General features: G+C 52.9%; 37 protein-coding genes (1 of these 37 running past the window's edge). 33 read left to right on the forward strand and 4 right to left on the reverse strand.

Features of this window, described 5'->3' with window-relative positions; genetic code table 11:
• The 4 genes from QHL1GM_RS18765 to QHL1GM_RS18780 form a co-directional block, all read left to right on the forward strand.
• Positions 1–517, forward strand: the 3' portion of a protein-coding gene (locus tag QHL1GM_RS18765; RefSeq protein ID WP_071695830.1) for an acyclic terpene utilization AtuA family protein. The gene continues 890 nt to the left of window position 1, outside the view; the window shows 517 of its 1,407 coding nt (coding positions 891–1,407); its start codon lies off the left edge, out of view; it ends in the stop codon at positions 515–517.
• Positions 504–860, forward strand: a complete 357-nt coding sequence (locus QHL1GM_RS18770) for a hypothetical protein (RefSeq protein ID WP_071695831.1) — start codon at positions 504–506, stop codon at positions 858–860. The genes QHL1GM_RS18765 and QHL1GM_RS18770 overlap by 14 nt, the downstream gene beginning before the upstream one ends.
• Before the next feature lie 137 nt (positions 861–997).
• Positions 998–2,221, forward strand: coding sequence for a YbfB/YjiJ family MFS transporter (locus QHL1GM_RS18775; protein ID WP_071695832.1), 1,224 nt, complete (start codon positions 998–1,000; stop codon positions 2,219–2,221).
• Between the two features lie 102 nt (positions 2,222–2,323).
• On the forward strand, positions 2,324–3,787 hold the full coding sequence (locus QHL1GM_RS18780; RefSeq protein ID WP_071695833.1) for a sodium-dependent transporter: 1,464 nt from the start codon (positions 2,324–2,326) through the stop codon (positions 3,785–3,787).
• Here QHL1GM_RS18780 and QHL1GM_RS18785 read toward each other — a convergent pair.
• On the reverse strand, positions 3,749–5,107 hold the full coding sequence (locus tag QHL1GM_RS18785) for a Y-family DNA polymerase (RefSeq protein ID WP_071695834.1): 1,359 nt from the start codon (positions 5,105–5,107) through the stop codon (positions 3,749–3,751). The two genes, QHL1GM_RS18780 and QHL1GM_RS18785, sit on opposite strands and share 39 nt — an antisense overlap.
• 13 nt (positions 5,108–5,120) lie before the next feature.
• Entirely contained in the window at positions 5,121–5,564 is a 444-nt protein-coding gene (locus QHL1GM_RS18790) for a LexA family transcriptional regulator (protein ID WP_071695835.1), read from the reverse strand.
• Between the two features lie 571 nt (positions 5,565–6,135).
• On the opposite strand from QHL1GM_RS18790, the gene glyA reads away from it, so the two are divergent.
• The 26 genes from glyA (at position 6,136) to QHL1GM_RS18915 (ending at position 39,272) form a co-directional block, all read left to right on the forward strand.
• Positions 6,136–7,401, forward strand: a complete 1,266-nt coding sequence (glyA, locus tag QHL1GM_RS18795) for a serine hydroxymethyltransferase (RefSeq protein WP_071695836.1) — start codon at positions 6,136–6,138, stop codon at positions 7,399–7,401.
• 556 nt (positions 7,402–7,957) lie between these two features.
• Positions 7,958–9,724 carry an SLC13 family permease gene (locus QHL1GM_RS18800; protein WP_071695837.1) on the forward strand — a complete coding sequence of 589 codons (1,767 nt, stop codon included), beginning with the start codon at positions 7,958–7,960 and terminating at the stop codon, positions 9,722–9,724.
• 27 nt (positions 9,725–9,751) lie between these two features.
• Entirely contained in the window at positions 9,752–10,579 is an 828-nt protein-coding gene (cysQ, locus tag QHL1GM_RS18805) for a 3'(2'),5'-bisphosphate nucleotidase CysQ (RefSeq protein WP_083571063.1), read from the forward strand.
• A gap of 29 nt (positions 10,580–10,608) precedes the next feature.
• Positions 10,609–11,526 carry a sulfate adenylyltransferase subunit CysD gene (gene cysD / locus QHL1GM_RS18810; RefSeq protein WP_071696057.1) on the forward strand — a complete coding sequence of 306 codons (918 nt, stop codon included), beginning with the start codon at positions 10,609–10,611 and terminating at the stop codon, positions 11,524–11,526.
• Positions 11,527–11,540: 14 nt separating this feature from the next.
• Positions 11,541–13,454 (forward strand): sulfate adenylyltransferase subunit CysN, encoded by a 1,914-nt coding sequence (gene cysN / locus QHL1GM_RS18815; RefSeq protein WP_071695838.1) that lies wholly within the window; start codon positions 11,541–11,543, stop codon positions 13,452–13,454.
• A gap of 173 nt (positions 13,455–13,627) precedes the next feature.
• On the forward strand, positions 13,628–13,756 hold the full coding sequence (locus QHL1GM_RS19855) for a hypothetical protein (protein WP_302847889.1): 129 nt from the start codon (positions 13,628–13,630) through the stop codon (positions 13,754–13,756).
• 56 nt (positions 13,757–13,812) lie between these two features.
• On the forward strand, positions 13,813–14,499 hold the full coding sequence (locus QHL1GM_RS18820; RefSeq protein WP_254795334.1) for a UDP-N-acetylglucosamine 2-epimerase: 687 nt from the start codon (positions 13,813–13,815) through the stop codon (positions 14,497–14,499).
• A gap of 570 nt (positions 14,500–15,069) precedes the next feature.
• Positions 15,070–16,392 (forward strand): UDP-glucose/GDP-mannose dehydrogenase family protein, encoded by a 1,323-nt coding sequence (locus tag QHL1GM_RS18825; RefSeq protein ID WP_071695839.1) that lies wholly within the window; start codon positions 15,070–15,072, stop codon positions 16,390–16,392.
• 221 nt (positions 16,393–16,613) lie between these two features.
• Positions 16,614–17,612 carry a UDP-N-acetylglucosamine 4,6-dehydratase (inverting) gene (gene pseB, locus QHL1GM_RS18830; protein WP_071695840.1) on the forward strand — a complete coding sequence of 333 codons (999 nt, stop codon included), beginning with the start codon at positions 16,614–16,616 and terminating at the stop codon, positions 17,610–17,612.
• Complete coding sequence (pseC, locus tag QHL1GM_RS18835; protein ID WP_071695841.1) at positions 17,612–18,775, forward strand: UDP-4-amino-4,6-dideoxy-N-acetyl-beta-L-altrosamine transaminase; 1,164 nt, start codon at positions 17,612–17,614, stop codon at positions 18,773–18,775. The genes pseB and pseC overlap by 1 nt, the downstream gene beginning before the upstream one ends.
• On the forward strand, positions 18,772–19,503 hold the full coding sequence (pseF, locus tag QHL1GM_RS18840) for a pseudaminic acid cytidylyltransferase (RefSeq protein ID WP_071695842.1): 732 nt from the start codon (positions 18,772–18,774) through the stop codon (positions 19,501–19,503). The genes pseC and pseF overlap by 4 nt, the downstream gene beginning before the upstream one ends.
• Positions 19,500–20,669, forward strand: a complete 1,170-nt coding sequence (gene pseG / locus QHL1GM_RS18845) for a UDP-2,4-diacetamido-2,4,6-trideoxy-beta-L-altropyranose hydrolase (protein WP_071695843.1) — start codon at positions 19,500–19,502, stop codon at positions 20,667–20,669. The genes pseF and pseG overlap by 4 nt, the downstream gene beginning before the upstream one ends.
• Positions 20,662–21,183 carry a UDP-4-amino-4,6-dideoxy-N-acetyl-beta-L-altrosamine N-acetyltransferase gene (pseH, locus tag QHL1GM_RS18850; RefSeq protein WP_071695844.1) on the forward strand — a complete coding sequence of 174 codons (522 nt, stop codon included), beginning with the start codon at positions 20,662–20,664 and terminating at the stop codon, positions 21,181–21,183. Before pseG ends, pseH begins: the two co-directional genes overlap by 8 nt.
• The gene (gene pseI / locus QHL1GM_RS18855) at positions 21,180–22,232 is read left to right on the forward strand and encodes a pseudaminic acid synthase (protein WP_071695845.1); all 1,053 of its coding nucleotides are present in this window, start codon (positions 21,180–21,182) and stop codon (positions 22,230–22,232) included. The genes pseH and pseI overlap by 4 nt, the downstream gene beginning before the upstream one ends.
• Positions 22,233–22,433: 201 nt before the next feature.
• Positions 22,434–25,148 carry a hypothetical protein gene (locus QHL1GM_RS18860; protein WP_071695846.1) on the forward strand — a complete coding sequence of 905 codons (2,715 nt, stop codon included), beginning with the start codon at positions 22,434–22,436 and terminating at the stop codon, positions 25,146–25,148.
• A gap of 320 nt (positions 25,149–25,468) precedes the next feature.
• Complete coding sequence (locus tag QHL1GM_RS18865) at positions 25,469–26,848, forward strand: hypothetical protein (RefSeq protein WP_175540405.1); 1,380 nt, start codon at positions 25,469–25,471, stop codon at positions 26,846–26,848.
• Entirely contained in the window at positions 26,841–28,130 is a 1,290-nt protein-coding gene (locus QHL1GM_RS18870; protein ID WP_071695848.1) for a hypothetical protein, read from the forward strand. The genes QHL1GM_RS18865 and QHL1GM_RS18870 overlap by 8 nt, the downstream gene beginning before the upstream one ends.
• A 19-nt stretch (positions 28,131–28,149) precedes the next feature.
• Positions 28,150–30,408 (forward strand): alginate lyase family protein, encoded by a 2,259-nt coding sequence (locus tag QHL1GM_RS18875; protein ID WP_217648555.1) that lies wholly within the window; start codon positions 28,150–28,152, stop codon positions 30,406–30,408.
• Positions 30,408–32,204 carry a hypothetical protein gene (locus tag QHL1GM_RS18880; RefSeq protein ID WP_071695849.1) on the forward strand — a complete coding sequence of 599 codons (1,797 nt, stop codon included), beginning with the start codon at positions 30,408–30,410 and terminating at the stop codon, positions 32,202–32,204. Before QHL1GM_RS18875 ends, QHL1GM_RS18880 begins: the two co-directional genes overlap by 1 nt.
• A complete protein-coding gene (locus tag QHL1GM_RS18885; protein ID WP_071695850.1) occupies positions 32,201–33,091 on the forward strand; it encodes a glycosyltransferase family 2 protein in 891 nt (296 codons plus the stop codon). Before QHL1GM_RS18880 ends, QHL1GM_RS18885 begins: the two co-directional genes overlap by 4 nt.
• Positions 33,088–33,516: a UDP-N-acetylglucosamine transferase subunit ALG14 gene (locus tag QHL1GM_RS18890; RefSeq protein ID WP_254795335.1), complete on the forward strand. Its 429-nt coding sequence runs from the start codon at positions 33,088–33,090 to the stop codon at positions 33,514–33,516. The genes QHL1GM_RS18885 and QHL1GM_RS18890 overlap by 4 nt, the downstream gene beginning before the upstream one ends.
• Positions 33,513–34,034 (forward strand): glycosyltransferase, encoded by a 522-nt coding sequence (locus QHL1GM_RS18895; protein ID WP_071695852.1) that lies wholly within the window; start codon positions 33,513–33,515, stop codon positions 34,032–34,034. The genes QHL1GM_RS18890 and QHL1GM_RS18895 overlap by 4 nt, the downstream gene beginning before the upstream one ends.
• 5 nt (positions 34,035–34,039) lie before the next feature.
• On the forward strand, positions 34,040–35,422 hold the full coding sequence (locus QHL1GM_RS18900; protein ID WP_071695853.1) for an undecaprenyl-phosphate glucose phosphotransferase: 1,383 nt from the start codon (positions 34,040–34,042) through the stop codon (positions 35,420–35,422).
• Positions 35,423–35,498: 76 nt separating this feature from the next.
• Positions 35,499–36,782, forward strand: coding sequence for an O-antigen ligase (locus tag QHL1GM_RS18905; protein WP_254795336.1), 1,284 nt, complete (start codon positions 35,499–35,501; stop codon positions 36,780–36,782).
• A gap of 193 nt (positions 36,783–36,975) precedes the next feature.
• On the forward strand, positions 36,976–37,659 hold the full coding sequence (locus tag QHL1GM_RS18910; protein ID WP_254795337.1) for a hypothetical protein: 684 nt from the start codon (positions 36,976–36,978) through the stop codon (positions 37,657–37,659).
• A 179-nt stretch (positions 37,660–37,838) separates the two neighbouring features.
• Positions 37,839–39,272 (forward strand): MBL fold metallo-hydrolase RNA specificity domain-containing protein, encoded by a 1,434-nt coding sequence (locus QHL1GM_RS18915; RefSeq protein ID WP_071695855.1) that lies wholly within the window; start codon positions 37,839–37,841, stop codon positions 39,270–39,272.
• 186 nt (positions 39,273–39,458) lie between these two features.
• Here the strand turns inward: QHL1GM_RS18915 and QHL1GM_RS18920 are convergent, their stop codons facing one another.
• Together QHL1GM_RS18920 and QHL1GM_RS18925 are read right to left on the reverse strand one after the other, a co-directional pair.
• Complete coding sequence (locus QHL1GM_RS18920) at positions 39,459–40,049, reverse strand: FlgO family outer membrane protein (protein WP_071695856.1); 591 nt, start codon at positions 40,047–40,049, stop codon at positions 39,459–39,461.
• A gap of 4 nt (positions 40,050–40,053) precedes the next feature.
• Positions 40,054–40,719, reverse strand: coding sequence for a hypothetical protein (locus tag QHL1GM_RS18925; RefSeq protein ID WP_254795338.1), 666 nt, complete (start codon positions 40,717–40,719; stop codon positions 40,054–40,056).
• A 258-nt stretch (positions 40,720–40,977) separates the two neighbouring features.
• Here QHL1GM_RS18925 and QHL1GM_RS18930 point away from each other — a divergent pair, with 258 nt between their 5' ends.
• From QHL1GM_RS18930 to QHL1GM_RS18940, 3 genes are all read left to right on the forward strand, one after another.
• Positions 40,978–41,982 carry an OmpA family protein gene (locus QHL1GM_RS18930; RefSeq protein ID WP_071695857.1) on the forward strand — a complete coding sequence of 335 codons (1,005 nt, stop codon included), beginning with the start codon at positions 40,978–40,980 and terminating at the stop codon, positions 41,980–41,982.
• 621 nt (positions 41,983–42,603) lie between these two features.
• Positions 42,604–43,521, forward strand: coding sequence for a mannosyl-3-phosphoglycerate phosphatase (locus QHL1GM_RS18935; RefSeq protein WP_071695858.1), 918 nt, complete (start codon positions 42,604–42,606; stop codon positions 43,519–43,521).
• A 74-nt stretch (positions 43,522–43,595) separates the two neighbouring features.
• Positions 43,596–44,816: a glycosyl transferase gene (locus QHL1GM_RS18940; RefSeq protein ID WP_071695859.1), complete on the forward strand. Its 1,221-nt coding sequence runs from the start codon at positions 43,596–43,598 to the stop codon at positions 44,814–44,816.
• The last annotated feature ends 93 nt before the right edge of the window (positions 44,817–44,909 follow it).

Raw genomic sequence — 44,909 nt, forward strand, 5'->3', positions numbered from 1 at the left:
CGTGGCGGTGACGGGGATAAGGGGCAAGCCTGCGCCTGAGCGGCTAAAAACCACCGTGTGCTACGAAGGTGGCTGGCAGGGAGAGGCGGAAATTTCCTATGCAGGGCCCAACGCGCTGGCAAGAGCCCAGCTTGCAGCGCAGGTGCTGCGCGAGCGGTTGGTGTTTCGAGCCCCCGCTGAGCTGCGCACTCGCTTGGATATCATTGGCCTGGCCAGCGTATTTGATAGCGATAGCGGTGAGCTACAGCGTAGCGCTTTAGCGTCTGCCAGCGGTGATTATCGGCTGCGGCTGGCGGCCGAACACAGCGAGCGACGCTGGGTCGCCCGCGCTACCCAGGAGCTATTGGCGCTTTATTGTGCCGGGCCTGCGGGCGGCGGCGGCGTGCGTCGTCAGTTTCAACGGCGAGTATTCACGGCTTCATATTTGGTCAAGCGTAGCGACGTTCATGCCCATGCCAGTCTGTTTGAATCGTCGCCCCTCGGCGAACGTAGGAGTGAACGTTATGTTGCAAGCTGAACCCACGCAAACGCCGGTGCACCCGCATTCCTCGGTCACCCTTCATCAAATCGCCCATGCCCGTGCAGGTGATAAGGGCGAGCGGCTGAATGTGGCGTTATTTGCCTATGACCCAGACCACTACACCACCTTGCTGGAGCAGGTAACCGAGGAGCGGGTGCTGGCGCTGTTTGCCCACCGCGGTGCCAGCCGAGTGCGGCGTTACCCCTTGCCTAATTTGGCGGGCATGAACTTCGTGATCGATGATGTGCTGCAGGGCGGCGTTAATGGCGCGCTCAACCTGGATGGGCATGGCAAAACGCTGTCGTTTTTGCTGTTAAGCATGGAGGTTAATTCTAGCTAGACCTTTTTAAACGCGCCCCTCGACTTAGGTGGTCATGACCCGCTGCCCAAAACGCCTTACTATGACGACAAAATACGCAAGCTAATTAATATAGCGATAGCTACGTCGTCTCTTAAGAGCCGCTAAGGAGCAGCCCTATGACCTCCGCAACGCTAGGTGCCCGGCGCTTCAAAGTGCTGCTGGCGGGCGTTTTCAGCCAGATACTGTGTGTCGGGGTCGCCCGCTTTGCCTATACCCCGTTACTGCCGGTGATGCAGCAGCAAACCTGGATGGGCGACGCCGATGGCGGCTGGCTGGCGGCGCTTAACTACGCGGGCTATATGCTGGGGGCGGTGCTGGCTGCCTCTATTCGCAGTATTTATATCAAAGACACGCTATTTCGCTGTGGGCTAATACTCGCCGTGCTCACCACTGCGGGCATGGCGCTTACCGAGCACTTCTGGGTGTGGGCGGGGCTACGCTTTATAGCCGGTCTTTCCAGCAGCGCTTCCATGCTATTAGCGTCAGGGCTGATTCTTCACTGGTTAATGCAACACCGCCAGCGTGGCGAGCTGGGTATTCATTTTGCTGGTGTGGGCTTAGGCATGATTGTCGCAGCGGTGGCGGTGGAAATGATGCTGCAGCTCTCGTTTAGCTGGCAGACCCAGTGGTGGGGCTTTAGCCTGCTGGGGGCCGCGCTGTTAGTGCCCGCCTGGCGGTGGTTGCCGCGCCCGGTAAAACCGGTTGAAGGCGCGCACGCGGCGAATAGCCAGCCCGCTATGCTGCCTACGCGCACTTTTATGCGCTGGATGCTCGCCGCCTACTTTTGCGCCGGTTACGGCTATGTGATCAGCGCTACCTTCTTAGTCGCCATCGTTGAGCGAGAACCGCTGCTCGCGGGAATGGGCAACTGGACCTTTGCCCTGGCCGGTTTAGCCGCTGCCCCTGCGGTCATGCTATGGGATTTAGTCGCCCGTCGAGTCGGCTACTTAGGGGCGTTGATTATCGCCATGGCGATTCAGGTGGTGGGTATTGTGCTACCGGCGATTACCGCAAATGCAGCGATTGTGCTGCTAAGTGCCGTGCTTTACGGCGGCACCTTCCTCGGCTGCGTCAGCCTGGTGCTCACCATGGCAGGCAGGCTCTATCCTTCCAGCCCCGCTCGGCTAATGGGGCAGATGACCCTGGCGTATGGCGCCGCCCAAATATGCGCCCCGGCGTTAACCGGCATGCTGGCGGAAGCCTCCGGTCATTATGGCGTTGGGCTGTGGTTGGCGGGCGGCTTTGTAACGCTTGGCGCCGTATTGCTGGCCTATTTGCGCAAGGTGGATCAAACCGCACAGCGCTTGGATGCCGCTGCCAAAGCCACGGTATACGCCTAGGGGTTAGCGCCTAGGGCCTAGCCCTTAGGAATAGGGCCGAGTGGGCATTGCCCGTGAAATCCTTTAGGATGAGCGCCTTTTTCTGACAGGGTAAATGGGCAAATGACCTCTTCTAGGCAACCTCGCACCCAATGGCTAGGCCGCTGGGGGTTTATGCTGGCGGCAACCGGTTCTGCAGTTGGGCTGGGCAATATCTGGAAATTCCCTTATATCACCGGGGAGTTCGGCGGCGGTGCCTTCGTACTGGTGTATCTAGCCTGTATTTTTGCCGTGGGTGTGCCGGTAATGATGACCGAGATCGCCTTTGGGCGGCGCGGCCGCGGCAGTCCTATTGATGCCATTCGCCGTGTGGTCAATGAATCAGGCAGTTCATCGGTATGGTCGTTGATCGGCTGGATGGCGATGCTCTGCGGCTTTATGATCCTGTCTTTTTACGTGGTCGTGGCGGGCTGGTCGTTCTCGTATCTGTGGAAAATGCTAACCGGCGGTTTGTCAGGCAGCAGCGTTGACGACATGGCCGCCGTGTTTGGCGCCAATAACGCCAACCCGCTGAATCTTGGCTTCTGGAGCACCTTAGTCACGCTGCTGACCATGTTGATTGTGGGCAAAGGCGTGCAGCAGGGTATCGAAAAGAGCGTTAGTTGGATGATGCCGGGGCTAGTGATCATGCTGGTGGTGCTGATCGGTTTCGGCATGTTCTCCGGTGGCTTTGGCGCGGCGGTTAACTTCCTGTTCTCGTTCAACGCGGGCAGCCTCTCTAGCGAGGGCCTGCTGGCGGCGCTTGGTCACGCGTTTTTTACCCTCTCGCTGGCCTCCGGGGCGATTCTTACCTACGGCAGCTACTTGCCCAAGGGCGCCTCGATTGGCCGCACCACGGTGAGTGTGGCAGTGGCGGATACCGTTGTGGCGCTGATGGCAGGGCTGGCGATCTTCCCGGTCATTTTCGCCAACGGCATGAACCCCGGCGAAGGCCCAGGGCTGATCTTTATGAGCCTGCCGCTGGCCTTCCAGGCGATGCCACTGGGCACGCTGTTTGGCATTCTGTTCTTCCTGATGCTCTCCATGGCCGCATTAACCTCCTCGATCTCTATGGTCGAAGCCACGGTCTCCTGGCTGTGCGATAACAAAGGTATCTCGCGTTCGAAAGCCGCCTGGGGCACGGGCATTGTGCTGTGGTTGATCAGCACCCTGGCGATGCTGTCGTTTAACCTGGGCGCGGATTGGACACTGGCCGGTAAGAATTTGTTTGACTGGCTGGACTACCTGACATCGCGCTGGATGATGCCGCTGGGTGGTCTGGGCATGGTGGTGCTGGCGGGGTTTGTATTAAAGAGCGACTCCTTCCGCGAAGAGCTCGGGCTTGCACCGCTACCTTATGCGCTATGGCTAACCATGGTGCGCTACGTTAGCCCGCTCGGCATTGTGGTGATTTTCGTCGATGCGCTGGGGATCTATCAGGTTTCGTTTGCCGCACACTGGCCTTGGCTACTAGCCCTTCTGGTTGCCATGGCAGCGCTTGGCGAAACCCTAAGCCCGCGGCTGCGTACCGCGCTTAGTGCTGGTTAACGCCTGCTGTTTTTTCTGCTTCTGCTTTGCCTCGAAGGCGGCAACAGCGCCGGGGTGGGTGCCTACTTTCATCAGCTCATCCCAGCGCGTGGTATAGCGGTCTGAGCGGTGGGCGCAGCGCAGTTGCCAAGCAGCAGGCGCATTCGTCATACCAAAGCGAATGGTGCCTTGCCCCATCTGCTGGTTAATCTGATCTACCGTGGCCATCAAAAATGGGTGACGATCCCGGGTGGGTGGATGCAACAGCGAAAGCTGGTGCTGCTCGGCGTCCACCAAATCCAGCAGCATCACCCCAGCTTTCATAAACTGGTAGCGAGGGCGGTGAATCTGCTCAAGCCCTTGGCGAACGGCATCAAGGATCACCCGGGTGTCGTCGCTGGGCGAGGGCAGGGCGATCACTGCGTTGGGGAAGTACTGCTTCTGGTCCCGCCGATGGCGGTTAGTGTTGAGAAATACCATGACCGCTCGGGCCAGGCTCTGCTGTTCGCGTAGTTTTTCAGCACTACGCTGGGCGTTACGGCGTAGGGCGTTATGCACTTCTGCAAAAACACCGGTTGGTTGGCCGAAAGAGCGCGATGTCATAATGCGCTGGCGCGGTTGATCCAGAGCATTCATCTCCATACAGGGCGTACCGCGCAGCTCGAGCGCGGTGCGTGCCAGCACCACCGAGAAACGCTTGCGGAGCTGTTTCTCATCGCTTTCCCGCAGGTCCCAGGCGGTGTTGACGCCGCCAATGGCCAGGCGCTCGGCTAGGCGTCGGCCGACGCCCCACACGCTGCCCACCGGGGTACGTTTGAGCAACGCCTCAGTGGTGTGGCCCTGCCCATTAAGCAGGCAAACACCCTGGTAGTAAGGATCGTGCTTGGCAAAGTGGTTAGCCAGCTTGGCGAGCGTATGGGTAGGTGCCAGCCCAACGCATACCGGTAAGCCCAAGTAGCGACGAATACGCTGGCGCAATTCTCGTCCCAGCCCCTCACACTGCTCTGTTGTGAAACCGTCTAAATAGACGAACATCTCATCAATGGAGTAGGGGGCAATCTCTGGGCAGGCATCGCGCAGCAGTTGGGCCAGTCGTGCCGACATATCGCCGTAGAGCTCATAGTTAGACGACAGTAAGTGGATCTCGCCGCTCCGGCGCAACCCTTCAAGCTTGAAGGCGGGCGTACCCATGGGTATATCGAGCGCTTTTAACTCTGCAGAGCGGGCGATCACGCAGCCGTCGTTGTTCGACATTACCCCCACGGGCCTACCTTCCAACTTGGGCTGAAAAACCCGCTCGCAGCTGACGTAGAAATTGTTGGCATCAACGAGACCGATCATCGCCACTCCTCAGTCAACGTAAGTACTCATGCACGACGGCGCGCACCACACCCCATAGCTGGCAGTCGCTGTTTTCAAGTGGCAGTGGAGGGTAGTGCGGATGCGTTGAGCAAAGGTGCGGCGTTCCCTGATAGAGCGCATAGCGTTTAATCAGCGCCTCGCCCTCCAGCATAGCCACCAGAATATGTCCCAGGCGCGGTTCAATACTGCGATCAACCACCAGCAAATCACCCTCAAAAATCCCCCAACCCTCCATGCTGTCGCCGGTAGCGGTGACATAAAACGTCTGAGTAGGGTTTTTAACCAGCCGTGTATTGAGATCCAGCGTGCAGGGTTCGTAATCCTGCGCAGGCGAAGGAAAGCCGCTAAAACCAGCGCGGCCCATAAAGGTTAAATAAGGCAGCGGCTGGGAAGTTAACGGCAAGGCTGGAGAAAAGTGAACTGACTGGCCCGGCATCGTCGGCATCCTGATCCTTAAAATATTGTATAAATATACAGTATTTTGCGCCAGGAAAGAAAATGCAAATTGACGGGAAGAGGAGCACTCTACTCCCCCATGTCATTGCGAAGAGCGCCAACCCTCCCCATGTCATTGCGAGGAGCGCAGCGACGCGGCAATCTGAACTGGCGGCGCCAGGAAACCCAGAGATTGCTTCACTCCGTTCGCAATGACACTCCCCCATGTCATTGCGAGGAGCGCAGCGACGCGGCAATCTGAACTAGCGGCGGCAGGAACCCCGAGATTGCTTCACTGCGTTCGCAATGACACCACGCCTGTCATTGCGAGGAGCGCAGCGACGCGGCAATCTGAACCTGCGGTGGCAGGAACCCCCGAGATTGCTTCACTGCGTTCGCAATGACAAAACGAGATCGCCACGCTCCGCTCGCGATGACACTCAACCTGTCATTACATGAGTCACGCTCATGCACGACCTGACGCGGATGCGATGAAAGTCGCGTCAGGCTGCGTTATGATAGCGCCCTCGCTTCTCCCATGATGACCCTTTCTCGTTACGAGGTTCCCGCCGATGTTCAGCCGCGATATGACAATTGCCGGATTCGATGATGTGCTGTTTGATGCCATGCAGAAAGAAGTGGAGCGCCAAGAAGCCCACATCGAACTGATCGCTTCCGAAAACTATGCCAGCCCCCGCGTACTTGAAGCCCAGGGCAGCCAGCTGACCAATAAATACGCCGAAGGCTACCCCGGCAAGCGCTACTACGGCGGCTGTGAATTCGTCGATATCGCTGAAAACCTGGCCATTGATTACGCCAAAGAGCTGTTCGGCGCTACCTACGTGAACGTCCAGCCCCACTCGGGTTCGCAAGCCAACAGCGCAGTGTTCCAAGCGCTCGTTAAGCCCGGCGATACCATTTTGGGCATGAGCCTAGACGCGGGTGGCCACCTGACCCACGGCGCCAAGCCGAGCTTTTCGGGCAAGCACTACAACGCCATTCAGTACGGCTTGAACGACCAAGAACTGATTGATTACGACCAAGTGGCCCAGCTTGCTCGCGAGCACAAGCCTAAAATGATCATCGCCGGGTTCTCTGCCTATTCACAAATTGTCGATTGGGCTAAGTTCCGCGAGATCGCCGACGAAGTGGGCGCTTACTTACTGGTCGATATGGCCCACGTCTCAGGCCTGGTCGCTGCGGGCGTTTACCCCAGCCCCTTGCCCCATGCCCATGTAGTCACCTCTACCACGCACAAAACCCTACGCGGCCCACGCAGTGGCGTGATTCTCTCTGCTGAAAACGATGCGGATATCGAGAAGAAGCTGCAGTCAGCGGTTTTCCCCGGCGGCCAGGGCGGTCCCTTGATGCACGTGATCGCGGCCAAAGCGATCTGCTTCAAAGAGGCTATGGAGCCAGCGTTCAAAACCTACCAGCAGCAGGTAGTGAAGAACGCCAAGGCAATGGCAAAGGTGTTTATCGACCGCGGTTACGACATCGTCTCCGGCGGCACCGAAGACCACCTCTTCCTGCTTTCGCTGATCAAGCAGGGCGTAACAGGTAAAGATGCTGATGCCGCTTTGGGTCGTGCCCACATCACCGTAAACAAGAACGCCGTTCCTAACGACCCGCAAAGCCCGTTCGTCACCTCTGGCCTGCGTATCGGCACCCCGGCGGTCACCACGCGCGGTTTTGGCGAAGAAGAGTGTACCCAGCTCGCTGGTTGGATCTGCGATATCTTGGATGTGTTGGCTAAAGGTGAAGACACCAGCGCCATCGAAGCGAAGGTGCTAGATAAAGTGGCTGACGTTTGCACACGTCTGCCGGTTTATAAATAAGCGACGCCCGATGTGGGCGAAGCATGATGTAAATGCCTAGCCTAGCGCTCAAGAAAGCCGCCGAAAGATAATCATCTTCGGCGGCTTTGTCTTTTACGGCTTCAGCAAATGCGCAATGGGAACTTCCATCTGTTGGGGGCGGTTTAAGAAGGTAAGAAGGGGAAGGGCGCGGCCCAGCCCCAGCCTTTTGGCTCCTTCTGACACACCAGGTGAAAGACATGATAGGCCCGGTTTCCAACTGGCTAGCCGCGAGGAAAGATTCGCCCCCATTACTGTGGATAAGGTACCATAGGGCGCGTTCTGCCTTGGACTGGCAAGACAACCGAAAGGCTTATATGCACTTGATGTTAAATTGAGTTAACCCGAAAAAATCTCTAACGCCAACGCGTATTGTAACAAAATCGCAGTGACGGAACGCAGCGAGGCATGTAGTAAACGACGCTGTCGGCACGCCAAATGCTAATGATGACTAGGGCAAGGGAAACGTCCGGAACAATCCCTGGGCGGTAGCGTGCCTGAACGTTTTTTAGACGGCTAAGGTTGAAAACGGAGCACTATGGAAGTCGCGGCGATATTTGCCCTCTTGGTGGTAGTTGCCACCTTAGCCGCACTCGCGCTAACCCGCATTGCCCCTGATGCGATTTTAATGGCGGCCCTCGGATGCCTCGTCATCAGCGGCACATTAACCCCCTCCCAAGCGTTACAAGGATTCTCTAATCCTGGGGTGATTACCATTGCCACGCTTTACGTGGTCGCGGCAGGGTTAAAAGAAACGGGTGCGATTCAGTGGTTGGCCCACCGTCTACTGGGTCAACCCACGCAGCTACGACAGGCGCAGCTACGCGTGTTATTGCCCGCAGCTGGGCTCAGTGCATTTATGAACAACACTACCGTGGTAGCCATGTTCATTCCTGCTATCCAAGAGTGGGCGGCACGTTTAAAGCTGCCGCCGGGCAAGCTACTGCTACCGCTGAGCTATGCGGCGATTATCGGCGGCACCTGCACCTTGATTGGTACCAGCACTAATCTGGTGGTCGATGGCCTGTTGCAAAGCGAGCGCGGCGTCAGTTTGTCGATGTTTTCACTGGCGTGGGTGGGCGTGCCGCTGGTGATTGTCGGCGGCACATTTTTGTATTTTTTTACCAACCGCCTATTGCCGGAACGCCAAGGTGTGCTTGAGCAGCTTGAACAGGCCCGTGAATACGCAGTTGAGGTAGAGGTTGAAGCCAAAGGGCCGCTGGTGGGTAAAACCATCGCAGATGCTGGTTTGCGCAGCCTTGTTCATGGCTACTTGGCAGATATTGAGCGGCATGGGCATTTGCTAACGGCTGTGCCGCCGGAAACAGAGCTAATGCCGGGTGATATTCTGGTTTTTATCGGCGCCCCAGAGTGCGCCCGTGAACTGCGTAGAGTACACGGCCTTAAGCCCGCCAGTGGTGACGTCCACAAGCTGGATATTGCCCACCATCAGCGCTGTTTAGTGGAAGCGGTGATTGGCCCCGATTACGCGGGCCTGAACCAAACCGTCAAGGCATCGCGCTTCCGCTCCCGTTACCAAGCCGTCATTTTGTCGATATCTCGGAATGGCAAACGAATACCCGGCAAGCTAGGCGTGATTTCATTACAAGTGGGCGATACCTTGCTAATGGAGACTGCCCAGGATTTTGTTGAGCAGTACCGTTACCGAAAAGACTTTTTGTTGGTAAGTGGTTTAACCGATTCTACCCCGCCGGATTTCCGCAAAGCGCCCATCGCCCTGGGTATTTTAGCGGGCATGGTGGCCCTCAGCGCGACAGGGCTGCTGTCGATTCTGGAAGCCGCGCTACTCGCCGGCGGCGGCATGCTGGCAACCCGCTGCGTACCCATGAGCAAAGCACGTCGATATGTTGACCTCTCCATGCTCATCGTCATTGCCGCTTCGTTTGCCCTAGGGGCAGGGATGACCGATACCGGTGCCGCCACCCAGGTGGCTCAATGGTTGCTGCTAGCGGATAACCTGGCTCCCTGGATGGCCCTGGCGTTGGTGTACTTAATGACGGTCGTATTCACCGAGCTGATTACCAACAACGCTGCTGCCGTGTTGATGTTCCCAATTGCCGTCTCGGTGGCCGACCAGCTAGGTGTTAACTTTTTGCCCTTCGCCATCACCATCATGTTCGCCGCCTCGGCAAGCTTTATGACCCCGCTTGGCTACCAAACCAACCTGATGGTACTTGGCCCCGGCGGCTACCGCTTTAGCGACTACCTACGGTTGGGCGCGCCGCTTAGCGCCCTTGTGGCCGTTACGGTGATCGGATTGGTGCCGCTGGTGTGGCCATTTTAATAGCTACCCATGTTTTAAGGATGTTCAGTGACTGCCTTCATCTCTAATGAACGACGCGCCCGCCTGATCGAAGGCGTACACGCCGCTGGGTGTGAGGTCATGGCTATTTATAAGGATGATTTCTCGGTCGAGACCAAGGCTGACCAAAGCCCCCTGACCGAAGCCGATATGGCCTCGCATCACGCGCTGATCGCGTTGCTACAAAAGATTACCCCCGACGTGCCGGTGCTATCTGAAGAATCCGACACGATTGATTTCAGCACTCGCCAAGCCTGGCAGCGCTACTGGCTGATCGACCCGCTGGACGGCACCAAGGAGTTCGTCAACAAAAATGGCGAGTTCACTCTGAATGTGGCGCTGATCGAAAAAGGCGTGCCGGTATTCGGCATTGTCTACGCGCCGGTGCTGCAAACTACCTGGGTAGGGCAGGTAGGCGGTGAAGTCTTCAAGATTGCGCAGGGCATCTACATCAATATACAGGTGCGTGAACTGCCTGACCCCGATGCTGCCCCCTGGAAGGTTGTCGGTAGCCGCTTCCACGGAGCCGAGGAAGTTGAAAGCTTCTGTGCAGGCTTGCCTCAGCACGAGTGGGTCAGCATGGGTAGCTCAATCAAGCTGTGCTTAGTAGCCGAAGGCCATGCCGATTTATACCCGCGTCTGGCTCCCACTTGTGAATGGGACACCGCCGCCGCCCAGGCGGTGGTCACTGCTGCAGGTGGCGAAGTGCTCAACGCTCATACTCTTGAGCCGCTACGCTGCAACCAGCAGGAAAGCCTGCTCAACCCCCACTTTATTGTGTGTGGGCAGCGCGATAGCCGTTGGGAAGACGCCCTAAGCGCGGCGCTGAATAAGTGATCAAAATGACTGAAGCGAAAGGCAAGCCAATGTCAGAAATATCCGCCCAACGGCAAACGCACTTAAAACAGCTTGAAGCTGAATCGATCCATATCATTCGCGAAGTTGCCGCCGAATTCGCCAATCCGGTGATGATGTACTCCATCGGCAAGGATTCCTCAGTAATGCTGCACTTGGCGCGCAAAGCTTTCTATCCCGGCACGCCGCCGTTCCCGCTGCTGCATGTGGATACCACCTGGAAGTTCCGCGAGATGATCGAGTTCCGCAACCGCATGGCGGCGGAAACGGGCATGGAACTCCTCGTTCATACCAACGAAGAGGGGCGGGCAGCTAATATCAACCCGTTCGATCACGGCAGCGCCAAATACACCGACATCATGAAAACCCAGGCGCTCAAGCAGGCGCTGGACAAATACGGTTTTGATGCCGCCTTTGGTGGCGCTCGCCGGGACGAAGAAGCTTCCCGTGCCAAGGAGCGTGTGTACTCGTTCCGCGACAAGTATCACCGCTGGGATCCCAAGAACCAGCGCCCAGAGCTATGGAACGTGTATAACGCCAAGGTTAACAAAGGCGAATCAATTCGCGTATTCCCGCTCTCTAATTGGACCGAGCTAGACATCTGGCAGTACATCTACCTGGAATCGATCCCTATTGTGTCGCTGTACTTCTCAGCACCACGGCCAGTGGTCGAGCGCGATGGCATGCAGATTATGGTCGACGATGACCGCCTGCCCCTTGAACCGGGTGAATTGCCTGAAGAAAAATCGGTACGGTTTAGAACCCTGGGCTGTTATCCGCTGACAGGTGCGGTGGAGTCTACCGCGGCCACGCTGCCCGAGGTTATCCAGGAGATGTTGCTGACCAAATCCAGCGAACGCAGCGGTCGCGCCATCGATCGCGATCAAGTGGGTTCAATGGAGAAGAAAAAGCGCGAGGGCTATTTCTAAATGAGGAAAGTCTCATGTCTCATCAATCAGAGCTAATCGCTGGCAATATCGAGCAGTACCTGCACGAACACGAAAATAAAGACCTGCTCCGTTTCATTACCTGTGGCAGCGTTGATGATGGCAAGTCCACGCTGATTGGTCGCCTGCTGCACGACTCCAAAATGATCTATGAAGATCAACTGGCGGCTATCACTCAGGCCTCTAAAACCAGCGGCACCACCGGGGATACGGTTGATCTGGCGCTTTTGGTGGATGGGCTACAGTCGGAGCGCGAGCAGGGCATTACCATTGATGTGGCCTACCGCTTCTTCTCTACTGATAAACGCAAGTTCATCATTGCTGATACCCCAGGGCACGAGCAGTACACCCGCAATATGGCGACAGGGGCATCCACCGCCAGCCTGGCGATTATCCTGATTGATGCCCGCTACGGTGTGCAGACCCAAACCCGCCGCCACAGCTTCATTGCCGATTTGCTCGGCATTCAGCACTTCATAGTTGCCGTCAACAAGATGGACTTGGTTGACTATTCAGAAGCGCGTTTCAATGAAATCAAAGCGGAATACCAACATCTGGCGGAAAAGCTGAATGTCCCCGATATTCAGTTTGTGCCCATGTCGGCGCTTAATGGCGACAACGTCGTCAACCAAAGCGAGCATATGCCCTGGTACAAGGGCACCACGTTGATCCAGCAGTTGGAAACAGTCGAAATCACCCACGACCAGAACCTGCGCGATCTACGCTTCCCCGTGCAATACGTTAACCGGCCCAACCGGGATTTTCGTGGTTACAGCGGCACCTTAGCAGCGGGTATTTTGAAGCCCGGCCAAGTAGTGCGCGCCTTACCTTCTGGCAAAACATCTAAAGTGACTCGCCTTGTCACGTTCGATGGCGACTTGGACAGCGCTTACCCTGGCCAAGGGATTACCATCACGCTGGAAGATGAAATTGATTTATCTCGTGGCGATTGGCTAGTGGCAGAAGACAGTCAAGTCCCTCTTGTCACTCGGTTTGAAGCCGATATTGTATGGATGAACGATACTGCACTAGAACCTAACAAGTTATACGACCTAAAGCTGGCCACACGTGAAATGGCCGGTAAAGTGAGCGTTATTGACTACCAAATCGACGTGAACACGTTAGAGCACCGTCACGCAGAACACCTGGATCTCAACACAATTGCCAGATGTCAGGTAGAGCTAACCGCCCCTATACCCATCGATGACTACCGCACCAGCCCCGGCACGGGGAGCTTTATCATCATCGACCGCTTTACCAACCTTACCGTGGGCGCGGGGATGGTGCATCGGCCGATGGAAAGCGAGCTACCCTACGAATTCCGTGAACACGACAGCAAAGCCAACGTGGTATGGAACCGCGCAAGCGTGACACCCGAGCTGCGCGCCCGCATAAAGGGGCACAAAGGTAAATGTGTGTGGTTCACAGGGCTTTCTGGTGCGGGTAAATCGTCCCTGGCGAATGCCCTGGAAGTAGAACTCAACCGGCGTGGTTACCACACCATGCTGTTAGATGGCGACAACCTGCGCCACGGTTTGTGTAAAGACCTGGGAATGACTGAAGAAGACCGTGGCGAAAATATCCGCCGCATCGGTGAGGTGGCGCGACTGTTTGCCGAAGCCGGCATTATCGTGATCACGGCGTTTATCTCACCGTTTCGCAAAGACCGGGAAACCGCTCGCGCCCTGTTTGAAGAAGGTAGCTTTATTGAGGTATACGTCGACACGCCGCTGGATGTTTGCGAACAACGTGACCCCAAAGGGCTCTACCAAAAAGCGCGAGAAGGAAAGATAAAAGACTTCACCGGTATTAATAGCCCTTACGAAACACCCAAAAAAGCCGAGATGACATGCAACACTGCAGAGTTAGAGCAAAGCGATATAATCAATAAATTATTAAAAATTATTTGATAACGCACGGCTTTCAGCACCACCCGGCAAGGACTGGTAATAACCCGACTTGTCAGGTGTTTCAGTATGATCCTGCAACTTTGGCTCACTTTTAAACACACATGTCGTCAAAACAGAAACTTATACCCATTAAAACTCTCTGTGTATTCGGTACTCGCCCTGAAGCCATTAAGATGGCACCGTTGGCCTTATCATTGGCTGATGATGAACGGTTTGATGCCCAAATTTGCGCAACCGGTCAGCACCGCGAAATGCTCGACCAAGTGCTTAACCTGTTCAACATCACCCCGACTTCGATCTAAATATCATGAAGCCAGGGTAAGATCTTACCGATGTGACCACGGCGATTCTTCAGGGCATGAAAAGTATTCTGAAGGAGGTAAAGCCGGATATTGTTCTGGTGCATGGTGATACCGCGACTACCTTTGCAACAACGTGGGAGGCCTACTACGAGCAAATTCCGGTGGGCCATGTTGAAGCCGGGTTACATACAGGTAATTTGTACTCCCCTTGGCCGGAAGAAGCTGACCGCAAACTCACCGGTGCGCTGGCTGAGTTACACTTTGCGCCTACTGCCTTATCACAGCAAAACCTGCTGGATGAAGGTGTTGCCCCAGCCAAAGTGACGGTCACTGGAAACACCGTGATCGATGCGCTGCTGAGTGTGGTAGAAAAGCTAGAAAACGACAGCACTTTCCAAGCCGAATTTGCTGAGAAGTTTCGGTTTCTAAATCCGGAAAGCCAACTAATCCTGGTGACGGGGCACCGACGTGAGAGCTTTGCCAGCGGCTTTGAGCGTATTTGTCAAGCACTATGCGAAACCGCGTTAAAGCATCCGCAGAGCCCGTTTGTCACATCAGGCCTGTGTATCAGCACCCCGGCGGTCACCACGCGCGGTTTTGGCGAAGAAGAGTGTACTCAGCTCGCTGGCTGGATCTGCGACATTCTCGATGTCCTGGCCAAAGGCGAAAACATCAGCGCCATCGAAGCGAAGGTGCTGGATAAAGTCGCTGAAATCTGCACGCGTCTGCCGGTTTATAAATAAATCACCACAAGCAATTTTCCTTGATTAAGGAAAGTCACAAATAGCGGGTGGCCCACTAAGGCCGCCTGTTATGTTGTGTTTATTGGTCTGTCTTTTACAGCCAGCGTAAACATTTTTATACGAGCAATTTTGTATGAACACACTCCACTCTATGTTGTAAAAAACTATAAGACATTGATATTAAAGAATTTTTTTTGATTAGGTGGGGTGGGGTAGCGCTGGTTAGACGGGGTGAAACATAGACTCCTAATGCGTCGTCAAGTAAGATACTGCGTTCATCGACGCTTGCTCAGGGCAAGTTAGAAGTTGAAATTCATTCTCTGTTCATAGCGTCATGGCGCACTCTACCTTCTAGGGCATGGGAATGCGTCCGATAATCCCCGGGCGGTAGCGTGTCCGTATGTTAGCCTTCGTATTCCATTAGAGAGAATGACACACGCTGACGCTTTCTTTTATGCTCTATGCAGCCATTTCAGCGGTGTGAAAATTTCATGTGTTTTCCCTAGCGCTAGTGCCGCGCATTTTTGTTTCACACCTTCCGTATTCATGAGAATGACAAGCAGATATGACATGAACATCACCGTTTTCGGCACTGGCTATGTAGGCCTGGTACAGGGCGCCATCCTGGCGGATGCGGGCCACCATGTAATTTGCGTGGACGTTGACGCCGACAAGGTCGCGCGGCTCGAGCAGGGCATCATCCCCATCTATGAGCCCGGCCTGGAGTCGCTGGTAAAGGAGAGTCTCACTGCCGGTCGGCTAGAATTCACCACTGATGCTGAGGCTGGCGTCACGCACGGCCAGGTGCAGTTTATCGCCGTGGGTACACCGCCGGATGAAGACGGCAGCGCCGATCTGCAGTATGTGCTCAAGGTGGCTGGGACCATCGCCACCTATATGCAGCGAGAGCAGATCATCATCAACAAATCCACCGTGCCAGTGGGTACTGCCGCCAAGGTGCGGGCCAAGGTAGCCGAGGTGCTGGAAGGGCGTGGCATGTCAACGCTTGACTTCGATGTGGTCTCCAATCCGGAGTTTCTCAAGGAAGGCAGCGCGGTGGCCGACTGCCAGAAGCCCGACCGCATAATCATCGGCACCGAGAACGCCGAGACGATTGAGGTGATGCGCGAGCTCTACGCGCCGTTCAACCGCAACCACGAAAAGATCATCGTGATGGACGTCAAGAGCGCCGAGCTGACCAAATACGCCGCCAATTGCATGCTGGCGACCAAAATTAGCTTCATGAATGAGATCGCCAACCTGGCCGAACGGCTGGGGGCCGATATTGAAGCAGTACGCAAGGGCATCGGCAGCGATCCGCGTATTGGCTACCACTTTATCTACCCCGGGGCGGGCTACGGTGGCTCCTGTTTCCCCAAGGACGTGCAAGCGTTGATTCGCACCGCCGAAGATATCGACTTCGACGCCAAGGTGCTCAAGGCCGTGGAAAGACGCAACATGGAGCAGAAAACCACCCTGTTCCAGAAGATCCACAAGCACTACGGCGGCGACCTGGCCGGCAAGACCTTCGCCGTGTGGGGGCTCTCCTTTAAGCCCAACACCGACGATATGCGTGAAGCCCCCAGCCGCGTTCTTATGGAAGCGTTATGGCAAGCCAGCGCCAAGGTGCAGGCTTACGATCCCGAAGCCATGGAAGAGACCCAGCGCCTCTACGGCAACCGAGACGATCTCAGCCTATGCGGCACCAAGGAAGCCGCGCTAAAGGGGGCCGACGCCCTGGTTGTCGTCACCGAGTGGCAGAGCTTCCGTGCGCCGGACTTCGACCTGATCGAACAAAAGCTGGCCGAGCCGCTTATCTTCGACGGGCGTAACATGTTCGATCCGATACGGATGAGGAACAAGGGCTTTACCTATTATTCGGTAGGGCGCTGAAGTTGACTTCGTAAGCAAGATGATACGCCTAACCGAGGTCATTACTCTGTATGGCCGGTCATGGTGCTGGGGTGTTGCTACGTAAGATAATGTTTTCAAGTCATTGGCTTGACGGTAAACAGGTACACAAGTGCCGAAAGCAATTGGGTATTAATGAAACAGTCATGCACGATCTTCGCGGTATCATGCAAAAACTCAAGGTATAAAGGCTAGGTATTTCTATGTTCAACGACAAGTCCATTCTGGTTACAGGCGGTACCGGTTCATTCGGTCACACTTTCATTCCCATGCTGCTGGAGCGCTATAATCCTAAGCGTGTCATCATCTTCTCCCGGGATGAGATGAAACAATGGGAAATGGCCAAGAAATTTCACGACGACCCCCGTGTGCGCTTTTTCATCGGCGACGTGCGCGACCGTGAGCGTGTCTACCGTGCCCTGGATGGTGTTGACTATGTAGTTCATGCAGCGGCCACAAAGATTGTACCCACTGCCGAGTATAATCCCTTCGAATGTGTGAAGACGAACGTCCATGGTGCCATGAACCTTATCGACGCCTGTATCGACAAAGGGGTCAAGAAAGTCGTGGCGCTTTCCACGGATAAGGCAAGCAGCCCGATCAACTTGTACGGGGCCACCAAGCTGACTTCAGACAAACTGTTCGTGGCGGGTAATTCCTATGCGGGTGGGCACGATACTCGCTTCGCAGTTGTGCGTTATGGCAACGTAATGGGCTCACGCGGTTCGGTCATCCCGTTCTTCATGTCCATCAAAGAGAAAGGCGTACTGCCGATCACGGACGAGCGCATGACGCGCTTCATGATCAGCCTGGAGCAAGGGGTCGAACTCGTTTGGCACGCCTTCGAGGATATGGAGGGTGGCGAGATCTACGTCAAGAAAATACCTTCCATGAAAATGACGGACCTTGCCAGGGTGGTTGCACCGGAAGCCAAGCAGGAAGTCGTCGGCATTCGTCCTGGCGAAAAACTGCATGAGCAGATGATCGGTTCTGAAGACGCCTACTACACATACGAATACCCAGAGCATTTCAAGATACTTCCGGCAATTAACAGCTGGGACCAGGATGCCAACCGCATCAAGAACGGGAAGAAAGTTCCAGACGGCTTTGTATATGCAAGCGATAATAATGCCGAATGGATGAGCGATGAAGAGCTCAAGTCCTGGATCGACGCCAATTGGGAAAAGATCGGAGCCATTTGATGATTCCATATGGTCGTCAGGATATTCAGTCGCAGGACATCGAGGCGGTATTGGAAGTCTTGCGTTCAGACTTTCTCACCCAGGGACCGGTAGTGCCACGCTTCGAGCAGGCCGTGGCCGAGAAAACCGACGCCCGCTATGCCTTGGCAGTGAACAGTGCGACTTCAGCGTTGCATATTGCGTGCTTGGCACTGGGGCTGGGCGAAGGCGATTGGTTGTGGACCTCGCCAGTTACCTTTGTTGCTTCGGCAAACTGTGGCCTCTACTGCGGTGCCAAGGTCGATTTCGTCGATATCGACCCCAGAACGTACAATCTCTGCCCTGAAGCTCTTGAGGCCAAGCTGGACCAGGCCGAGCGAGAAGGGCGCTTGCCCAAGGTCGTGGTGGCGGTTCACCTTTGCGGCCAACCCTGTGACATGCAGGCTATCCATGCTCTCGGCCAGCGTTATGGCTTCAGGATCATTGAAGATGCTTCCCACGCAATCGGCGGCAAGTACAAGGGCGAATACATAGGGAACTGCTGCTACAGTGACATTACGATCTTCAGCTTTCATCCAGTGAAGATCATCACTACGGCAGAAGGTGGGATGGCGCTGACGAATGACGACCAATTGGCGCAGAAAATGGACCTGCTGCGTAGCCATGGTGTGACCAGGGATCCCAAGCTGATGACGCATGAAGCGGATGGCCCCTGGTATTACCAACAGGTCGACCTTGGCTTTAATTACCGAATAACCGAGCTGCAGGCCGCACTGGGCGTTTCGCAACTGGAACGGCTCGATGACTATGTCGCCCGGCGCAACGCCCTGGCCGAGCGCTACGATAGCCGGTTAGCCAATTTACCCGTGGTCACTCCCTGGCAGCACCCCGACAGTTACTCCGGCCGTCACCTTTACGTGATTCGCCTCATACTGGATGAAGTCGGCGTCAGCCATCGCCAGGTTTTCGAGTCACTGCGTGAGCAGGGCATAGGCGTAAACCTGCACTATATACCTGTGCATACTCAACCTTACTACCAAGCGATGGGATTCCAGCGGAATGATTTTCCTGAGGCTCAGCGTTACTATGCCGAGGCCATCAGCCTGCCGCTATACCCCACCATGACCACTGCCCAGCAGGACGAAGTCGTAAGTGCAGTGCAGCAGGCGCTGGAGGTTGCATGAGCGATAACGCTCGTTCGGGCAGTGTGGCGGTGATTCCCGCCCGCGGTGGCAGCAAACGGATTCCCCGCAAGAACATCAAATCATTTGCCGGCAAGCCAATGATCGCCTGGTCGATCGAGGCTGCCCTGGCCAGCGGCTGCTTCGATCGTGTGATCGTCTCAACCGATGACGATGAGATCGCCACAGTGGCCAGCGAATGGGGCGCCGAGGTGCCATTTAGGCGCCCGGCCGAACTATCCGATGATCACACTGGCACCATTCCCGTCATTGCCCATGCCATCGAGTGGCTTTCCGATCATGATAAGGCTCCGAAGACAGTCTGCTGCCTCTATGCCACGGCACCCTTCGTACAGCCGGAGGACTTGAGGAGTGGCTACCAGAGCCTTCAAGGTGGTGAAGAGGTTGACTACGCTTTTTCTGTCACCAGCTATGTCTTCCCCATACAGCGGGCGCTGCGCTTGAGTCCGCAAGGGCGCGTGGCCATGTTTCAGCCCAAACATTTCCATACCCGTTCCCAGGACCTGGAAGAAGCCTGGCACGATGCCGGCCAGTTTTACTGGGGGCTAGCCGACGCGTGGATTAAGGGTCTCCCGATTTTCACAGAGCGTGCCATGCCGGTGTTCTTGCCGCGTCACCGTGTGCAGGATATCGATACCCTTGAGGATTGGCAGCGGGCGGAGTGGTTGTTCAGAGCTTGGCAGGCGGAAAAGGGGAACGAGGAACAGTGAGTTATCGGCCTGATGCAAGCCGGGGAAAGGTCGTTGCCATTCGCGCCGATGCCTCGCTCGAGATTGGGACCGGCCACGTAATGCGCTGCCTTACGTTAGCTCGCGCACTACGTGGTGCGGGGGCAGATTGCCACTTCCTTTGTCGTGAGCACCCCGGCAACCTGACCGATATGATCCAAAGCGAAGGGTTCGTCGTGCATCGCCTACCGCTGGATGGACATGACGATGCAGGCCAGCTTTCAGCCCAACCTTATGGGTCGAATGGCATGACCGAGCACGCCCATTGGCTGGGGGCGCACTGGCAAGCCGATGCGGAAGAATGTCGAACTATCCTCGAAGACCTGACCCCAGACTGGCTGATAGTGGACCATTATGCGCTGAACGCCAGTTGGGAAAGGGCCGTGCTCCCTCAGGGCGCTCGTCTAATGGTCATCGATGACCTTGCGGATAGATCGCATATTGCGAACATCCTTCTCGACCAGAACCTTGGGCGTAATGAAAAAGACTACAGAGACCTAGTTCCCGCAAGCTGTCGCTGCCTGATTGGCCCGCGCTATGCGTTGCTGCGCCCTGAATTCGCCGAGCTGCGTGAAGCGAGCCTGGACCGTCGACGTGAGACGTTTGACCCCAAGCGGCTACTGATCAGTCTGGGGGGCGTCGATAAGGATAATGCGACTCGGGCAGTGCTGGATGCGCTCAAATACTGCGGCTTGCCTGGTGACTGCCACATCACCGTCATCATGGGGGCCTCGGCACCCTGGTTGGATACTGTCACGGCCAAGGCCGGCGAGCTGCCATGGCATTGTGACGTGGTAGTCAACGTGACAGACATGGCCAGGCGCATGACCCAGGCGGATCTTGCCATCGGTGCCGCCGGAAGCACCTCATGGGAGCGTTGCTGCCTCGGTGTGCCAACTTTGATGCTGGAATTGGCAGACAACCAGAAGGGCATCGCCCAGGCGCTTCACCAGGCTGGTGCGGCTTATAACGTGGGCAAGCCTGACGTAGTGAATCGCTTGCCCGACATCTGGGAAAAGCACATTCACCCAAAGGCCCTATCTCAGATGAGCGATATTGCCTCAGGTCTCGTTGATGGCAACGGGCTGACACGGTTGGTCAAGTTGATGACAACAACAAGTCATCAAGAGGAAGTACCCAATGGTTGAGGAAGAGGATCAGCTCCGTCCACTTCTGAAAGCGGAGCTGGAAGTTGTGCGAGAGTGGCGTAACCATCCAGACGTACGTCGCTACATGTATACACAGCACGAAATCGGGGCGGAGGAACACCGTGCCTGGTTTGAAAAAGCTCAACAAGATCCGAATCGATATCTGTTGCTTTATCTTCGGCAAGGCACTCCGGTGGGCTTTGCCAATGTTTCGATAGACAATATGTCGGCGAGACGAGCTGAGTGGGGTTTTTATTTGGCGCCCGACGCACTGCCCGGAAGCGGCCAACGTCTAGGACATGCCACACTGGCATATGCATTTGAGACGCTGGGCTTGCACAAATTATGCGGTGAAGCTCTGGCCTTCAATGTGCGTTCAATACGCTTTCACGAACGTCTAGGATTCACACGGGAAGCCACGCTGCGCGATCACCATTTTGACGGCCAGGCGTTTCACGATGTCATCGTATTCGGGCTTCTCGCCAACGACAGAACAGGAGTAAAAGCATTATGACCCTACCGTTCATAGAGATAAACGGGCGAACAATTGCTGCGGATCAGCCGCCATATGTCATCGCTGAAATTTCCGCCAATCATAACGGAAAGCTTGAAACTGCACTGCGTATCATCGAAGAAGCCAAAAAAGCGGGTGCCGACGCAGTAAAGTTGCAAACCTATCGCCCCGATACAATAACGCTTGATTGCGATAGCGATGATTTCAAAATAAAGGGTGGCTTGTGGGACGGCCGTACACTGTACGAACTCTATGAGGAAGCGCACATGCCGTGGGAATGGCATGCACCGCTCTTTGCACGTGCGCGTGAGCTAGGCATCACTATCTTCAGCTCTCCGTTCGACACCACGGCAGTCGACTTGCTCGAAAGCCTGGGCGCCCCCGCTTACAAAATAGCTTCGTTTGAGGCCGTGGACCTGCCCCTGATCGAGTACGTTGCCAAGACGGGCAAGCCGATGATCATCTCGACAGGTATGGCCGATGCGGAAGAAATTCAGGAAGCCATTGATGCCGCCCGTGGCGCCGGTTGCCGGCAACTGGCCATCCTGCATTGCGTAAGCGGCTATCCGGCGCCCGCCGAAGATTACAATCTGCGCACGATACCCGACATGATCGAGCGTTTCGGTCTGGTGACGGGGCTGTCCGATCATACCCTGGATAATACGACGGCCATCACCAGCGTTGCCTTGGGGGCAAGCCTCATCGAAAAGCACTTTACCCTTGACCGCAGCGGAGGCGGGCCAGACGACAGTTTCTCGCTGGAACCCAAGGAACTCGCTGAATTGTGCCGTGATAGCAAAACGGCATGGAGTGCGATGGGAAATGTTAACTATGGTAGAAAATCTAGTGAGCAGGGTAATGCACAGTTCCGCCGCTCTTTATACTTTGTTAAAGATATAAAGGCTGGTGAGGTTATTACTGAAGATGCAGTGCGCAGTGTTAGGCCAGGGTTTGGAATGCCGCCAAAATATCTTTCCAGTATTTTGGGTAGTGTGGTTACGATTGATGTGAAAGCGGGCACGCCAATAAGTCGTGACAATATAAGATAGACCAGTAAGGAATTGTCATTTAGTAAAATATTTATACTCAAACATGAAATATGTGAAATTATAATATGCATTCATAAGGCTTGGGCGCTGTATGTGGTTTTAATATATTTTGCTTCAAAGTCTGGAAATGACCAGCTTTTAAAATTTATAGAATTTTCTAAGTAATCGCTGATTCGATAATTTATTCGTGAGTGTTAAGAAATGAAGTTTGTCCGTAACCAATTTCTCTCTATGATCCGGGAAATACATCCTGTCTACCAACGCCATAAATATTGGCTATCGCCGATAAAAGAGTTGGCACTAAAAATTCCCTCATTTAAACGATTGCGAGATACTGCCATTGACGGGCGTGAGCGTAGTAGCGAGCGACGAAAACTGAATGTTTCAATGGTGCTTCAGGACAAAGATGCCAGCCATGCTGTTCCGAATCTAATTGAGAATACTCATTCTAGACTAATGCACGCTACATTTGAGGATGTGGTGCTATTTTATCGTGAGGCTGTCCGTTACAACGACCTTCAGCTTGCAGTTGAATATTTTTGTGTTTGGTTGGAAAGACATTACCAAGATCTTTCTAATAGACAGCTTTTGGAGTACTTGGAGACGCTGGCATTCTCGCTTCGTAGCCTCAATGGTCGCTATATTAGTGCGGTTCCAAGTATCGATTTGAAACATATAAAATCAGAAAAAATAAGTAGACGTGCACGTTTAGCGTATATAACCGTACTTGTTGATAATCTTGAGTTAAAGCGTGCTGAAACCCTCCTTGAAATTGCGGTAAATGAAAAGCCGATCCTCCTGTTTCAAACGATTAACGTTTTACAAAGGAAGCCCGCCCGCGTTGAGTTAGACGCGACGCCTCGCTTAGCATTGCGGGATCAAGTACTTGAAATGCTACACGATAGTTTGCTAAAGCTAGAGGTAGAGGATACATTTATTACGCTGTTTAAAATGAGTGCGCAAAAAGATAATAATCAGCTCATATCTTTAGCAGAAGAGTCGATTCAGATCCTCCCGAAAATCGATATAAAGGAAGAGTGGGTTGTATCTCTCACACCTCTTTTTAAGGCCGTGATTCGTCAACTTATTTCACTCGACCGATCCGACATTGCACGCGCATTGCTTGAGTGGATTAAACCAGTATTCCCCGAGTCTTTAGTCGATGACATAGAAACGCGGATAGCAATTTACCACTTAAATGACGATGCGGCCTACCGCTATCTGATAGAAAAGGCCGATCACTCTCCAACCGCAAGAACTTTATTGATTCCTTTGGCTAGAGATCTTAATGACTTTCAAACGGCCAGAAAATTCGCAGAAGAGCCTCTTGTTGATAGTGCGCCTCTTCGACGGCAAATAGCCCAAAAGAGCACGGTTGATCGTCTTCGCTTTCTTGAGCAAACGTCTGAGATCAATCAACGTGTAGAACAGCCCGAAAAACCATCAGGATATGTGTTTTTAGCCTCTTTAAATTGCTTTAATACACTAGCTATGGTGGCACCTACTCTGATCGAATTAAAGAGTAAGGGATTCGCTGTCGGCTCACTAATGAAAGGTGTTCTGGACCAGAAGCCACCAAGAGCTGCAGATGACGTCATCGCCAATCTCTTTAATAGTATTGAGCATACCAGAGAGGATGGTAAAGTTATCTTAGAATGGGATGTCGATTGGCCAAATCGCGTAGTATCAGTTGAAGGCGTGAACTATTATCAGGGCATCTACGAGCGACTCAGCACGATTTTCCGACGTGCCACCATATCTATAGAAGATGAACCTATCGCGTCCACATTTCAAAGCCTGATCCGCCGGTGTGACTATATTCTTCGAGTTTGCAAACGTATTGAGAACGCGGTTGAACACGCTGGCCAGCCGATCATTCTTCTGGGGAGCAACTCGCATGTCGCGCCATACTCGGTGTTCCGAGATTTTGCACTGGCACGCCGTATTCCAAATCTCCGCTACGTAACTGCCAGCGTCGCTTATGAAAACTACTATAGTAACCTTGGCAGCAAGACCTCTGGTTCGATGGCCGTAGTTGACATGACACTTCATACCAACTGCCGGGCTCCTTTCTTAGCAATACCTGAACGTTTTGAACGCTGGTATCGGGACAACAAAGATAGCCACGAGGTCCAGAAGCGATTTGAAGAGCTCGTAGCAAAGAATAGAACCGGTAGTGGGGAGAATGTTCATTTTTCTCCAGCGGCTGAAGCGCTCAACAAAGCTCGCAACGAAGGGCGACGGATTGTATGTTGTTTTGGTAAAATTCTTTGCGACTTAGCTGTCCCTTATGATGGAGGGCCAGCTCACAGTGATATGCTTGACTGGGTGCATCACTCAATAAAAATTGCTCGTGAGAACCCACAGCTTCTATTGTTAATTAAACCCCATCCTCATGAGCTTCGCCCAGAGATTGCTCTTGAACTCACAGAAAAACTTGAAGATATATTACCGAAAGATTTGCCTGAAAATGTTGTTATTCTAAATCATGCTGAGTTCAATGCTGGTGATTTGGCCCAATATTTGGATCTTGCAGTGCTATGGAATGGTACAGCGTGCTTGGAACTCACTGGGCTCGGGCTACCGGTCGTCATGTGTAGTCATTTTGGCCGACATGACTATCCCATAGGCTTGCACTACCCCAAAGGTAGATTAGACTACGAACACATGATAGCAAAAGCGGCACTAGCTTCTCCGAACCCAGAACTTCGAAAGGAAGCCATGGGGCTTCTCCATTATATGGGAACAAAAGAGGTCGCGATCCCTAATCTATACAGTCGTCGCCCGATAACTAACGATAGCATTGGTGTGCCCACTTGGTATATGGATAGAGTTAATGAGTACTTAGCTTCAGGTGATCAGTATATGAAGATTGCTGCAGAGCGAATCATAGAAGGTGTAAACATATCTCGTTGATTAGTTTGCGTTATTATACTTTTCTATGAAAGGTAGCTTATGCTTAACTGCTATAGGTAAATTTTTTATGTGCCTCAGTGATCTGCGCAGGTTTTTGTGCGTGACTCAGTTGTGTAATTGTTCTTGCGAAATATTGCCTGGAGTCACCCTTGGGAGTTAAAAGAGAACGGCGTGTGATAAGTCTCATAAAGAATGTTTATCGCCAAGCAGTAAAGTATGCGGAAAAAATCAGAGCAAGAAGAGTTGGATATATTGCAAGAAAAATTTCTGACAGCAGAAGTCCACTAGAGTGCTTTTATACTCTTCAAGTAAACAGGTTCATGTCTGCGAAAAATCTATGGGGCGCTCTTTCTTATTTAGAAAATAAGCGAGATCCTGCATATGATTTTATTGTTAAGAACAAAAAAAATATTATAAATATAGAGCTGAGGTGTTTGATTAGAATGCGTGAGCTTCTATCCTCACCATCCCCTGCTTCAGCAGAAGAATTGAATGAGTTTATTGTTTTTTATAAGTTGCGAAAGGGAAGTTTAAAAATTGAAAGTGAATTTAGACGATTGTTGATAGCACTAATAGCTAAAAAATTAACTTCCACTGAGGCTTATGAGGCCTTTGCTCGTGCAGGATTGATGGACAAAATTACTATTCATCAAGTGCTTAAGATATTGCATAAGGCTTCAATCGAAAAACAATGTTCTATCTTTTATAGTTTAAAGGAGCAGTACTCAAAAGAGATGAATCCTGCTGCAATAGTAAAAGTTAATTTTTGGGAGTCTCGAATAAGTGATTACGTGGAGTTGAGATATGAAGATATTGAGGAAAACTTCTGTCAATTAAAAAAATCTCTTTCAAAAGAGTACGGAATACACTTGCGGCCACTCTTCAATGCTATTCCTGAAAATAAAAATATCCTTGATTTTCAGGTTAATGAAAATAAGTACCTCAAGATAAAAAGTGAACTGAGGAAAGCGATAATCAAAAGAGAATGTTATTCTTTTGTTCGTCTTAATGATGGTGAAGGATACGGTTTTCCTAATAATGCCTTACCTTGTGCATTTGATATGGAGCGGCAGGAACTGCATTGGTGGGGGGAGGCACTGCCTTCTGCCCTGAGAGAAAAAATACAAAAAGATTTCAGGCTAAGCTTGAGTCAGCATGATCTAGTGGGCATTCCCAGCGTTTTCAGGTTTATTGATGAACTGAGTATCAACCGCGATTACAGTATTTTTAACAATGCGCTCCTTTGTAGGTTATTTACCCTTTGCCATGGCTATTTGAAGGCATATGATGGTAAAGCCTATATCACCGAGGGCCAGATAAATCTCTATTTGTTCGATAGAGATTATATTGCTCGCTTGTCAGGCCTTGCTCAACGCGTTGTTTTTATTTCTGGGGCGAAAAAAGAATATTTGCAACGTGTTTTTTCTGAGCTACAGCACGCTACGTATATTGAATTGCCAACACATCGCCTTTTGAAACAGGAGAAATTCAGTTACTCTGAAGCCGCAAAACCTTTGCCATATGTTTACGAAGATTACATTGAGCAGATCAAAGGGCTGGCTGGCCCTGGCGTAGTGTTCTTTATTTCCGCTGGTTTCATAGGGAAGATTTTCGCTGCGGAAGTTGCGAAAAATGGCGGAGTTGCCTTGGATGTAGGGCAGTCATTAATGAATATAGTCGCGAATCACGACGATGCTTAAACTTTATCGCTCCGTGCGTCTTTTTTTTAAGGGACTAGAAAGAAACTTCAAAATTATTCGATTCGGTGACGTGCCGGTTTATCATGTGCGGAGTGAGGCGGAAGAAAAGTATAAGCGACTAAATACATCTCGCATGCCTCGGGTGAGAGCGGCGTTTTACTTGTTCAGAGAATTTTTTGTGTCACGGCATAAGCATTATGTTGGATCTGTGCCAGAGGCTTTATATTGCGGCAGCACAAGGAACAATGAAAGAGAATTTTTGTTTCTTCAGGAAATAATGACCCGTACCGAAGTGGCTGGTTTGTTTGAGTATGAGAAAGAAAAAAATATCTCATTTTATCCGACCAGAAAAGGTAAAAATAATTTTTTCCATGTTGTTGTCAGGTTGTTTTTTTATTTTTGCTGCCTTGTTTACCTCTGCCGGATAAAAGTAAATCCCACTTCTTTAAGATTTCTTGTTCGCTTTGCCACTGCTTACTATCGACTATTTATCTATTTTGATCGCTCAAAAGGAAAGCCGAAGGTATCCATCTTTGCTAACGATCATACGGACATTTCCGTCGCACTCTCCATGATAATGCAATTGCATGGTGTTCCCAGAGTTTATGTTCAGCATGCAGAGGTGACCCAGGATTTTCCTGGTTTGGATTTTGAGTACTCTGTTTTGCGAAATGAAAAATCCTTAAAGATTTATGCTTCCATAGCCGATATTGGTGGAAGTACCTATGTCATCCCGAGGGAGAAAAAAGCCGCCTCCTTCGAGAAAATAACTCATGTTCCACCGGTTAAAGTAGATGTTGTTATCTATCTGAGCTCCAATTTTATTCAGAAAAAAGTGGAGGAGGTCATAAGTTGCTGTCAACTTAATCCCGACATTAAAAGTGTTGCGATAAAAAAACATCCACGTTCACAAGATGGGGATTTTTCTTTTCTCGATGATGTTTTCGTTCATGATGTTGTGCCTGAGTTTGATCATATCGCATTGGTTCCGAACTCTTCTGTGGTGATTGATCTTCTTCATTACGGAATAAAAGCGTATCAGTTGTTCGAGCTCGACCATATCAGAGAAGATTACTATGGTTTTGTAAGAGAGATGGTGACACCAGAAATCCATATTGATGAATTAAAGACCAGCTTTTGGAACGTAAATTTCTATAACGAAAGCTGGCTTGAGAGATTTGAAGCTTATGATCCGAGCGTTTCCGATCATTGGGAAAAAAGTCTTATCCAGTTAAAAAACGATGTCGCGAAACAGCTCACGATATCGAAGAACTTTTGTTGATTTTGTTCAAGGTGCAAATGTGCTGAATTATTTGAAAACATTGAAGCGTGTCCTACAGGTTAAATACTTATACAAAGTTGAAGTCACTAATCCTGCGGCAAGGAAAGGCCCAAAAAAGAAAGCTGTTTATTCTGCGGACGACCAAAATAAGACGTCTAGCTTTAACCAACCCAGTACTGAATTTGTTCTTTATCGAATCATAGGCAATGATCTGGTCCCTCGGCATGAGAAAGGGCAGTCACGGAAAAATTTAGATTTTATTCTAAAGAACGAGCCTGATTTGAAAGGGTGCGAAAAAAGTTTTATCGTAAATCGCATCGTTGATCCTAATGAGGAAAAATTAATTATTGGTATGCTGGAATCAGCTGGCGTTCAGTATATCCATATCCCGTTCCACCTTGATGAGTACCAAGGTTTGCCTTTGGATTATGAAGGCGTTCCAAGAAAATATTTGCCGACAGGTAAGTTGTTTTCTCAATTGAATGCCGCGCAGCAGAGCCGGATATGGATGCGTCTATATCGGCATAAAAATAACTACGTGATGAACAACAATGGGGCAAGGAATGCTGCCCTCCGAGAGGGAAAAACACATGCCAAATGGGTGCTTCCCTGGGATGGCAACTGTTTTCTTACTGCCGAGGCATGGGAAGAAATCGTTGCGGATATAGAAAAGCAGGCAGATTGCCCTTATTTTATCGTGCCCATGGCCAGAATACCCAATAACGAGAGCTTGCTGGACAAAGGTAATAGACCCAAGGCGGATGAAGAGCCGCAAATGATCTTCCGGTGTGACAGCACCCAAGAATTCGATGAGGCGTGTTACTATGGCCGCCGCCCCAAGGTGGAGCTGTTCTGGCGGCTCGGTATACCTGGAAAATGGGACCATTGGCATATAGAGCCATGGGATATTCCATGCCCAGATTACTCACAAGATGCTGGCGCCTTTGCCAAGGCGGGTTGGGTAGCTCGGCTTTTCTCGGGGCAGGCCCACTTGGAAAAGGGAAGTAGCGGTCTCGTTGATCGTGGTTTGGCTCGTAATGAAGCCATTACGGCCTTGCTCGACAAGCTCGATGGAGAAGGGTTCCATTCCAGGTACGATGCAAAACGCCTTTGCTATGTGCCTGATCTGGCTTCAGATGGCATTATAAGCGATGCGTTAAGGCGCACCTTGATAAGCACGGCGGGGGAGGCTCTGTCCCGCGGGCCCTATTCGGTCGTCGACAAAAAGACGTTGCCTCCCAGCCAGAACTCTCACGACTACTGGCACCCAGCGCCATACTTCTGGCCCAATCCAATTCCCATCCCAGGGCTTCCTTACATACGCAAGGATGGCAAGCGCGTCCCTGGTACGCGATTGTACGAGCCGATGAGCGAGAACTACGACCGTACGCGGCTACAGCGGCTTTTCGATGACACCTTTGTTCTGGCCTTGGCGGGTAGCGTGAGCCAGGATGGACTATATGATGACCAAGCAGCTAAGCTTGTTCGTACCTGGTTCCTGGACCCGGAAAAAGCGATGGCACCCCATCTTGATTACGCTCAGGTGCGTAAAGGTTGGAACAAGAACCGTGGAAGTAGTTCGGGTATCATTGAGGCAAAGGATTTTTATTACTTCCTTGATGCCGTTAGGTTGCTCGAGCAGCGCGGCAAGCTGACGCAGAGTGAATCGAGTGCGCTACGGGAGTGGCTTGCGAGGTACCTGCATTGGCTGCGCACCAGCCCGCAGGGAGTGAAGGAAGGCGCATCGCAGAACAACCATGGTACTTACTACGATCTACAGGTTAGCGCCATTGCCGCGTTTCTCGGAGAGGATACGCTACTGCGCCATACGCTGAGGGATTGCCGTTTTCGTATCGTACAGCAGTTCTCTGCCGACGGTAGTCAACCCGAAGAACTGAAGCGTACCACCACTGCTCACTACTGTTGCTTCAACCTGCAGGGGTGGATCCACTTGGCGCAACTGGCCGAGTCATGCGGCGAAGACCTGTGGAACTTTGAAGGGCCGCAGGGCCAGAGCATCCGCAGGGGAATGGAGTGGTTGCTTCCGTATATGACCAAGGAGTGGCCGTTTCAACAAATCGACGCATTCGACTCTGAGCGTTACTACCCAATTTATTACGCCTATCTTTCTCGTTATGGGGAGATGAAAGGACTTGTGCATGTGGAAATTCCCCGCCAGGAAGAGGTGAAGCCGTTGTTCTTCCCTCATGATGGTATTCGGCCCTTTTGGCAACTGAGTTGTAAGGTAAGGCATATGTTTTCTAGGTACGATACTTGATGTGGTTCTATCGCATTGCGTTACGCCAACTTTACTGGTCGGCAGCGGTACTCAAGAAATTTTTCAAACTTGTACCTCTGCCTACGCTTACGCTCGTTGCGCTGACCTTGGTGAGCCAGTTTTCTCGTATGCTGGCTTTTTTCTTACCACTGAAAGTCATTATCTTGATCGGCTCGACGGGAACGCCGCGCTATTTTCCGGATTCCTGGGCTGCCTTCGACCGGGATGTGCTGGTCATCGCACTTAGCCTTGCCACCGTCTTCTTCTATGCCGTTTCACTCTTATCGGAAAAATTGTTGAGCATTATGGCGGAGAGAGGCGCGGCGGGTGTGGTGGCAGGCACGCACAAGCTGGTCCTGTTCACGAACCAGGACGAAGTCGCCAGCCAAGCTTATCAGAAGCTGGCTGCTGGCTTGGCTACCGCAGTACTGACGGTGGTCATTGCCTTGCTTTTTTCCTTCGTTTATCCGGCTTTTCTGTTCGCTGCGCTGACCTATGTGCTGACCGCTTCAGCCTTCGTAGCGCTGGTGGGACGTACTGTCGAAGCCCGTAGCGAGCTGCAACAGAAGGCGGCGTCCCTGACTGGCCTGCTTTCGGGCATCGGCTTTATGCTTCTGTTCGCCTTTATGGTGGTGGATTTTTTGCTATGGGAAGGCGTTGGTTTCATAGTCGCAATTATCAGTTTATTGCTCTCAAGGCAGCTCCTAACCCGAATCGACGGAGTGATCAAGGATGCGATCTGGCTGAGTGGAAAGCGGCTTCAAGTAAATGCCATCTTTTTTACGGGACATCGCCTGGAGCAAGCCCCGGAGCATTCTCACAATAGGAAGTTCTGGAACTTTCTCACCTTGACTGAGAGCAGTGAGCCGCTGTTACCCGTGCTTGAGCAGGTCAGGGGGCACGAGCTGCCGGACGTTACCGAGGTAAATTGCCGTTGGAAACAAAGCGGACTGGCGGATCTGCTGGTTTTTGAAGTCGAGGTAAAGGGGGCTGAAGAGGAGCTCGAACTGTACCTGCTCAAGATATTCGGCAAACGGCATCGTAAAGCGGCGATGAGCGAAGCCGATATCTTGTCGTCCGCGTCCGGCCCTCTGCTGCCTGTACCTGAGCTTGTGTACATCGGAGAGATGGAGGGCTTTGATGTACACCTGTTCCGATTGCCCAAGTGGTGCGTTCCGGGCGGCTATACTGCGCCAAAGGTGCAGATAGAGTGGCTGGCGAAATATTGGCAGGTGGAGCCCGACAGAACACTGGTGAATCGCTATCAGCGGTCCCATCCACTGCTACAGCACCGTTTGGGCATAAGGATGCTCGAGCGATTGGCGCTCATTGCTGGTGACGGTGATGATATTGCTGCGCTAGAACAAGCCAAGAATCGCTTTGAGGATATCCTGGAAGAATTGAACCAACTGCCCTTGGTAGTGTTGAATCCCGGCGTGCCTAGGGACCTCTGTTTTGTATCGGAAACGGGGGAGCTGCTTCAGGCTCACTTGGGAAATTGGACGCTGGAACCCATCGGTGTGGGGTTGCCATGCAGTGAGACATGGCTAACGAAGCTTGATGAATTATTGGCCAAGGCGTCGGAAAAGCGAGAATCCCTACAGAATACTCCTTCGGCGCGCATTCGCCTTTGTGCTTGCTGCAGTGCTTTCGAACAGAACTTCAACAAGCAGCGATACGCCGATGCCATCGCGCTGTTGCCTAACATCCTTAGCTGCCTCTCTGAAATCAATACGGCTCATGAAGGGGAGAGCAAGAGTCCGTCTTTCCCTGCGGCGGATGAGGGCAACGCATGAGGGCAAATGTGCCAGAAGTTATCGTCTCTGTCATCGTACCTACCTACCGGGATTGGCATGCCTTGCGCTCTTGTCTAGATGCCTTGAGGGATCAGACTTTGCCGACGCAGGAGGTCGAGATCCTCGTGGTTGAGAATGCTGGCGAGAGCCAGCCACACGATTTGACGCTGCCCGGAAATGCTCGGCTCCTCCATGAGTCGGCACCCGGCTCCTATGCGGCGCGCAACCGTGGCATCGCCGAGGCCCGGGGGGCGGTAATCGCTTTTCTCGATGCGGATTGCCTGCCCGCTGTTGATTGGCTACAGGCGGGTGTTGAATGTCTGCAGGGGCAACCTGATACTACCATGGTAGGCGGCAATATCGAGTTGACTTATGCAGCACCGCAGTTGACCCCCGCCGAGTGTTTCGAAAAGGCCTTCGCTTTTCGCCAGGCGCAAAACGCCGCCGATGGCGTGGCAGTAACGGCGAACTTGATCGTGCACCGGCAGGTGGTGGAGGCCGTGGGTGTCTTCGATGACAACCTGATGTCCGGCGGGGACTTCGAATGGACACGTCGAGCGACCTCAGCAGGTTTCAAACTCGTGTATTGCGATGCGGCTGTGGTACGCCATCCAGCTCGCCATTCGTTGGCCTCCCTGGTGCAGAAGGCCCGTCGCGTCTCCACGGGCAGCATGACGCTGCATAACGAGAAACGGCTGCTTCAGGGGAGCCGTCGAGTCTTGGCCAATATTCTGACGGATCTGCGCGAGTTGTTTCGGCGCTCCGAAATGACCTGGCGGGAGCGTTGGTGGGCGCTCTATGTTATGGCCTATCTCAAGTTCGTCAAGCTTCATCAGCGCCTGACCATGACAAGCCGCCCGCATGAAACCAGGAAACTGCCACGTTGAAAGTTCTAATGGTTGCCTCGTTTGGCGGGCACTGGGTGCAGCTGCAGCGGTTGTCGGCACTGCTTGATGCGGAGGATCGCGTGTACGTCTCAACCGCGGATCGGCAGAACGCTGGTGCCACCTATTACCTTGATGATTTCAGCGTGCACGAGCTATGGCGGGGCGTAATCCAGCTACCCAAGGCGTTCAAGATGGTGCGTGAGTGCCATCCCGACCTGATTATCAGTACCGGCGCGGCGCCTGGGCTGCTGGTTCTTTTCGCCGGTTTCCTGCTGCGCAGGAAGACCCTCTGGGTGGATAGCATTGCCAATTGCCGACGGCTGTCGCTCTCCGGGCGCGTGGCCAGACTGTTTGCCAGCGAGGTGCTGACCCAATGGCCTGAACTGGCCAGGGGGCGCGTACGCTACCTGGGGAGGCTGCTTTGAGAATACTGTTTGCCGCCGGTACCCAGTTTGCTTTTCCGCGGTTGGATGAGGTGGTATTGAGCGTGGCGCGAGCGCGGCCGTCATGGTCGCTGGTATATCAAGCGGGCCCCGGCGCCCTGATCCAGGCGCTGTCTCCGTTCACCAATCTGCAAGCGCAGGCGTTGTTCAACGCGGGTGAGTTCAGCGCATTATTCGATAATGCTGATTTGGTGGTGACGCACGCCGGAATGGGCAATATCATGGCGTGCCTTGAGCAGAGCAAGCCATTTCTGATGCTACCGAGGCTTGCGCGGTTGGGCGAGCATCGAAATGATCATCAGGTGGATACCGCCGAGGCTATCTCGCGTATCTATGGCGTGCCGTTTTTTCAAGAGGTCGAGCCGCTGGTCGAGGCTGTGCTCGATGGGCATGCTGCCCTGGCATTGCCTGCCGGGGCGGTGCAACGCATTCACGATGAACGGCAGGCCTTTGGTAAGCAGCTGAATGCACTGATTCAGAAACTACAAGGATCGTCATAAAACTGATGAGAAAAAGTACCTCCGGTTTTGCTGACCGTTACCCTGCACAGTTGATCGTTCCCGTCGTCGATTTCATGGCCATCGTAGGCGCTGGCCTGCTGGCCTACTGGCTGCGTTTCGGTACCGTTGAGCTGCATGAACGCTATTGGCTAGCCATTGCCATCATGAGTTTGCTAGTTATTCTGCTCAATACCGTTCAGGGCGGCTACGAGCGTTGGCGTATCAGCCGTATCTCGTCACTGCTTGGCAAGCTGTGTCTGGTTTGGGCGACGGTGGCAATCACAGCGGCGTCACTCATTTTCTTTGCCCATGCCGCCGAGCGCTTTTCACGGCTATGGATCGGCTTTACGTTGATGATCTCGTTCGTAGGAGCCGGCGGCAGTCGTGTCGCGGCACAGCTGTTGCTGCGTCGTGCCCGTCAGTTGGGGCGGTCTCAACGGCTGGTCTTTCTGGTAGGGCCAGGTGAGCAAATTGTTCGCGTGGCCGAAGGCATGCGTAACTCTCCCGCCGAGGGTTATTCACTGGCAGGCATTGAGCGCATCTCGAAGCCGCCCGATACGGGCTGTTTGAAAAGGTTGGCGCGCCGCGTGGAAGAGTCGGGAGCGCGGGAAGTGTGGATTTGCGTGCCGCTAGAAATGGGGGGCATGGTGAGTACGATCTTTTATTCGCTACGCCATCATACCGCCGAGGTACGCTTTGTGCCGGACTTCAAGGATATGCATTTGCTCAACCATCGAATGAGCGAGGTGGCGGGGCATTTGTCCATCGATCTGAGTGTTACTCCGATTGATGGAGTTGCACGAATTGCCAAGCGCCTTGAGGACCTGACCCTCGGCACGTTTTTTACGCTACTGGCACTGCCGGTCTGCTTGCTTATTGCGGTGTCCATCAAGGCCACATCGCCTGGGCCGGTGCTGTTCAAACAGTATCGCACTGGTGCCAACGGTAAATCGTTCAAAGTCTACAAGTTCCGCACCATGGCGGTTCACCAGGAAGAAGGTGGATGTGTTACTCAAGCTTCTAAGGGCGACCCACGGATAACTCGGCTGGGGGCTTTTCTGCGCCGCACCTCCCTTGATGAGTTGCCGCAGTTCTATAATGTGCTGCAAGGGCGCATGTCGGTCGTGGGGCCCCGGCCGCACGCCCTGGCACACAACGAGTACTATATGGATATCGTGGAATCCTACATGAAACGACACAAGGTCAAGCCTGGGATTACCGGTTGGGCCCAGGTTAACGGCCTTCGTGGTGAGACGGACACCGTGGAAAAGATGGAGGGCCGAGTTCAGTGCGACCTCTGGTACATTGACAATTGGTCACTGTGGCTGGATCTTCGAATCGTCGCTCTGACGATCTTCAAAGGTTTTGTTAACCCGAATGCCTACTGAGTCGTAAATTGCATTCGCGACAGGTTAAGGTTGATTTGTTTGATGCTAGAATGGCCAGCTTTTGAGCTGGCCATTTTTGATTCTGGCCTCCTATTTTTTTGGATACACCATAATCGCTATGACTTTCTCTTCTTCGATAGAGACGTTAACCCCCATGCATCTTTATACCAGCCTATCGGTTTTTCTGTTGGGCGCCATTGCCCTGGTTGTGCCTTCCGGATATTCGGTGGGGGCCGTGCTGCTCTTGATGGGCAGCATCACATTGCTCATCAAGCAGCCAGCACTTAGTTTGAAACGCCAGGACTGGCTGGTAATTGTTGCTTTAGTTGTTTATGCCGCCAGCGGCATGCTAGCAGCTTGGTGGGATGGCCAAGGCACGCGAGGCATCGACAAACCTATACGCTTCCTGTTGGCCGTGCCCGCCATGTTGCTGATAATAGCTTACCCGCCACGATTAAGCTGGCTTTGGAGCGGCCTAGCCATTGGTGCCATCGGTGCCGGAACTTGGGCTGGCTGGCAGAAGCTCGTCGAAGGGGAGTGGCGGGCTACTGGTTATACTCATGTCATTCAGTTTGGCAATCTGAGCATGCTGATGGGGATTCTGTGTTTGGCTGGGCTAGGTTGGGCGGTAGCGCAACCTAGACGCAAGAGCTGGATAGCATTGTTATTGGTGGGGGCATTAGCAGGCGTATTCGGGTCGCTGTTCTCAGGTAGTCGTGGGGGCTGGGTCGGTTTGCCGTTTGTCTTGCTTGTGCTCTACCGTGGCTATGGTCGCCATTTGCCGAGTGTTTTGAAGATTGGGGCGTTGCTAGCGGTTGTGATAGGGGGGGGCCTAATGTATTTCGTACCACAAACCGGTGTGCAACTCCGAGTTCATGAAGCATTTAATGATGTTGCGCTTTACGTGTCGGGTGAAAGCCGGACGACTTCAGTCGGCGCTCGCTTTGAGATGTGGAAAGGTGCTTATCAGCTAATACTAGAAAAGCCATTCACCGGTTGGGGCGAAAATGGATATAAGCAAGGTATGCAAATTTTGGCGGATGAGGGTGTGGTTAATGAGGTCGTGACAAAATATGGTCATGCGCACAATGAGTTTATAGATGCATTTGCTAAGCGAGGCATGATTGGCCTTGCCATATTGCTGGTTCTATTTCTTGTCCCTATGCGTCTCTTTGCATCGCAAATAACGGCGGATAATCTTGAGTTGCGCGCGCTGGCTGTGGCAGGAGTGCTACTACCGGTGGCCTACATTGACTTTGGACTCACCCAGGTGTTTTTAACCCATAACAGTGGGGTAATGATGTATGCCTTTTTGCTTGCCGTGCTATGGGGGTGTTTCTCGGTGCGCACTAGGGGATGATTGAGGGAGAGTTGCCATTTCATGTAAATGGTTTCTTACATCTCGTTGAACAATTCTCTACGCAAGATTAATTAATAGTGCAGTAGAATTTATAGGCTCCAGCTAATAGCTGGGCTAATCAATAGGCCAGCAGGAAACTTAAAGGGAGGTTTGCTGCACATAATAATGGCCGATAATTATTCAAGGGAAAACGATGCTTAAAATGAAAAAAACACTCTGCTTAGTCGGCAGTGCTTTGGCGTTGACATTGATTGCCAGTAATAGCTTCGCGTTTGATAAAAAAGTAACGGTTTCTGCTATCGCCGGTACCACGGGGTTCGGGGCAGATGCCTCTTGGCGTTTCCATGAAAACCTAGCTGTTACCGCACGCTATACAGACGGCTTGGATTTAGATACTGATTTTGATGAAGATGGCGTGAACTACAACGCTGACTTTGGAATGAAGGCGTCTAGCGTCAAAATGGATTATTTCCCCTTCGGCGGCCGGTTCTTCCTATCGGCAGGCATCATGATGCCGGATATCGAAGCGAATGTGGTTGGTACGCCAGATGACGGCAGTACGTATGAAATTAACGATAATACTTATACTGCCACTGAGATTGGTTCAGTCGTGGGTAGCGCTACCGTTTCGGATGGTACCCAACCTTATGTGGGCCTTGGGTGGCGCAGTTCGCACCAGAGCGGGCTTTCGTTTTTCTCCGAGTTCGGTGTTGTAGCGACCAACGTTGACGTATCTCTGAGCACTACCCGTAACTTGGAAGCGCTGAACCCGCAGCTTCAGGAGGATATTCGTGCTGAAGAGCAAAGCCTCAAAGATGATATCGATAAGCTACCAGTGTTCCCCGTTGCTGTCCTGGGCGTTTCTTACACGTTTTAAGCTTTAAAGCTTGTGGTTTATTTGCCGCTAGCTAATAACTGACTTTTAAGATAGACAGACTGTATCGCCCGTCATCACCTCATAAGTGGTGGCGGGCGTTTTTGTTTATTTTTATTGCATTTATAGGCTGTTGTTAGTTTTAAATAATACTTATTCGGACACTGCTTGGAGAGCTGACGATGGCGATAAAGCCCAAGACAACTTCTCTATCAACTATCATCCATCATGGCGGTGCCAGTGGCGTTACCGGTAGTTGTCATCAGCTTATTGTTAATAGTGAGTCTTCACTATTAATCGATTGTGGTCTGTTTCAAGGCGAAGACGCACAGCAGGATAGTTTCGATCAGCTCACTGTCGATTTTGATATTTCAACGATAAAAGCCTTGGTCATTACCCATGTTCATATTGACCATGTGGGGCGGTTGCCTTATTTACTGGCGGCTGGATTCTCTGGTCCCATTTTGTGCTCGAAGCCTTCGGCTAAGCTATTGCCGTTGGTGATTGAAGATGCGTTGAAAATTGGCTTTACCCGAGATGTTAGTTTAATTGCCCAGTTTTTAGAGCGGATCGAGCAGCAGTTGGTGCCGTTGGATTATGCCAAATGGCACACCGTGGAGGCTACGCCCTCTACCTCCATGAAGGTAAAGCTTCAGCGCGCAGGGCATATTCTGGGTTCTAGCTATGTGGAAGTCGCATTACGGGAACACCCTTCAAATCGTCGTGAGCGGGTGGTGTTCTCCGGCGATTTGGGAGCGGCCAATTCTCCCTTACTACCCGCGCCTAAATCGCCATCTAAAGCAGATGTTTTAGTGCTTGAATCAACTTATGGCAATCGACTACACGAAGGACGTGATGAGAGGACAACCCTCTTAAAGCGGGCTATAGAACAGGCGTTAGAAAATAAAGGTACGGTCATTATTCCTGCTTTTAGCATAGGCCGAACCCAAGAGCTGCTTTACGAGTTGGAGGGGATTATTCATCGTGCGGGGAATGATTCGCTCTGGCAGTCGCTGGAGATTATCGTCGATTCGCCCCTAGCCGCACGATTCACGCGAGTCTATCGCGACTTAAAACCATTCTGGGATGATGAAGCGCAGAAGCGCTTGAGGGCAGGGCGGCATCCGCTCAATTTTGATGCGCTGTATACCGTGGATAGTCATGAAACGCATGAGCAAACGGTACGCTATTTAGCCGAAAGCGGTAGGCCTGCCGTGGTTATTGCCGCCAGCGGAATGTGCGCAGGTGGCCGGGTAGTGAACTATTTAAAAGCCATGCTGGGTGATCCACGCCATCAGGTGCTATTTGTAGGCTACCAGGGTGCGGGCACACCGGGGCGTGATATCCAGCGCTTCGGGCCGCAGGGCGGTTGGGTAATGTTAGATGGTGAACGTTATGATATCCGCGCGGGTGTGACCACAATCAGTGGTTACTCCGCTCACGCTGATCAGCGGGATCTATTGAGCTTTATCAAGCGAATGCGCCATTGGCCCAGGGAGATTCGCCTTGTGCATGGTGATGATGCGGCCAAGCAAGCACTTAAAACCGCCATTGAGACAATGGCGGTTAAGCATCGGCGCTCGGTAACAGTGGATTTGCCTGAGAATTCTTCGTAGGGCTGTTTAATCAATTTACAGCTCATGCCATATGAACTGTCATCGCGAGCGAAGCGTGGCGATCTGGGTTTTGTGCCGCCACAGCAGGTTGAGATTGCCGCGTCGCTGCGCTCCTCGCAATGACATATAGTTAGGCTACTCGTAATGACATGTGAGAAAGCTCCTCCCCAAGGCATTTTTAATTGCTCACCAACCCCCTTGGCCTTCTAACAAGCTGCGGGTGTTGTTATTTAGCGGCAGGCGGAAATCAGCGCTGCCAAGCACCATGGCATCGCCTGCCCGCACTACCCGAGCACTCACATAGACGTAGTCCTGGCCTTGGGCATAGGTGCCCATCAATATTGATCGTGCGTTGTGTTGGGCGGTTAAACGCTGAACTTGCCGTGAAAGAATCAACTCCCCTACGCGCTCTTCGATAAACATGCTGTCGCGCATTTTTACTTCACGTACCTGCATGCCCTGGCGGGACAGTGCGGACGCCATAATTTCAGAGCTGATACGCCCAAGCGTGGATGACTGGCTTAGATTGTCGATGCTCACAAAGGTGGCGGCAATCATGGGGCTATAGCGTTTTATCTCTGGATTGCTGGCAACCATCTGCTCGGCAGCGGCATGAACCAATTCAGAAAGATCGGGTTCCGGTTCGGCAGCTGTGTTGTTAGCATTGCCCATCGCGCTACAGCCCGCCAGTAACAGTAGCGTCATGCCAATGGCCATCCCACGGGTAGCATGGCTGATAGAGCGGGCGCGCCGAGCGGCGAAAAGTGTGATCAGCATGAAGTTACCACGTATCAGTAAGGGGAACGGTGGGCGTGCTAGGTGCCTGGGGCACGCGGTGAGGGGCATATTGACGACGATCACCGGCATTAATGTAGTAAATGTTGGACGAAGAGTAGAGAATTCGTTCGCCATCGATAATTTGCGTCGTCACGATGATCTCTTCGTTACCGGTGTGCGTCCAACTACCGCTGGTGGTATCGGCAATCATGGCGGCGGGGATTAACCCCAGTGCAGGTTCGGCCCACTGGTTATACGGAATTGTTGCTACCGCGATGCCCGCGGTAAGTGCGGTGAAAGCGCCGATGGGCGGGCGGACAAAACCGCGATCACGGTGTTCGACAACTTCGACATCGAAGGTGATATTGGCGCTGTTGGCAGTCGGAACGGTGGTAAGGTTGGCGCCCCGCGAGACCAGCTCGCTGGTCAGCAGCGCGCGAAAGCCACGCTCAAATTCACCGCCGCTGTATGCGTGCAGTGCTTCATTGTCTGGTTCGCTAATGTGTAAATCGCGATTGCGAACACGCTCACGTTGCAAAATGCTGGTAGCTTCATGGCGGGCTAGCACATCCCAGTGATGGGCTGCCTGCATACGCTGCTGTTCTGTATAAGGGTAGGTGGTGGCTATCGGCGCTTGGGATGTATTGGCATAAAAGCAGCCGCTTAGCATTAAGCTTGCCAGCCCCAAGCTCACAGGACGTATGAAATAGGGTAATGGAAATAATCGGGGACGGGTGCGCACCTGGTGGTTCCTTTTTCGCTACAAAACGGCTTTTGATAGACTGTTCGCCATGCTTAGTTTGCCATGCCTAATTCGACGTACCTAATTTGATGTGCCTAGTTTTAAGTATCTGATTTTAAGTAACTGATTTGATATACCTAGCTAGATCGGCCACGAGGTTAAAAACTTTAATGAGCGATAACACCAATGCTTGAAGATCATCACAGTGCTCCGCGCCATGATTCGCTAATGTCGGCCTATCATGAAAGTGATAGTGGTAGCGGTTGGATGATCAGCTATCTCGATATCATGACCTTGTTGGTGGCTCTTTTCGTGGTCATTATCGCTGCCGCTGGGCCGGTTATCCCTCAGTGGAACCAGGAAGAGAGTGCGAGCGAATACGCCTACACCCCGTCGTCGGCTTTGGAAGTGCCCCTGCCCGAATCTTTGGCCCAGGCAAGCCATGAGCGTGCGGTCGTCGCCCGGTGGAGCGGAGCAGGATTGAACCCCATGGCGATTAGTGCGGCGATGGGTGTCGCCGGGTTGCCCAAATTGACGGGGCTTGCTCGTCGTGTCAGCTATGGTGTTCCGCCACTTTTGGCAGCGCCGCCACCGCCCGCCGTGCCGGACTTCACCTTGCCGAAACTGATGATGCCCGCGGGCAGCGATGATTTTACATCGCCTCTGGCCGACTACATGGTGGTGTTAACCGACCGGCCCCCGGTAAATGTGCAGGCAGTTAGCGACGAGTCAGTGGCCGGGGCGGTTGCGCTAAATCAGGCGCTTTCCCAGCGTGTCGAAGAGTCTACGTATCTGCCCGACCTTGCAGGTGTCGAAGTATCGCGGGTGGCGGAGGGGATTAGTCTCCGCGTGCAGGATCAACTGCTGTTTCCTTCTGCAACGGCTGAGCTAACCAATGATGGCTCGTCACTGGTGGGCAGTTTGCTGGAGACAATTCAGCGCTACGATGGCGAAGTATGGGTCGAAGGCCATTCGGACAGCCAAACCATCAGCACTGACGAATTCTCGTCTAACTGGGCGCTGTCTAGCGCCCGTGCCATTGCCATTGTGGAAGCACTGGAAGCGGAGGGGGTCGATGCTGAGCGCTTACGTGCCGTAGGCTTGGCGGCCACAAAACCACTGGAAAGTAACGCCTCTGCGGAAGGTCGTGCGCGTAATCGGCGGGTTGAGGTCGTTATTCACGTTGAGTAATGCTCGGTAACGAACATGTCATTGCGAGGAGCGCAGCGACGCGGCAATCTCGGGCTGCGGTGGCAGTTAACCCCGAGATTGCTTCACTGCGTTCGCAATGACAAAACCGAGGTCGCCGCGCGTCGCTCGCGATGACATGAAATGGGCAATGACAAAGAGAAATACTAATAAAAAAAGCCCGCCGGGGGAGGCGGGCATTAAAGGGCTTGGCTCACTGCAGCCCACTGGGATCAGGTGAGGGGTGTACAGGATCACCAGTGGGTACAACTCCAGTATAGCTATTTATGAGGCGTTGCCAAGCCCTGTAACGCTTTTTATTGGTTTTCTTGTTACTTTCATCAGTTCTCATGCGCTTTTTTGATTGAAAACAGCATCAAAAGTGCACCGATCTCATTCATGCGCTTTTATGGTGCGCTGCAGCTGCATCTTTTTGGTGCTTGTGGGTTTTTCTATTTATTAATCCATTATAGCTTCATGTAACTCCCTGCTGAACCGTCAATTCTCTCTTTTGGCTTATTAATTGCTATGCTTTTAGTAGTCAATTAATAGCAGGTCTTAGCCAATTAGGCGTTCTAGTCATGACGACCTAACAGTTCGCCAAGGCCGAAGAGAGGTAGTGCCATGCCTGAATCCGCTCGTCTTACAGCGTCAATCCCTTCGGTTGACCCTGCTCTCCAGCCGCGGCTGGTAGTGACCGATTTAGATGGCTCACTGCTCGATCATCACAGTTATGACTTCAGCCCTGCAGCCCCCTGGCTTGCCCGCTTAAAGCAGATGGGGGTGCCGGTAATTCCGGTGACCAGTAAAACCCGTGCCGAACTTATTCCACTGCGTGAGGCGCTGGGCCTCACGGCAACACCGTTTATTGCTGAAAATGGTGCGGTTATTGGTCTGCCGCCAGGCTGGTGCCATGCACGCTTAGACCGCCCAGGCAGCGGCCGCGATGGCGTCGTTATCAAACATCCTGGTGTGGATATTGGTTTTATTCGTGCTCGATTGAAGGTATGGCGCGAACGCCTGGATATTCGTTTTACTCGCATGGGCGAGATGAGTGTGCCTGAGGTGATGGAGCTTACCGGGCTGGATGCGGTTCGCGCCCGGGATGCACGGCAGCGGGAAGGCAGTGAGCCGCTGCTTTGGGAGGACACTGCCGCGGCGCTTGAAACTTTTCGCGCCGCTTTAGAGGGGGATGGGTTAGAACTTACTCAAGGCGGGCGCTTTTGGCATGTGATGGGGCGCTCCGCGGACAAGGGCACTGCCGTCGAGTGGCTGATTAAGCGCTTTACGGCGTTAAGAGGCCGAGCACCTCTTTCACTGGGATTAGGAGACGGGCCGAACGATATCACCATGCTCGAAGCGGTCGATCAAGCGGTCGTGATTCGCGGTTGCCACGACTTAGCCGTAGAGCCCCGCATCACTTCGCTCTATCGCACGGAAGCAACAGGGCCGACCGGCTGGGCCGAAGGCGTGGATTACTGGTGGGGGCGAGACGACCGCCGTTTAGCGGCGGCGGAGAAGGGTGATGCCATTGTTCTTTGAGTACAGTTCTTTGAGTACAGCTATTTGAGTCCAGTACTTTGACTCCAGTTCTATGAAACCAGGGAGGTAAGCGCATGAGTGACTTTCATCAAAATGGAATTATTACCGACTTTCACAACCTTACCCGGCGCACGGTCGAAGAGCTTGAACAGGAGCTTTGTCAATTTTCCCGTCGTCGCCCAATGGGGCTGATTCTGCCGTCGCTGTTTTCGGAGCTGGAAGGGCCAGCGCTGTCGGCGATCGTTGATGAGCTGGTTAAAGTCCCGTATCTCAATGAAATTGTCATTGGCTTGGATCGAGCTGATCGCGAGCAATTTTTACACGCTCGGGAATTTTTCTCACGCCTGCCGCAGCACACGCGCATCTTATGGAACGATGGCCCACGGCTGCGCGACCTGGATGCGGAGCTTGAAGAGCATGGGCTAGGCTCGCTGGAACCCGGTAAAGGGCGCAATGTGTGGTACTGCGCAGGCTATATGCTGTCGTCAGGTCGCTCGACGGTGGTGGGGCTGCATGACTGCGATATTTTGACCTACGAGCGGGGGCTGCTGGCACGCTTGATGTATCCGGTTGCCCACCCTAATTTCAATTACAGTTTCTGCAAAGGCTATTACCCGCGTATTGCCGAGGGCAAGCTGAACGGTCGTGTGTCTCGGCTGTTAGTGACGCCGCTACTGCGGGCGCTTAAAACCGTCTGCGGGCCGCTGCCTTATCTCGACTACTTGGACAGCTTTCGTTATCCGCTTTCGGGTGAGTTTGCGATGCGCAGCGAAGTGCTTGAAGGAATCCGTATTCCTGCGGACTGGGGTTTGGAGATTGGCGTTTTGTCTGAGTTGCAGCGCAACTACTCGCTACGCCAGCTCTGCCAGGTCGATATTGCCGATGCCTACGACCATAAACATCAGCCGGTTAGCGAAGATGACCCGGATAGCGGTTTAAACCGCATGAGCCTGGATATTTCAAAAGCGCTTTATCGCAAACTAGCCACTCAGGGCATTACCTTTAGCAGCGAAGACTTCCGCACACTTAAAGCCACCTATTACCGCTTTGCATTAGATCTGATCGAGGCCTATGACCACGATGCCACCATGAACGGTCTAAGCCTTGATCGCCACAGCGAAGAGCAGGCCGTGGAGCTATTTGCCAGCAACCTGCTCGAAGCTGGCAATCTATTTCTGGATAACCCCAGAGAGCGGCCCTTTATCCCCAGTTGGAACCGGGTGCAGGCTGCGGTGCCGGATCTGCTCACACGTATGCACGAGGCGGTCGAATTGGATAACCAAGGTAAGGTTTAGCGCCTATTCATATGCCATTGCAAGGCGCCTTCCCAATATGTCATTGCGAGGAGCGCAGCGACGCGGCAATCTCGGCCTGCGGTGGCAGCTAAC

The sequence above is a fragment of the Halomonas sp. QHL1 genome (genome assembly GCF_001882345.1).
In the GTDB taxonomy this organism is placed as follows: domain Bacteria; phylum Pseudomonadota; class Gammaproteobacteria; order Pseudomonadales; family Halomonadaceae; genus Vreelandella.

Excerpts from the sequence above, each read along its gene's own strand:
- QHL1GM_RS18770 (WP_071695831.1), top strand. The coding sequence starts at position 504 with ATGTTGCAAGCTGAACCCACGCAAACGCCGGTGCACCCGCATTCCTCG.
- QHL1GM_RS18775 (WP_071695832.1), top strand. The coding sequence starts at position 998 with ATGACCTCCGCAACGCTAGGTGCCCGGCGCTTCAAAGTGCTGCTGGCG.
- QHL1GM_RS18780 (WP_071695833.1), top strand. The coding sequence starts at position 2,324 with ATGACCTCTTCTAGGCAACCTCGCACCCAATGGCTAGGCCGCTGGGGG.
- QHL1GM_RS18785 (WP_071695834.1), bottom strand. The coding sequence starts at position 5,107 with ATGATCGGTCTCGTTGATGCCAACAATTTCTACGTCAGCTGCGAGCGG.
- QHL1GM_RS18790 (WP_071695835.1), bottom strand. The coding sequence starts at position 5,564 with ATGCCGGGCCAGTCAGTTCACTTTTCTCCAGCCTTGCCGTTAACTTCC.
- glyA (WP_071695836.1), top strand. The coding sequence starts at position 6,136 with ATGTTCAGCCGCGATATGACAATTGCCGGATTCGATGATGTGCTGTTT.
- QHL1GM_RS18800 (WP_071695837.1), top strand. The coding sequence starts at position 7,958 with ATGGAAGTCGCGGCGATATTTGCCCTCTTGGTGGTAGTTGCCACCTTA.
- cysD (WP_071696057.1), top strand. The coding sequence starts at position 10,609 with ATGTCAGAAATATCCGCCCAACGGCAAACGCACTTAAAACAGCTTGAA.
- cysN (WP_071695838.1), top strand. The coding sequence starts at position 11,541 with ATGTCTCATCAATCAGAGCTAATCGCTGGCAATATCGAGCAGTACCTG.
- QHL1GM_RS19855 (WP_302847889.1), top strand. The coding sequence starts at position 13,628 with ATGGCACCGTTGGCCTTATCATTGGCTGATGATGAACGGTTTGATGCC.
- QHL1GM_RS18820 (WP_254795334.1), top strand. The coding sequence starts at position 13,813 with ATGAAAAGTATTCTGAAGGAGGTAAAGCCGGATATTGTTCTGGTGCAT.
- QHL1GM_RS18825 (WP_071695839.1), top strand. The coding sequence starts at position 15,070 with ATGAACATCACCGTTTTCGGCACTGGCTATGTAGGCCTGGTACAGGGC.
- pseB (WP_071695840.1), top strand. The coding sequence starts at position 16,614 with ATGTTCAACGACAAGTCCATTCTGGTTACAGGCGGTACCGGTTCATTC.
- pseC (WP_071695841.1), top strand. The coding sequence starts at position 17,612 with ATGATTCCATATGGTCGTCAGGATATTCAGTCGCAGGACATCGAGGCG.
- pseF (WP_071695842.1), top strand. The coding sequence starts at position 18,772 with ATGAGCGATAACGCTCGTTCGGGCAGTGTGGCGGTGATTCCCGCCCGC.
- pseH (WP_071695844.1), top strand. The coding sequence starts at position 20,662 with ATGGTTGAGGAAGAGGATCAGCTCCGTCCACTTCTGAAAGCGGAGCTG.
- pseI (WP_071695845.1), top strand. The coding sequence starts at position 21,180 with ATGACCCTACCGTTCATAGAGATAAACGGGCGAACAATTGCTGCGGAT.
- QHL1GM_RS18860 (WP_071695846.1), top strand. The coding sequence starts at position 22,434 with ATGAAGTTTGTCCGTAACCAATTTCTCTCTATGATCCGGGAAATACAT.
- QHL1GM_RS18865 (WP_175540405.1), top strand. The coding sequence starts at position 25,469 with ATGTCTGCGAAAAATCTATGGGGCGCTCTTTCTTATTTAGAAAATAAG.
- QHL1GM_RS18870 (WP_071695848.1), top strand. The coding sequence starts at position 26,841 with ATGCTTAAACTTTATCGCTCCGTGCGTCTTTTTTTTAAGGGACTAGAA.
- QHL1GM_RS18880 (WP_071695849.1), top strand. The coding sequence starts at position 30,408 with ATGTGGTTCTATCGCATTGCGTTACGCCAACTTTACTGGTCGGCAGCG.
- QHL1GM_RS18885 (WP_071695850.1), top strand. The coding sequence starts at position 32,201 with ATGAGGGCAAATGTGCCAGAAGTTATCGTCTCTGTCATCGTACCTACC.
- QHL1GM_RS18900 (WP_071695853.1), top strand. The coding sequence starts at position 34,040 with ATGAGAAAAAGTACCTCCGGTTTTGCTGACCGTTACCCTGCACAGTTG.
- QHL1GM_RS18910 (WP_254795337.1), top strand. The coding sequence starts at position 36,976 with ATGCTTAAAATGAAAAAAACACTCTGCTTAGTCGGCAGTGCTTTGGCG.
- QHL1GM_RS18915 (WP_071695855.1), top strand. The coding sequence starts at position 37,839 with ATGGCGATAAAGCCCAAGACAACTTCTCTATCAACTATCATCCATCAT.
- QHL1GM_RS18920 (WP_071695856.1), bottom strand. The coding sequence starts at position 40,049 with ATGCTGATCACACTTTTCGCCGCTCGGCGCGCCCGCTCTATCAGCCAT.
- QHL1GM_RS18925 (WP_254795338.1), bottom strand. The coding sequence starts at position 40,719 with ATGCTAAGCGGCTGCTTTTATGCCAATACATCCCAAGCGCCGATAGCC.
- QHL1GM_RS18930 (WP_071695857.1), top strand. The coding sequence starts at position 40,978 with ATGCTTGAAGATCATCACAGTGCTCCGCGCCATGATTCGCTAATGTCG.
- QHL1GM_RS18935 (WP_071695858.1), top strand. The coding sequence starts at position 42,604 with ATGCCTGAATCCGCTCGTCTTACAGCGTCAATCCCTTCGGTTGACCCT.
- QHL1GM_RS18940 (WP_071695859.1), top strand. The coding sequence starts at position 43,596 with ATGAGTGACTTTCATCAAAATGGAATTATTACCGACTTTCACAACCTT.